This is a genomic window from Paenibacillus castaneae (genome assembly GCF_002884445.1).
Lineage (GTDB): Bacteria > Bacillota > Bacilli > Paenibacillales > Paenibacillaceae > Pristimantibacillus > Pristimantibacillus castaneae.
This window is the reverse complement of record NZ_KZ614144.1, coordinates 338,286-395,956: the sequence shown is the minus strand read 5'-3', so window position 1 is coordinate 395,956 and position 57,671 is coordinate 338,286. Positions and strand designations below refer to the sequence as shown.

The 57,671-nt window shown below is 46.6% G+C and carries 40 protein-coding genes (2 of these 40 cut by a window edge); 14 read left to right on the top strand and 26 right to left on the bottom strand.

The features are described from left to right. On the top strand, positions 1-1,124 hold the 3' portion of the coding sequence (locus tag CEF13_RS01710) for a DEAD/DEAH box helicase (RefSeq protein WP_102709131.1). It extends 1,831 nt beyond the left edge of the window; the window shows 1,124 of its 2,955 coding nt (coding positions 1,832-2,955); its start codon lies off the left edge, out of view; the stop codon is at positions 1,122-1,124. A gap of 34 nt (positions 1,125-1,158) precedes the next feature. Here CEF13_RS01710 and CEF13_RS01705 read toward each other — a convergent pair whose 3' ends face one another. Both CEF13_RS01705 and CEF13_RS01700 read right to left on the bottom strand, forming a co-directional pair. Further along, positions 1,159-1,959 (bottom strand): LuxR C-terminal-related transcriptional regulator, encoded by an 801-nt coding sequence (locus CEF13_RS01705; protein ID WP_102709130.1) that lies wholly within the window; start codon positions 1,957-1,959, stop codon positions 1,159-1,161. Between the two features lie 27 nt (positions 1,960-1,986). Next, positions 1,987-2,940 (bottom strand): sensor histidine kinase, encoded by a 954-nt coding sequence (locus tag CEF13_RS01700; RefSeq protein ID WP_102709129.1) that lies wholly within the window; start codon positions 2,938-2,940, stop codon positions 1,987-1,989. A gap of 165 nt (positions 2,941-3,105) precedes the next feature. On the opposite strand from CEF13_RS01700, the gene CEF13_RS01695 reads away from it, so the two are divergent. Next, a complete protein-coding gene (locus CEF13_RS01695) occupies positions 3,106-3,963 on the top strand; it encodes a CPBP family intramembrane glutamic endopeptidase (protein WP_102709128.1) in 858 nt (285 codons plus the stop codon). On the opposite strand, the gene CEF13_RS01690 is transcribed toward CEF13_RS01695, so the two are convergent. The 3 genes from CEF13_RS01690 to CEF13_RS01680 all read right to left on the bottom strand — a co-directional run bounded on the left by CEF13_RS01690 (position 3,953) and on the right by CEF13_RS01680 (position 12,789). Continuing rightward, positions 3,953-7,093 (bottom strand): glycosyl hydrolase, encoded by a 3,141-nt coding sequence (locus tag CEF13_RS01690; RefSeq protein WP_102709127.1) that lies wholly within the window; start codon positions 7,091-7,093, stop codon positions 3,953-3,955. The two genes, CEF13_RS01695 and CEF13_RS01690, sit on opposite strands and share 11 nt — an antisense overlap. 428 nt (positions 7,094-7,521) lie before the next feature. Continuing rightward, positions 7,522-8,151 (bottom strand): hypothetical protein, encoded by a 630-nt coding sequence (locus CEF13_RS01685; RefSeq protein ID WP_102709126.1) that lies wholly within the window; start codon positions 8,149-8,151, stop codon positions 7,522-7,524. 180 nt (positions 8,152-8,331) lie between these two features. Continuing rightward, entirely contained in the window at positions 8,332-12,789 is a 4,458-nt protein-coding gene (locus CEF13_RS01680) for an S-layer homology domain-containing protein (protein ID WP_102709125.1), read from the bottom strand. Positions 12,790-13,010: 221 nt separating this feature from the next. Here CEF13_RS01680 and CEF13_RS01675 point away from each other — a divergent pair, with 221 nt between their 5' ends. From CEF13_RS01675 to CEF13_RS01640, 8 genes are all read left to right on the top strand, one after another. Beyond that, complete coding sequence (locus CEF13_RS01675; RefSeq protein WP_102716147.1) at positions 13,011-13,892, top strand: ABC transporter permease; 882 nt, start codon at positions 13,011-13,013, stop codon at positions 13,890-13,892. 42 nt (positions 13,893-13,934) lie between these two features. Continuing rightward, positions 13,935-14,813, top strand: a complete 879-nt coding sequence (locus CEF13_RS01670) for a carbohydrate ABC transporter permease (RefSeq protein ID WP_102709124.1) — start codon at positions 13,935-13,937, stop codon at positions 14,811-14,813. A gap of 71 nt (positions 14,814-14,884) precedes the next feature. Beyond that, complete coding sequence (locus tag CEF13_RS01665; protein ID WP_102709123.1) at positions 14,885-16,489, top strand: type 2 periplasmic-binding domain-containing protein; 1,605 nt, start codon at positions 14,885-14,887, stop codon at positions 16,487-16,489. 81 nt (positions 16,490-16,570) lie between these two features. Beyond that, positions 16,571-18,256: a polysaccharide deacetylase family protein gene (locus tag CEF13_RS01660; protein ID WP_102709122.1), complete on the top strand. Its 1,686-nt coding sequence runs from the start codon at positions 16,571-16,573 to the stop codon at positions 18,254-18,256. 20 nt (positions 18,257-18,276) lie between these two features. Next, a complete protein-coding gene (locus tag CEF13_RS01655; RefSeq protein ID WP_102709121.1) occupies positions 18,277-19,515 on the top strand; it encodes a DegT/DnrJ/EryC1/StrS family aminotransferase in 1,239 nt (412 codons plus the stop codon). 23 nt (positions 19,516-19,538) lie between these two features. Beyond that, positions 19,539-21,344, top strand: a complete 1,806-nt coding sequence (locus tag CEF13_RS01650; protein ID WP_102709120.1) for an NHL repeat-containing protein — start codon at positions 19,539-19,541, stop codon at positions 21,342-21,344. Between the two features lie 4 nt (positions 21,345-21,348). Then, positions 21,349-22,383, top strand: a complete 1,035-nt coding sequence (locus CEF13_RS01645) for an alpha/beta hydrolase (RefSeq protein WP_102709119.1) — start codon at positions 21,349-21,351, stop codon at positions 22,381-22,383. A 45-nt stretch (positions 22,384-22,428) separates the two neighbouring features. After that, complete coding sequence (locus tag CEF13_RS01640; protein ID WP_102709118.1) at positions 22,429-23,871, top strand: extracellular solute-binding protein; 1,443 nt, start codon at positions 22,429-22,431, stop codon at positions 23,869-23,871. Positions 23,872-23,981: 110 nt separating this feature from the next. On the opposite strand, the gene CEF13_RS01635 is transcribed toward CEF13_RS01640, so the two are convergent. From CEF13_RS01635 to CEF13_RS01560, 16 genes are all read right to left on the bottom strand, one after another. Beyond that, entirely contained in the window at positions 23,982-25,289 is a 1,308-nt protein-coding gene (locus CEF13_RS01635; RefSeq protein ID WP_102709117.1) for a 6-phospho-beta-glucosidase, read from the bottom strand. A 54-nt stretch (positions 25,290-25,343) separates the two neighbouring features. Further along, positions 25,344-26,318: an N-acetylglucosamine kinase gene (locus CEF13_RS01630; RefSeq protein ID WP_102716146.1), complete on the bottom strand. Its 975-nt coding sequence runs from the start codon at positions 26,316-26,318 to the stop codon at positions 25,344-25,346. Positions 26,319-26,410: 92 nt separating this feature from the next. Continuing rightward, positions 26,411-27,775, bottom strand: a complete 1,365-nt coding sequence (locus CEF13_RS01625) for an ABC transporter substrate-binding protein (RefSeq protein WP_243864692.1) — start codon at positions 27,773-27,775, stop codon at positions 26,411-26,413. A gap of 56 nt (positions 27,776-27,831) precedes the next feature. Beyond that, complete coding sequence (locus CEF13_RS01620) at positions 27,832-28,713, bottom strand: carbohydrate ABC transporter permease (RefSeq protein WP_102709116.1); 882 nt, start codon at positions 28,711-28,713, stop codon at positions 27,832-27,834. Next, a complete protein-coding gene (locus CEF13_RS01615) occupies positions 28,710-29,663 on the bottom strand; it encodes a carbohydrate ABC transporter permease (protein WP_341806368.1) in 954 nt (317 codons plus the stop codon). Before CEF13_RS01615 ends, CEF13_RS01620 begins: the two co-directional genes overlap by 4 nt. 292 nt (positions 29,664-29,955) lie before the next feature. After that, complete coding sequence (locus CEF13_RS01610; protein WP_102709115.1) at positions 29,956-30,954, bottom strand: LacI family DNA-binding transcriptional regulator; 999 nt, start codon at positions 30,952-30,954, stop codon at positions 29,956-29,958. A 187-nt stretch (positions 30,955-31,141) separates the two neighbouring features. Further along, complete coding sequence (locus CEF13_RS01605) at positions 31,142-31,687, bottom strand: 50S ribosomal protein L25 (protein ID WP_102709114.1); 546 nt, start codon at positions 31,685-31,687, stop codon at positions 31,142-31,144. Positions 31,688-32,021: 334 nt separating this feature from the next. Then, positions 32,022-32,468 carry a hypothetical protein gene (locus CEF13_RS01600; RefSeq protein WP_102709113.1) on the bottom strand — a complete coding sequence of 149 codons (447 nt, stop codon included), beginning with the start codon at positions 32,466-32,468 and terminating at the stop codon, positions 32,022-32,024. Positions 32,469-32,519: 51 nt separating this feature from the next. Next, positions 32,520-33,449, bottom strand: a complete 930-nt coding sequence (locus CEF13_RS01595; RefSeq protein WP_244917032.1) for an ABC transporter ATP-binding protein — start codon at positions 33,447-33,449, stop codon at positions 32,520-32,522. Next, positions 33,442-34,428 (bottom strand): ABC transporter ATP-binding protein, encoded by a 987-nt coding sequence (locus CEF13_RS01590; protein WP_102709111.1) that lies wholly within the window; start codon positions 34,426-34,428, stop codon positions 33,442-33,444. Before CEF13_RS01590 ends, CEF13_RS01595 begins: the two co-directional genes overlap by 8 nt. Before the next feature lie 42 nt (positions 34,429-34,470). Continuing rightward, positions 34,471-35,316, bottom strand: coding sequence for an ABC transporter permease (locus CEF13_RS01585; RefSeq protein WP_102709110.1), 846 nt, complete (start codon positions 35,314-35,316; stop codon positions 34,471-34,473). A 4-nt stretch (positions 35,317-35,320) separates the two neighbouring features. Then, positions 35,321-36,271 carry an ABC transporter permease gene (locus CEF13_RS01580; RefSeq protein WP_102709109.1) on the bottom strand — a complete coding sequence of 317 codons (951 nt, stop codon included), beginning with the start codon at positions 36,269-36,271 and terminating at the stop codon, positions 35,321-35,323. Between the two features lie 69 nt (positions 36,272-36,340). Beyond that, positions 36,341-37,951, bottom strand: coding sequence for an ABC transporter substrate-binding protein (locus CEF13_RS01575; RefSeq protein WP_102709108.1), 1,611 nt, complete (start codon positions 37,949-37,951; stop codon positions 36,341-36,343). A gap of 232 nt (positions 37,952-38,183) precedes the next feature. After that, positions 38,184-39,884 carry a type 2 periplasmic-binding domain-containing protein gene (locus tag CEF13_RS01570; protein ID WP_102709107.1) on the bottom strand — a complete coding sequence of 567 codons (1,701 nt, stop codon included), beginning with the start codon at positions 39,882-39,884 and terminating at the stop codon, positions 38,184-38,186. A gap of 106 nt (positions 39,885-39,990) precedes the next feature. Further along, on the bottom strand, positions 39,991-41,601 hold the full coding sequence (locus tag CEF13_RS01565) for a response regulator transcription factor (RefSeq protein WP_102709106.1): 1,611 nt from the start codon (positions 41,599-41,601) through the stop codon (positions 39,991-39,993). Next, complete coding sequence (locus CEF13_RS01560) at positions 41,579-43,417, bottom strand: sensor histidine kinase (protein WP_102709105.1); 1,839 nt, start codon at positions 43,415-43,417, stop codon at positions 41,579-41,581. Before CEF13_RS01560 ends, CEF13_RS01565 begins: the two co-directional genes overlap by 23 nt. 144 nt (positions 43,418-43,561) lie before the next feature. Here CEF13_RS01560 and CEF13_RS01555 point away from each other — a divergent pair, with 144 nt between their 5' ends. Next, a complete protein-coding gene (locus CEF13_RS01555; protein ID WP_102709104.1) occupies positions 43,562-44,512 on the top strand; it encodes an ABC transporter permease in 951 nt (316 codons plus the stop codon). Between the two features lie 16 nt (positions 44,513-44,528). Next, entirely contained in the window at positions 44,529-45,401 is an 873-nt protein-coding gene (locus tag CEF13_RS01550; protein WP_102709103.1) for a carbohydrate ABC transporter permease, read from the top strand. 102 nt (positions 45,402-45,503) lie between these two features. Here the strand turns inward: CEF13_RS01550 and CEF13_RS01545 are convergent, their stop codons facing one another. Beyond that, on the bottom strand, positions 45,504-47,681 hold the full coding sequence (locus tag CEF13_RS01545) for a glycoside hydrolase family 3 N-terminal domain-containing protein (protein WP_102716143.1): 2,178 nt from the start codon (positions 47,679-47,681) through the stop codon (positions 45,504-45,506). A gap of 314 nt (positions 47,682-47,995) precedes the next feature. On the opposite strand from CEF13_RS01545, the gene CEF13_RS01540 reads away from it, so the two are divergent. After that, the gene (locus tag CEF13_RS01540) at positions 47,996-48,979 is read left to right on the top strand and encodes a LacI family DNA-binding transcriptional regulator (RefSeq protein ID WP_102709102.1); all 984 of its coding nucleotides are present in this window, start codon (positions 47,996-47,998) and stop codon (positions 48,977-48,979) included. A gap of 35 nt (positions 48,980-49,014) precedes the next feature. Here CEF13_RS01540 and CEF13_RS01535 read toward each other — a convergent pair whose 3' ends face one another. From CEF13_RS01535 to CEF13_RS01525, 3 genes are all read right to left on the bottom strand, one after another. Continuing rightward, on the bottom strand, positions 49,015-49,668 hold the full coding sequence (locus CEF13_RS01535; RefSeq protein ID WP_102709101.1) for a DUF2306 domain-containing protein: 654 nt from the start codon (positions 49,666-49,668) through the stop codon (positions 49,015-49,017). Positions 49,669-50,023: 355 nt separating this feature from the next. After that, positions 50,024-51,133, bottom strand: a complete 1,110-nt coding sequence (locus CEF13_RS01530) for an extracellular solute-binding protein (RefSeq protein WP_102709100.1) — start codon at positions 51,131-51,133, stop codon at positions 50,024-50,026. A 2-nt stretch (positions 51,134-51,135) separates the two neighbouring features. Beyond that, complete coding sequence (locus CEF13_RS01525) at positions 51,136-52,932, bottom strand: RNA polymerase sigma factor (protein WP_102709099.1); 1,797 nt, start codon at positions 52,930-52,932, stop codon at positions 51,136-51,138. Positions 52,933-53,198: 266 nt separating this feature from the next. On the opposite strand from CEF13_RS01525, the gene udk reads away from it, so the two are divergent. Then, positions 53,199-53,834, top strand: coding sequence for a uridine kinase (udk, locus tag CEF13_RS01520; protein ID WP_102709098.1), 636 nt, complete (start codon positions 53,199-53,201; stop codon positions 53,832-53,834). A gap of 344 nt (positions 53,835-54,178) precedes the next feature. On the opposite strand, the gene cydD is transcribed toward udk, so the two are convergent. Next, a protein-coding gene (gene cydD, locus CEF13_RS01515; protein WP_102709097.1) for a thiol reductant ABC exporter subunit CydD crosses the window boundary here: on the bottom strand, positions 54,179-57,671 show its 3' portion. Its footprint extends 134 nt past the window's final position; the window shows 3,493 of its 3,627 coding nt (coding positions 135-3,627); its start codon lies off the right edge, out of view; its stop codon occupies positions 54,179-54,181.

Here is a 57,671-nt window from a genome sequence, read left to right as displayed (position 1 = left end):
GGGCAACTATTTGCCTGGACGAAGCGCAAAACATCAAAAATGCCGGAACTAAACAATCTACAGCTGTTCGCAGCTTCTCAGCAAGGCATCGCATTGCACTTACAGGGACGCCAATCGAGAATCGGCTATCTGAGCTTTGGTCGATTTATGATTTCATAAATCCGGGTTTTCTAGGCAGCTCGCATGGCTTCCAGAAGCGATTTAGTCAAGCGATTGAGAAGGAGCATGATGCCAAGCGAACGGCAGATTTGCAGAAGCTCGTTAAACCGTTTATGCTGCGGCGGAAGAAAAAGGATCCCTCCATCCAGCTCGACCTGCCGGAGAAGAATGAGATGAAAACGTATTTACATCTCACTGCGGAACAAGGCGTTCTTTACAATCAAACCGTTAATCAGCTTATGGACCGTATGCAAAAGCTGGAGGGCATCGAGCGCAAAGGCGCCATTCTGTCCGCCATTACGCAGCTCAAGCAGATTTGTGACCATCCGATGCTGCTGACGAAGGAGCCTATTCCCGATATATCCGCTGCCGCGGATGGTGGCGCAGAGGCTGAATTATTAATCGAACGCTCCTCTAAACTGGAGCGGCTCCTTGCCATGGTCAAGGAGCTGCGGGATGAGGGGGAACGCTGTCTAATATTCACCCAATATATCGGCATGGGACAGCTGCTGCAGCAGGTGCTTCAGCAGGAGCTGCAGGAGCCTATTCTCTACTTAAACGGAAGCACAACCAAATTAGCTCGCGACCGCATGATCGAGCAGTTCCAAGGAAGCACGCTGCCGCCGGAAGAACAGCCTAACGTGTTCATACTATCAATTAAGGCGGGCGGTGTCGGTCTTAACCTAACGGCTGCCAACCATGTATTCCATTTCGATCGGTGGTGGAATCCGGCTGTTGAGAATCAAGCAACGGACCGGGCCTACCGTATGGGTCAAACCCGGGACGTGCAGGTGCATAAATTCATTGCGCTGGGCACACTGGAGGAGCGCATCGATGAGATGCTGGATAATAAGTATCAGCTAAGCGAGAATGTCATCTCCAGCTCCGAAGGCTGGATTACCGAATTGTCTACAGAAGCGCTGAAGGAGCTCTTTACTCTAAGGCAGGATTGGAGTGGATCTTAACGATCCGCTTCTATTTTCTGTAGTAGTCCTATTTTCAAATAATACCTTCCGTTTGCGCTTTTTCCGTCGCCTGGCTTCTGCTTGTCACCTCTAGCTTTGAATAAATAACGGATAAATAATTGCGTACCGTCCCCTCTGCCAAAAACAACTTCTCTGCAATTTCCTTATACTTCATTTTCTCTGATAAGCACTGAAGCACTTCCAATTCTCTATCCGTCAAGCCATATTCATTCGTTTTATCCTGCTGCCGCATAATGGTCTGTACCAGCTGTTTGGCCAGCTGTTGCGTAATGATCATTTCCCCGCGGTACAGGAGTCTGATTTTGGACAAAAGCTCTCTTGAAGGAATCGCTTTTTCGATATACCCCTCTGCACCTAGATGTATGGCCTCCATAGCCAGTTGTCGATCATGATCCGAAGAGGTCATTACCATTAATTTAATAGTCGGCGATATCTGCTTAATACGGCTGATGAGCGAAATATAATCCAGCTCCCCATGATTGGTTGCCAGCAATATAATATCAGGCTGCATACGCTCGCACAGTTCCGGCAATAATACTCCTCCCGAAGGATCTGCTATCGCTTCCATATCCTCCTGCATGGAGAGAAGGGCCATTAACGCCTCTCGAACGATCGGCTCAGAATCCGTTACAACGACTTTAATAGGCTTATGCACGCTATTATCGGCAATCGGCAGCGTATACGTAACCGTTATTCCTTGATTGAGAAAAGATAATATTTGCAGATTACCACCAGCTTGCTCCAGCTGCGCCCCTAACTTATCAAGCCCGCCCAAGAGCCTTTCCTCTTCGCTGCCTTGACCGTCATCCTCCACGATAAGCTCCACATGCTTAGGTGAATATTAGACCGTAACACGGATATGAGCGGCATGCCCTTCCCTTCTGGGGAGAGATATGGATTCATGGAGACAACGGACCAAAAGAAGCGTCAGCTCTTTGGCAATGCTCTGCTCTTCCCCCTTTACTCGAAGCAGCACTTCGATCCCCGTGCTTTCAAACTCATCTATGGCAAGGCTAATCATCGCATTTAATGAAAGCTTCATTTCCAGCGGCTTCAGCTCTTCGACTGCTCGCTTAACCTCTTCCAAGCCCGTCTTCGTAATGTCCATAACATGACTAATCATTCTTTTTTCCCGTTCTGTCGAGAGCTCGCTCCTTAATGACTCCAGGCTCAGTGCAAGCGTCGTATATGTATGGCTAATAGAGCCCTGCAGCTCATCCGATATCCGGTTTCTTTCTTTAAGCACGGAATGCTGCTCCACTTGCTTCGCATATTGTTCCAGCAATCGATATTGCTCTTCAATAATGTTGTTTTTATGTTCAATTTCGCTTTTGGCCGATAGAAGGAAGTGAAAAATATATCCGAGCGCGGAATAAATGATGCAGGATATCGCAATTGAGAAATAAGATACAGGCGCCTCAGGCAAAAGAATGACGGGCCCGGCTAGCGCGATAACGATCAGGCAAGCGCCTGATGCTTTGTACATTTTACGTTCATTATAAAAACCAACCATTATCGTATACAAAACTAAATTGCCTGCTATTAGATGATCAACAGAGCAAAAGTAAGGAACAAGGATCGCCAGCATGACTAGCTCAGCTATGAGGTACGCCTTTTTCCCCATTTGCAGGAGCCCTAAGGGAACAGCATAAGATGCTGTAATGAATACAACCAACAACCAAATAGGAAAAGTGATGTTCTCCGAAGCCCTCACCGTGAAATATATGACCGAAATAAAACCGATTGTTCGGATGAAATAAAGTATCCAATCATTCCATTTAAGTCTCCAAGCCAATAGAAACACCCCTGTTTTATCATCCTTTTTTTACCTAATTTATTCTACTCGCTTGTTCTTATTTTGTCATGCAAAGTTATGACATCCGTGTCACTGTCCGTATGACACGCCTTTTGCTTAATATGTGAGTAATAAATCTAACAAATCAGCGAAGGAGCTTCCCCCATGATTCAAAAAAACAATATGCTTTCCAAGGCCGCTTTATATGTAATAATGATCGTTTTATTAGAAGCGACTCTTCTCGTTCTACCCATCTCTCTAAATACGGCTTATTTCATGTTTGTACCGTTTCTCGCTGCTATTCTGACGATGCTTCTGACCAAGGAAGCGCTGCAGGCATCGGCATGGAAATCACTCAGCTTTCATTCCTTCGATGGCCGATCATTTATCGTTGGTCTCCTTACCCCCATGCTGCTCATCGGCTGCAGTTATGTCATTGTATGGTGTGCTGGATGGGGCAGCTTCGGGACTGCTCCGGAATACTCCGGCAGAGCAGTGGAATTGGTTATTCAGTTTATAGTTATGTTAATTGGAGGAGCGGTCACCGTAGTTTTGGGCGAGGAATTTGGCTGGCGCGGATATTTGCTGCCTAGACTAACGAAACTGGGCATGCGCAAGGCGCTCATCTGGAGCAGTATCATTTGGGGATTGTTCCACTTGCCTATTATGTTCTTCACGGACTTATATCATAGTGATGTGAATTTGTACGTCTATATTCCATTGTTCATGGCGAATATCGTCTTAGCTGGAATATTCATTGGTTATCTACGCTTGAAGAGCCGCAGCATTTGGCCTGCGCTTATCGCCCATAGTGCACATAATTTAGCATGGCAGTACGGAGACCTATTTACCCAAAATCAGACGCCTATTGTCAAGTATATGACGGGAGACGCAGGTATTCTGCTCATTCTAGGCTACGCTCTTGCTCTCTTCATAATAGTTAGGAAGGATGCAGGAATGGCCTCAAAAAAAGAAACAGGCTCTCTCCCAGCAGGGGGAGAAAGCCCAAATCTCAGTTCTTAATGAAAGCAGTGATTCGCTCCATAATTTGAGCAAGCTCAGCGCGTGTTACCGATCCACGCGGATCTAGTTTATTAGCCGCTTTTCCTCGGAAAATGCCCAGCTCAGATGTAAGATCGACGGCATCTACCGCCCAGCCTGCAATCTGATCGCGGTCCGCATAAGCGGCTTTGCGTTCAGCAGTTGCAGGCATGGTCATGAGCAGCTCATACGCTCGCTTCAGAATGACAGCCAGCTCTTGGCGCGTAATAGCTGAATCCGGATGAAATGATTTTCCTCCGGTACCCTTCACTAATCCCGCTTCAAAGGCAGCTGCAATGTAAGAAGAAGCTTCCGATTTGCTGTCTACATCGTCGAACGGCTTGCTGGATGACGGTTTGAGTCCTAGACGCTTAGCAAGAGCAACCGTCACTTCGCTCCGGCTTGCTTCAGCGCTTGGTTTGAACAGCGTAGAAGTGATTCCTTGTAATTCATGCTTAGACGTCATCTGCTGGATAGCCTCATATGCCCAGTGAGTTGACGGCACATCGCTGAAGGAGATGCTGTATTCAGCCAGCGCATACTTGCTGAGATGTGGCAGATCCGCTTTGACTTCATTACCTGACTTGGTTCCGCCCATGTATTCAGGACGGCCCTTGTCATTCAAATAATATACGCCAAGCTTGGATGCATCCCCTTGCGCCGGAACAGGGAAGCTTACTGTAAAAGGCTGAGCCAATTGCGAAATCGATTGCTTGCCCTCTTGCGATTCCCATATCAATTGAATGTCGTATATCTTCCCGCGAATTGCAAAGCTTTCATTGGATGGATATACAAGTGATCCTTGAAGCTCGCCTGCCTCTTTCTCAGACAATGCTTGGGCTTTGAATACGAGCTTGCCCTCTTTGCCCTGCCCGATTGAAAGCGCCGCTTGAATACTTGCATTCGGTATATGAATCGTCAATCCATTCACATTCAGCGTAATATCGCTGCTGCCTACAAGCTTCAGAACATCCTGCGACATTACCGAATCAGTCTGTCCGTCAGCAAGCATAATGCTTATGTTTCCATCCTTATCCTTCTTCAAATCATCAACCGTAATGATCTTTTGTACCGGTGGGCTAACGGACGGCGATCCCGTCGATGTTCCTGATGTTGGTAATCCGTATGTCTTCATATTTGACGGCAGCTCGTCACGCGTAATTACATAATCGCTGTTGTAGACCTTATTTAGATGAGCAGCAGTGTTGTTCTTGCCATCAGTAATATAATTACCAGTCCAAGTGCTGAACCAGCTCCAATCGGCGCGATAGGCTTGCAATAGATCCGGATCAGGAATCGGTCCGTTCTCCGGCAGCGCAACCAGCTTCCGGTCGTTAACGACGGACACAGATTGTTGATATTTGTTAATATTCGGACTGTAATCGCCTGCATTATTATAGATATCCTGACTTATAATATCAACCACATCATCGCCTGGATACCAGTCCGCGGAAGGGGAGTTCCAAACCCAAATGAGATTGTTCAGGTGATGATAATTAGTAAGACGGTCATACATGAGACGGTATAGCTGCTTCGCAGGGCCGGGGCCTTTGGCTCCCCACCAGAACCAGCCGCCCTCCGCTTCATGAAGCGGTCTCCACAGCACTGGAATTTCAGCGTCCTGCAGCCGCTTCAATTGAACGGCAATGGCGTCTATATCTCTCAAGATGAGACGATATCCTTCGGACTCCTTATCATTGAGCGCAGCCTTAACATCGAAGGTTGTATGCTCGGTATAGAAGCCTCTCCACCATTCATGGCCCGGCTCATTTCCGCCAATGCCGAGCGGCGCATTCCAGTGCCAGCAAAGGGAAATGAGACCGCCGTCCTTCGCCCATTCCATCATCTCTTCAACCGCCATCGAGCTCGAGCCATTCTCAACACGCGATGGTGAATATTCGATGAGATCATGTGACAATATGGCCGGGTATTTCCCCGTTTGTTCTTTAATCCATTTGGCCATGCTTAATTCCTGCTGACCGGAAAGAATCTTCTTGCCGTAATTATCAACAAGATAGTTGATTAGAGCCTGCGCCTCAGGTGTAGCATTCGGATTTACCAGCTTCTTTTCTACTTGGTGAGGTGCCGGTGCTGCAGCAGGCGCGAGAGTAATATAATCAATGTTATACCAGCCCCAGCCATTATTGAAACGGATAGTATTCTCACCGGCTTGCAGTAATACTTTCCCCCCAGAAATCTCATTAAAGGAAACTGTTTTCGGTAAAGTAATTTGACCGGATTCTTTCCCATTAAGTACTAAAACAGTGTCTTTTGGACCAAAAGGGCTATGATAACCGATTTTCAAATCATATAAGCCTACTGCCGGGACGGTATATTTCAGCGTAAGGAATCCATCACCGCCAAAAAATACATATCCTGTACCAGAATAACCTTCGATTACATCATTGGTGTCACTCGGAACACCAGATTTAATCGCTGCTCCGCCCCCCAATTCTCCAGACTCTGCTTCAATTTTTACAGATGGTCCGCCCGGCTGCTCAGGCTCTCTTGCTTGAAGCAGGATGTCATCCAAATAAATCGGTCCAGCGTAAGTTAGAGCGGAATTTTTCTGCAGTTGAATAACAAGCTGACTCTGTGTCAATCCGTACGGCAAAATAATATTTTTATGAATCTTTACATATTCTTGTCCATTCAAAATAACCGGATCTGATTTAAGATCGATAATATTGTGGTGGCTATTATCGAGATCTGTCCAAGCCTCTCTCAGGCTAGTTCCTACATCCAACGTTCCTTCGAATGCTACAGGTACATAAACATCATATACCAGCTTCTTATAATCGGATAAGTTTAGTCCATGGTCCAGTGTAATTGAAGCAGTCTGCCAGTCTTTACCTGTATAATTGGCATTAACCTTCAAAGCGTAAGAGTTGTTCTCCCTCTTCAAATCCTGGCTTACCTCAATAGGATTATTGGCAGCGAACTCTCCCCAGCCTTTAGCCCATCCGTTAGTAGTGCCATCCTCAAAATTAATGAGCTTGTCACCTACGGTCGATGACTGATCGGCATAAGATACATTCTCAAACGGTAATAACATCGAACATAACAAAGAAAAACAAATAAATGCAGAAACGATTTTTATCCTCTTAATCACTGTGTTCAACTCCTCCTTTAATTAGGTGAAATTTTAGGTAACAAATGTAAAACCAAACAATTATATCATAAATAATAGCGCTTACAATTACAAGTCCTAATCTAAAAAACGTAGATTTTATGTTTAGGACGTTTTGACTATTGCTTTTTAACTTAAATGCATAATAACAAACAAAATAACAATATACATTATTAAACCTTATTTTTAGACTTCATAACCTAACATAAAATTCCACTAATGATTTTATGCGCAACAAAACCCTTTCGCCTATGGATGAAGAAAAGCAAAAAGGCCCTAATAAGGGCCCAACTGAAAGCATACCAATTCGCATTTATCAACACACTAGTATAGGATTAGTTTCAATTTGTGAGACTAACAGGCGCTTATCAGGTTTTCATCGAAATGAACCAAGCCCCTTTACTGCACCCTCATTGTTTCGCATATTGCAGTATCGCCATCGCAGCCCGTTCTCTTCGATCCGCGTCATCACTTTGCATAGCAATTCTCAACACTTCGATAGCCTGACTGATGGTTTGTTCGTCCACAAGCGTCGGCTTCCCCGTCGGCAGCACCGGTTCTGCAGCTTTCGACATCCAACTCTCAAACGCATGGTTTTCAAAGGAACGTTCATATTTTGTAATATTCCCTCGACTTCGATCACTCAGAAAACCTTGCAGCTCCTCGTTCAATTCCTCAAGCAGAACACTCTTCATCCATGTGACGCCGCGTCGGTGACATGTCCCATCCTCAGCCGTGTCGGAATGCTCTATATAGAAATAGTCACCCATATCGCCGATATGTACCCATTCCTCATCAGCAACCAGCACATAATCTCCATCTTGCATCTCATGCAAGAAAGTGCTCGCTTCATCCAGCTGACCCGCCAGCTCCTGTCCCTCGCTGTCGTAAACGTGCGCTAATCTCTTCTTCAATTCATCCTTGCTCACATTGTCCAAATCCCCAATGCCGGGCCAGCCCATGCATACGAAATTATCCTTCAGAAACTCCTTCATAAGATGACTTCCATGAGGGCTCGGTTTCAACTGAAATATATTCATTGGTCACTCCTCCAGCTACTTTGCTTTGCGTCATTTATTCATTCCCACCATTCTTGCTTCTCCAAACAGAAAATAGCCCATAAGAGGTTTACTTTTCTCAAAGTGTCCTACTTATGGGCCACGTTTTCAAGCATTCCTGCAGCAAGCTGGCTTTATTTCATTATATATGACTAGCTGCCGTTATTTCTCTAATAAGCTTAACATTTTGATCAGCATAGCTACAATTTCTGCTCTTGTGAGAATGGCATGGACATCTAGGCTGCTATCCTCGCCTGCTTCGATAAGCCCCGCATCCAGCGCTGCTGCAATATCCCCTCTAGCCCACTTTTGAACATCTTCAGCATCTGCAAACACTAGTGCTGCATTTGGATTAGTGGGAAGCTTAAGGCCACGAACGATCATCACAATGCCTTCCAGTCTAGTAATCTGTCCCTTCGGACGGAAGGTATTATCTTCATAACCATTCACCACCGCTTGCTTCACCAGCCTATCAATGTAAGGCCTCGCCCAAGCAGGAATGCCTTCCGCATCAGCGAAGGCTGTACCGCCATCTTCGCCCTCTAATTTCAATGCTCTGCTTAACATCGCGGCAAACTCTGCCCGTGTCACTTTCATATCCGGGCGAAATGTGCCATCCTCATAGCCTTGTATAAATCCGAGGCTTACCGCTTGTTCAATAAGCGGTTTGGCCCAGTGTTTGGCTATATCGGAGAAGTTTACTTTTGGCGCTTCTGGCATCGGTGTCACTGGAGGCACCTGCGGCAACGACGGCTGTCCTGTATGGTCAGGGTTTCCCGGTTCAGTCACATTGTCCCCGACGACCGAAAGGTCAAGGGCTGCTGATTGTACGGTGACGCCGTCAAGTGTAACCTGCACCGATATTTGAACTGCGCCCGCACGCTTCGCATATACTTTCCCATTATGGTCAACCTGTGCGACGGATGGCTCACTGCTTGTATATACCTTAACCGCTCCAGATAAATCTAAAGTCGTTCGCCCTTTTTCCAGCAGCCCCTTTAGTGAAAGCTCAGTATACTGACCGGCTTCAAGCGAAGTTGCTTCTGCCGACAATTCCACACCAACCAGCTTTACCATAAGCTCCGGGATGGAATACTTATATAAATTCGGGCTCTCCGGATCTGTATACATATAGAAGCTGCCGAAATCATCCTGTGCAAGCTTGCGCACTTGTGAGGCGAGCACCGTAATCTCCTTCGTAACAGCATCCACCTTGAAGAAGAAGCCCCCTACCGTCGCATAGATGTTCCCGTCGCTGCCCGTCTCCATTGAGCCGTCAATCCATCGTCCCAAAGCATTCGGAAATGCATTGTCAATATGAATGACTTTCCGAGTCTCGGTATCGAAAATAAATAATGCTCCGTTGGCGAGACCCCAAATATTGCCGTCGGGGCCAACATGCAATGCGGTAATTGCTTGCTTGCCGGGAACCGGAACGATCTCGAACAGCTTCTCTTTGTTCACAACATCCCAGACAAACAGAACCGCTTCACTTGCAGTTGGTGTGCCGCCCTGTCCGCCATGAATGGATGTACCGCCGTATAGGAATCCATTCTTATAAGCGAAGGAAAGGATACTCTGGCCTGGAACAACATTCTCATACACCTCAGGCTCCCCGCCCGTTTCCAGATCATAAATAGCCAGTACGCCGCCTAGCATACTATTTTTCGGAACGGTACCGACGAACAGCTTATTCAAATCCTCTGCCCCTCCCATACCGAACGGCCGATCCTGATTGTATCCATTCAAGGTAAACAATCGGTTAGGATTCAATTGATTAGCATTCGTCCGGTTCCAAGGCTTCAACAAGTCATATTCAAAGATGCTGGCACCCGGATAGACGCCCAAGTACAGCTTGTTATGAATAGTCGTTATCCCTTCCCCTTGCCCAATACCATCGAAATAGATGCTTTCCCCAGTAGAAGGCGTGTATGCGCCTAGGTTTCCTTGCAAGTAACCAGCTGTATATATTTTGCCGTCCGGTCCTTTAGCAATTTCATGAATATTAACCGGCTCGGCAGGCACCTGCACATCCGTAAGCCTTACATGACCTGTCTCCAAATTATATTTGTAAAGCTTGCCTGCATTGCCGGACAAGCCTACAAGGCTATACCCCGGGAAGCCCTCTTCATTTAATTGAACAAAGTCATAACCAATTGCCGCTCCTTCAATGGATGCGCCAAGCGAATGATAGACGTCTGAAGCAAGATCGTATTCAAATAATTCTCCACCCGTCCCGGCAAAATAAATTTTGTCCGCAAGGGGCGATACCGGGGAAACGCCGCGGGAGAAGTTGATGAAAGAAGTTGACACCTCATCTGTATCCCCATTCGTGACCTCAATCAATTCCCCGCTTGCGATATCAATAACGAATGCTTCATTGGCATTATTCGCCTCTTTGCGGGCAAAAAGCTTGCCTCCCGCGATGTTCAGATCGTAGACGGAAATAATATTGTCAAAACCAGCCGGCAGCAGATCGCGCTTCGCTCCAGTTGCCAGATCATATTCCAGCAGTCGAGGCACATTGCCAACACCTGCGTAAATTTTATGTGTACTTTCATCATAGGCAACGACACGTGTCCAACGTTCACCGCTTGTTTTGGTCGACATGGTTCCGTAATTTTTGAACTCATTCGTCAATGGGTTATATTCATACAGGTCTGCTGTAGGATACGTACTGCCGTACATGATCCCATTCAGCCCTGCTGCCATTGGATAAAGCACGGAATCCTTTGTTGCAAGCGGATGACCCAAATTGACCAATTCATCCGTCGAAGGAATATAGCGATACAATAATCCAAGGTTATAGGCGCCGAGATACACCGAACCATCCTTGGACACTGTAACGGACCATGCGCCTGAAGTGTCTGGCATCGGAATGCTTTTGACTACTTTTTCTGTAGCAAGATCAATCATTGTGAATATAGACGGGGCTCCCGCAACAACCGAATAAATCACATCTCTGCCTTCCCCGTCTTTACCGGCCGCACCGCGCATTAAGGTAGCTTTGCGGATTTGAGGGCCTAGATCCTCTCCAACCATCGTAATGGAATTGCTTGGCAGCGGGACCTCTGGAATTTCATGCTCGCCGCGCAGCAGCTTTACATCATCCACGTAATAGGAGAAGGTTTTGTTCGGGCTTCCCGCAAACATAATGGCTGCATATTGCGCCCCCTCTGGTACAACCGAAGTTACATATTGATCAAACCATGCATTAGTCGGCTCAGATACGATATTCCATGCTTGCTTATTCATATAATTGCGCTCAGCATCAAAATAACGCACATATATATCTGATGATCCGCTCTCAATCCATGTACGGGCAGCCGCAGTATAGGTCGCCCCAGCCTCAACAGGAATGAGCTCGCTTATTACGTTTAAATACAAGCCAGGCGTGTTCACTAGATGCAGGCTGTTCGAGCCGCTTTCCGCACGTTCACTAGTGAGCGAGAAGGATGGGGCATCTGCTGCTTTGGACTTGCTCCAGCCGGGTATTACGCCCCCCGCTGCTTCTTGCTCCATGTCGCCATTCGGCACTTTTTTCATTACGCTAACCTCGTCTAAATAAAATTGAAAAGCTTTTTTCGCACCCGTAATTAAAGACACCTTCAGCTTGACGCCTCCTGGTTGTACCTTGAACGTTCTTTCGTAATATTTCCACTTTTCATGGTCTGTTGTTGCGTTTAAATAAGCGTGAAAGTTGCTTCCTGAATCGCTTTTGATTAAAGCGCCATTCTTGTCGTATACATAGACATACAACCCTTCCATCGTGCCGCTCTGCAGAAATACTTCCGCAGACAAGGTGTACGTCATATTCTCTTCCACATCAATTAGACCTGATTCTACATTCACGGCACTCACTCCCTCAGCCGGCTCCAAGCTGGCCAGGAGGCTCTTATCACCCATACGTTTATTCGCCGCACTAACGGAAGGCTGCCCTGATAATACCTTCCAGCCTGGAATGGCTTCGTTCGCTGCAGGCGGCTGCTCAAAGCCTCCATTTACGATAGTCAGCACGGATGCCTTCACTGCTGCCAATTGGACATCATCCCAGTAGCTGATTCCTTTGCCTGTTTTGGGCGATACCATGACGACCGTTACAGAAGCAGCCCCTGCGGGCGCAATCGCACGAAGCGACAGCGTCTGCCATACGCCAAGCGGAGAGGCTGTATAATTCGGATCATGCACAGCAATTCCGTCTGTAACCAGTTTGTTCGTAACATCGTAAAAACGAAGCTGCAGCTGTACGGAGCCGCTTTCGATGTATACCGAGGATGTGACAGAATACTCTTTGCCCGCCTCAACAGCAACCTTCACACTCTCTGCTGCGAAGTTCACCGTATCCTGATCATTCAATTTAAGACTGCTGCTGCCGCTATGCTTCTGAGACGAGTCAATCGTGAGCGATCCATTCTTGCCTGCACCCAGTAACAAGGTCCAACCCGGAATTACCTCATCGACAGCATCCTCCTCAAATCCTGCATTGATTAGCTCTGTCGCTGTGGCTGACCTAGCATCAGCATAGACAGTGCCTTGTCGAGCGCCCCCGAAAGAAAGCGCTACCAATATGAAACATAAAAATAATAGCACCCCTCTTTTTGTCCTTATACGATTCATCATTGATCCCTCCTGCTTTTAATCATATACATTTATTTTTTATGTATACGTGTATATTACATGTATACATATGAATATTAATCTAGTCAAGACTAAAATTTCCGGTTAGAGAAAAATATGTTTTGGTGATTGACACTCGAACCGTTATAGGTTAATTTTAAATATATACAGGTAAAATACAGGTATTATGAGGTGGGGCTATCGTGGCTAAATTGCTGAACAGAATGAAGAGGGAGCGATATATTTATTTATTACTGCTTCCAGGTATTTTATATTTTATCATCTATCGTTATATACCCATGGCGGGTTTGATCGTTGCCTTCCAAGATTATAATCCGTTCGTCGGTTTTTCTGGAAGCGATTGGGTTGGCTTCAAGCACTTTTCACGCATGTTCGATAACGAAGAGGTCCTTCGGGTGCTCATGAACACCATTCAAATATCATTACTGCAAATTTTTGTTGCTTTTCCCGTGTCTATTATATTGGCACTCATGTTGAATGAAATGCGCAATGAAGCCTATAAGCGATTGATTCAATCGATGATTTATTTGCCCCACTTTCTGTCTTGGGTTGTTGTAGTAGGAATTTTCATCGTATTTACGCGGGGGGAAGGATTAATCAATTCGGTTCTTTCTAACTTTGGCTTGGAAGCGATTCCATTCCTGACTGATCCCGTCTTTTTTAAACCATTACTTATCATCCAATCCATTTGGAAGGAAGCTGGATGGGGGACCATTATTTTCTTAGCCGCATTAGCCGGCGTGAATCCTCAGTTATACGAAGCTGCGGTTATTGACGGCGCATCCCGTTGGAGACAGCTGTGGCATGTCACCTTGCCAGCTATTCGCAGCGTTATTATTATTTTATTTATTTTACGACTCGGCAGCGTTATGGATACGGGGTTTGAACAAGTCTTTCTCATGCTGAATCCATTCAACATGGATACCGGGAACGTTCTCGATACTTTCGTTTATTTCAAAGGTATTCAGCAAGGCAATATCAGCTTTGCGACAGCAGTTGGAATGTTCAAAGGGTTGGTTGGCTTAGTTCTTGTTGTAGCAGCTAACCGAATGGCAAAACGCTTCGGCGAAGATGGCTTATATTGATGTTTCTAACGATATTGGACTGGGAAGAAGGCGGATTCATAAATGTATAAAAAAACTTTTCTGAATAGAACATTTGATGTGCTGAATGTCATTTTCTTAACCATCATTGCAGGCTTGATGCTGCTTCCTTTCATACACATATTTTCAGTTTCATTCTCGTCCTTGCAGGATGTGCTGCTTAAGGATTTCATTCTTTGGCCGACGCACTGGGCCGTGGATTCCTACAAAGCGATCTTTGCTTCCAATCATTTTATACGCTCAATCTTTGTAACGATGTATATTACAGTGCTCGGCACGGCTGTTAGTTTAATTCTGACCGCAACGATGGCATACGGACTAACGCGTAATGTATTGGGCCAGAAATGGATATTGCTGCTGGTCGTATTCACCATTCTCTTTAACGCCGGTATGATTCCTGTCTATCTGGTTGTAAAAGCTACCGGTCTGATGAATTCCATTTGGGCCTTAATCATTCCTAGTGCAATCAGCTCCTTCAACTTGATTGTCATCAGGCAATTTTTCCTTAGCATCCCTAATGAGCTTAACGAAGCTGCCTTAATGGATGGAGCTAATGAGCTCCGATCATTCTGGTCCATTATTTTGCCATTGTCGAAGCCCGCTCTCGCAACATTCGGATTGTTCTACGCCGTAGGCCACTGGAACAAATATTTCGAAGGGATACTCTACCTCAATGACGCAGCCAAGTGGCCCATTCAGGTTGTTCTAAGGCAAATCGTCATTATGAACGAGGCAACATCTACATTAGGGGCGGACGTGATGCTGCAGCTGGAAAACCCGCCACCGCCTGTAACGATTCAGATGGCAGCCATTCTAGTAGCAACGCTGCCCATCCTGCTCGTATATCCGTTTCTGCAAAAGCATTTTGCCAAGGGGGTGATGATCGGTTCAGTAAAGGGCTAGGTAAATGAAAGCAAATGAACTGCGATTTAAATGATTTGAGTTAATTCCAAATTATTGGAGGGGTCAATTCCATGAATTTCAGAAAATCAATCCTATTATCCATTATCCTGCTCTTCGTTTTCACAACTGCATGTTCCAAGAACGAAGCACCTACACCAGCTGAGACCAAAAGCCCGACAAATAGCTCTACTACTGCACCTGCAACAGAAAAGCCTGAAGAAACCTACAAAATTACCGGTGTAACGTATATTTTTGGAAATCCGCCTCCCAAAGATGGACGCGGTCAGAAAATGCTGAATGAAAAGTTTAATGTGGATTATTTTGCCGAAAAAGTACCGAATGATAACTTTATTGAGAAAGTAACAGCTATGGTTGCTGGCGGCAATATGCCGGATCAAATCAGCTTCCGTTCTGCCAACATTGATCTATTCAACCGTTGGGCTATGCAAAAAGCATTTTTGCCGCTAAACGATTACATCCAGGAGTTCGATTATTTAAAGGAAATTCCTGAAGAGCTTTGGCTGCCGTTCACGGTTGACGGTAAAATTTACGGCATTCCAACCTGGTCACCAGTAGAATCACAATCCTTTATGGTACGTAAAGATTGGCTCGACAACTTGAACCTTCCGGTACCTACAAGCTATGAAGAGCTTAAGAAGGTTGCGATTGCCTTCACGAATGACGATCCAGATAAAAACAATAAGAAGGATACGTATGGTCTTGCCATCGGACAAAATATTAACCCAACGTTCGCAATGGGCCCATATTGGCAGCATGATACCTGGTATCACCAGGATGCCGACGGCAACTATATCCCTGGGCTAATCTCTGAGGGAAGAAAAGACCTTATCCAATTTTTCAGTGATCTTTATAAAGAAAAAGCAATAACAAATGATTTTGCAGTAGTTAACTGGGCTGATACCAATAATGAATTCTATTCCAGCAAAGCCGGCGTGTTCCTCATCGCTCCTCGTGGCATGTCACAGGATTACATGAAAGCATTGCTTGAGATTGATCCGAAGGCTGAGTTTGTCGTTCTAGAGCCATTCGAAGCGCCAGATCAATCGAAAGGCTTCGCTGCTGGAACAGGCTTCTCCAGATTTCTTACACTAAATGCCAAGCTGGCTGATCAACCAGACAAGGTTCGCAAAATGCTGGAAATTCACGGATTCTCCCGTCAATATTATCAAGCCTCCAAAAACTCGGCAGATAATAAAGACTTTGACTGGTTCTATGGCAATGAAGGCGTCGGCTATACGCTTGATGAGAATAAGGTTCGTGTTCCTATGACAGAACCAGGCAGCGGTACAGAGCCATTCTTGTACTTTATTGACAGCACTAGCTGGGTTTCTGCCAGTGATGACGCTGAATTCCCTCTTGCCTATACAGAGCCTAAACTGGTTGATGCGACACAGCAGCTCGTAGATATTAACAAAAAATACAAGCTGTACTACCCGCCTCATGTAGGGATTATCTCACCAACTGAAACGGAGCTAGGCGCAGAATTAACACAACTGCTCCTGAACGAGCAGACGAAGATGATTGCAGGAAACCGTCCTATCTCGGATTGGGATGCGTTAGTTAAGGAATACATGGACCGCGGCGGCAAAAAAATTATTGAGGAATACAACGCAGAAATTAAAGCACGTGGATATACGGAGCGTGTTTGGAAGTAAACAGGAAACATGCGGAAAATATGTTGGGCTTTCGTTTAGCCCAACATATTTTTTATCATCTAACTAAAGGTTGTGAAAGTAATGAATATGGCTCGAATAGGAGTTTGGATAGATAAAGAAGCGGAGCAGCTTAGACACCGTCACGGCGTTAACATCTTTCAACATTATGTCGGAGAAATGTTAGCTCATTCGGGATTTACGTATACCTTGCTTAATCATGACGAACCTATCCAATTTGATGAGGTTGATGTTGTTATTGCAGCTTTGCCAAGCGAGCGCCAAGCAGATGTGGATACGCTGTGGAAATTCATGGAGCGTGGCGGTATTGTCATTTCTTTCGCCGGCTTTACTGCTTTCGCAGCTAAATTGGGCTGCAAGCCAATGAGAGAAATCGCGATAGGTTATGCGCAGCTGCAAACCTCATGGTATAACGATACAGCAATTCGCTGCTTCGATATTCGTCCATGGGTGAAGATAACCGCCGAGGATGATAGTGAGCAAATCGGTTTAGTTCATCAAGATAAGCCGGACGGGAACCATTGCGGCTCTGTACTGCAAAGCTTCCGCATCGGCAAAGGGCGTTTGGAGCGCTGGTCCGTTGATATTCCAGCTGTGATTGTCAGGCTGCAGCAAGGCAAAAGCCCGATCGTAACAGACGGATGGCCGGCGCCCGACGGCAGCGCTGCTGTAGATGATTGGATTCTGAAGGCTGATGATGATATTCAGCAGGACTGGGAATATGACCGGCTAACGACCGAAACGGGCATGGCTTATTTTGCCCACCCTTACGCTGACCTATGGAAGCAAGCTTTCGCCGGCCATTTGCTCCATGTCACTGCTGAGCAAGGGCTAATACTGCCTTTTGTCGATTATTGGCCGGACGGCATTGAGCAAATTGCCATGATCTCGCATGACAGTGATTTTAACATTGATGAATCTGCAGAAATAACACTACAGGTCTTAAAGGAGCATAATGTCCAAAGCACCTGGTGCATGATTGAGCCGGGGTATTCCCAGCCTATTTATACAAAAATCAAGGAAGACGGCCATGAGTTGGCCCTTCATTATAATGCCTTGCAGCAGGATAACGGCATATGGTCCGAAGAAGAATTTGCTAGACAGCTAGAATGGTTCAAAGCAGATACCGGTTCCTCTCATGCCGCTTCCAATAAAAATCACTATACACGGTTCGAGGGCTGGGGAGAACTATTCCAGTGGTGTGAGGACTATGGAGTTGCTTCCGACCAAACAAGAGGACCAAGCAAAAAAGGAAATATTGGATTTATATTCGGAACCTGCCATCCTTATTTCCCAATCGCCTGGTCCGATCAGCAGAACCGAATGTATTCCGTACTGGAAATCGGCTTTCTTACACAGGATCTCGACCACAGCACCTTAGCCGATACCAGTGTCATAACCCCGTTCCTAGAGGGCGTGAAGAAGGTTTCTGGTGTGGCGCATTTCCTCTTCCATCAGGTTCATATTTTGCGGCAGCCTAATGTACGCAACGCGATTGTCAAGGTCATCCAAGAAGCCAAGCGAGAAGGCTTTGTATTCTGGACGGGCAGCCAGATTAATGAATGGGTTCGAGCAAAGCGTCAGCTGCGCATAGAAGGCATTGACGCAAACGGCTGCGTTATGCACAGCAATCCTAATAAGATCAGCAAAGCTGTTATCTGGACTCCTCTACTCGCAAATGAAGCGATTAACGGAGCAGATGTGCATATAAAGTATGGCATTCGCTGTACCAAAACGATTATTAAATGACATAAACGAGGTGAAGCGCTTTGAATCACACCGGCACGCTCGCCATACATGGCGGCGAGAAAACGAAAAATACGCCATTCGGGACTGGAAAACGTTTTGGAATAGAAGAAGCCAAAGAGCTGCTAGAAGCATTGGAGCAAAATACACTATTCTATCATTTCGGAAACAAAGTAAAAAAATTTCTATCCGATTTTAATGAAATGTATGGCATTCCATACAGTGTGGCAACATCATCCGGCACGGCAGCCATTCATGTCGCTTTAGGCGCTGCTGGAGTAACGGTAGGCGATGAGGTTATTACGAGCCCGATTACGGATCAAGGTACCGTGATCGGCATTCTGTATCAGAATGCGATACCTGTATTTGCCGACCTTGATCTATACTCTTATAACTTGAATCCGGAATCGATTGAATCACGCATTACACCTAGAACGAAAGCTATCGTCGTGGTGCATTTAGCTGGCAACCCTTGCGATATGGATGCCATTATGGCCATTGCCCATAAATATAAGCTGAAGGTCATTGAGGATTGCGCACAAGCCTATCTAACAGAATACAAGGGCAAGCTTGTAGGAACATTCGGAGACTACGGATGCTTCAGTACCAATGATTTCAAGCATATCTCCACCGGTGATGGCGGCATAGTTACCGTAAATTCAGGCCAGGAAGAAGATTATTACCGTACACATGCTTTTGCAGACAAAAACTATAAACGTATGGGTACAGACCTCAATCGAGCTCCGAGCAGCTTAGCGCCTAATTACCGCATGACCGAGCTGCAGGGCGCGGTAGGCATTGCACAGCTGAAGAAGCTGCATAACCTGTGTGAAAGAAGAAATCAATTAGGCAGTGCAATGAATTTGGGGCTTCAAGACTTGCCCGCGCTTAGCACCATGCAGATACCTGCCGATAGCAAATGTACGTATTGGTTCTACATGTTTCGGTTGAATGAAGAGAAGCTCACCTGCAGCCGCGAACAGTTCTGTACTGCCCTTAGCGCAGAAGGGATAACAAATAGAATGGGCTATATCCCTGATGTTGTATATATGCAGCCGATGTTCCAGCATAAGCAAGCTTATTTAGACAGCCACTTCCCTTTTGATTTGTCTGAGGTAAACTATGAGAGAGGCAGCTGCCCGCAGGCAGAAGCGATTCTGCAAACAGCTGTGCAAGTGCCGATCAATGAGTTTTTTACCGATCAGGATATAGAGGAAACGATTACGGCCATTCGAAAAGTTATATTGTATTATCAAAAATAGATAAATAGAGGGAGGAATCCCGGTTGAGCTTTACTGATTTAGGCATACCGGTAGATGCAGTGGAATCTAGAACCGCAGCGATCTGCACGAATGCTGCCGGCGATTGTCGCGTGGTCATTGCAGCGAAAGGCTTCTTGCTCGTAATAGACCCCGTCACAGGGAGCTGCCGGCAGCTTTTCTTCCCCATGCAGCATTCTGAATATCCATACGATTCGTTCAGCAGCCGAAGCGGTACATTCTATGTTGGGGCTGGTACGATGTTCTATGCATTCGATCCCTTCCAGCTCGCCTACATTGAGACTATTGAGATTGGCAGCGAGGATGAGCTTTGCGGGTTTAGCTATGCCGAGAACGAACAAGGGCATATCTTCATGGCCTCCTATCCAGAAAGCCGTCTTTATCGCTATCGACCGATTGAGCGCGATATTACTTCCTTCGGAAGTATGGACTCCGAGCAAAAATATCCCTCCCATATGGCAGCGGATGCTTATGGCTGGGTCTATATAGGAATGGGCACGACTAAAAAAAATATTATTGCCTTCCATCCTGAAAGCGGAGATCGTCAATCGCTAATAGAGGATGAGATGCGCACAATTGGCCACGGGCAGGTTATACAAGCACCCTCTGGTCAAGTTTATGCCCTGCTTGGAGAGCAATGGGCAAGAGTTGAACGAGGCAGCACAATCGAAAAGCTGAAGGATAATGAGCTACCCGCTTCGTTATATACCGGTACCAGCTTCGGCATATTCCATCGTCAGCTTCCCGGTGAGTGGAGGGTTGTCAGCCACAGCTTATCCCAGCGCGAGCTCGTTATGGAGCATAGGCTGTCCAAACAGTTGAAAACCATTAAGCTGCGTTATCAATCAGAAGGAGCGACACTCTCTCCCATCGCTCTGGCACCCGATGGGCATATTTACGGTACATCTAATCATCCCTTGCACTTTTACAGCTATAATCTTCATAATCAAACACTTAATAATGAAGGACCAACCATTATTCAGCACGGTGCTGGCGGCAATATTGCTGCCTATGCAATACAAGGAAGCATTTTGGCTGGAGCTGCTTATCCCGGGGGAAGGCTTCACCTATTTGATCTAATGAAGCCTATTCAATTGGACGAAGCACAGCAGCGCAATCCTGTATGCGTCACGGAGCATATTGAAATCCATCGTCCGAGATGCGCAGCTGCCTTACGGGATGGAATGCATATTGTGTATGGCGGTTTCCCGGGATACGGCATGGTAGGCGGCGGGCTGTGCATCTATCACCTCCATTCCGGCCATGATCAGCTTATTCCGCATACGAAGCTCATACCGGAGCAAAGCACAGTTGCACTGGCAGAAATGTATGATGGCATGCTAATAGCTGGAACGAGCGTTGAAACGCCAGGTGGCGCTGATCCGAAATCCGAGTCCGCGTACCTCTATATATACGATTGGCAAAACCAGACCGTCTTAAAGAGCTGGCAGCCCCGCATAGGGATTCGAGAATACGCTTTGCTGCTGATCGATCCAAGCGGAAGGATTCATGTTTTGTCCTCATGCAGCCATTACTTGGTTTGGGACCCTGTCAGCGACTCGATCATTTATGAGATGGATTTGTCAGCGTGGGGGTCTATCGTGCGGCACGGCTGGCAGCTCTGCACAGAGGAACAATGCATATACGGCGTGATGAGTGAAGCTGTTTTCAAAATTCCTTTAAGCAGCTTGCGGCCCGAGCGGATCGCCACTCCGCCTCATTCCATTACAGCAGGCTTCGCCGAATGGAATCGCGAATTGTTTTTTGCTATATCCACACATTTATGGAGTTACTCTATGAGGAAGGAGTGAGCGTATGGGCTATAAGCTATCACAATTAACAGAACAAAACTTCCCTCATCTACTGGAAGGCATTCAAGAACGAAAGCAATGGAATGACAAGAGAGAAGAACTTGCAGCCGGGTGGCGGCAGCAGCTGGGATGGATTCCCCAACCTGTCCCCCCTGTCTATACGGTTCATTCTGAGCAGCTCGAAGCCGACCATACTCGAATTCATTTATCCTATGAAACGGGATTTGGGGACCGTGCCTATGCCTATTTGCTCGTTCCGGGTTTACAAGCCAATCCACAGGGAAAGCTTCATCCGGCGATGCTTGCTCTCCATCCAACCGATAAGAACGGAAAAGGGGATATTGCAACGAATGAGGGACGAGCCAACCGCAAATATGCAATGGAGCTAGTCTCCAGAGGCTATGTTGTACTGGCTCCGGATACGATTACGGCGGGAGAACGCATATATTCAGGTGCAGAAGCCTTTCAAACAGCTCCTTTCTATGCACAATTCCCCGAATCTACAGCTGTTGGCAAAATGATTCATGACCATCAGCAGGGGATTGAGCTGCTGCTTACACTCCCCTATGTTGACGCGGATAGAATTGGTGCGATCGGGCATTCACTTGGCGCCTATAACGCTTATTTCTTGGCTGCAGTAGATGACAGAATTAAAGCGGTCGTGTCCAGCTGCGGTTTTTGTCCATTCATGGGTGACCCAACACCGAATCGCTGGGGACAACGCGATTGGTTCTCCCATATTCCGAAGCTGACTCATGATATGAATGAAGATGAAGTGCCGTTCGAGTTTCATGAAATTATGTCTTTGGTCGCGCCAAGGCCTTTATTGAATTGGTTTACTCAGAACGATTCTATTTTCCCGAACTGGCAAGCAGCGGCATTTGCCTCCAAAGATATCAATCATTTGTATCAATGGCTAGGCAGCCCCGAATGCTATATTTCATTGCTAGGCAATGACGGACATGATTTCCCTGAGCATATACGCTTGTTGAGCTATACGTTTTTAGATCGTTGGTTGATGAAAGAAGATAGTATATAATAAGAAGTAATTGAAGTTGATACAAAGTATAGGAGCGGGTTGATTGTGTTAATAAGAAGAGATGATTTCATGATTCGTTATCAGACCTTTAAAGATGATCTCCGCGGAGAAATACTAAGCGGCAAAATCAAACCAAATGAATTCATCCTCCCTGAGAACACGCTAAGCGAGCAATATAAGCTTAGTCGTGTTTCTATACGTAAAGTTCTCGCTGAGCTTGTTGATGAAGGCTTAATTGAGAAAATATCCGGCAAAGGAAACCGGGTTATAGCTCCCCAGAATGGTCTTGCAACGAGGGAAACGATCAAGCTGGCGTGGTTCTCCACCTCCTACGAGATCGATATTGTTCGTGAGATCATCAGCGCATACGAGGCCTCTCAGCCGTTCGCTAATGTGGAGCTTACCATTATTCCCGAGTCCGGTTATATAGAGACGTTAACTCAGCTCATTGAAAACGGCGATGGCCCTGATGTATTTATGGTTTCAGACAGTCAATTCCGTCATCTATTGGACCTTCAAAAAACACATCTGCTGCATCCTTATCTTTCACAGAGCATGCTGCCTGAAGAAGACAGCTACCCGAAAGTATTCCAGTTATTCGAGCACAAAGGGCAGCAAATGATGACGCCATTCCTGTTCTCTCCCGTCGTTATTTGTTACAATGAGAACTTATTTGAGCTTGCTGGCATTAAGGAAGCGGACACGATTCAAGATTGGGAGGCATTGCTTCATACAGCGAAGAAATGCACCATGGACCTTGACGGAGATGACCGCATTGACCATTATGGCTTCTGCTTCTCCTCCTCCCCACATCGCTGGCCAGTCTTTATGCTTCAGAATAAAGGAAGTCTAGTGTCTGCTGACAATCATTGCAATATCGATAATCCCAATACGGTGGAAGCCTTGCAATTTTGTTTGGACTTGATGTACAAGGAGCAGGTGTCTCCGATTTATTCACACGGCAGTGAGTTTTTGGCCGAAACGCTGTTTGTCAAAGAACGGGTTGCGATGATCTTAAGCACCTATTACTTTATGAATGAATTCAGAGGAAGCTCTATCCAGTGGAATGTACGCCCTGTACCGAAGCAGAAATCAGAGGGAACCCTGCTGCTTGGCGGAGGGCTTGGCATCAATAAGAATAGCGCACGGCAAAAGCTGGCACAAAGCTTTGTTGATTATATGGTTGGAGAAGAAGCACAGACGCTTCTCAAAAAACGCGGCTGTACCATTCCGGCACGCAGGCAAATTGCGGAAGACGATTCCTTGTTGAATCCGCAAATTCATCCCCAAAACTATAATGTATTTAAAGAGATCATGCCCTATGCTCAGCCCATATTAGAGCTTCAATTATCGAAAACCGAAATCGATATGATGACCGACGAAATGCAGCTGATGTGGACGAATATCGAGAACCCTCAGGATGCCTGTCAGCGCATCGCACAAGGAATTAATGAGAAGCGGAATTCGGAAGCTCTATTGCCCCAATAATATATACTACTAGGTGCTGCGAAAGGCTTTAATAATCTACAGCTGTAGATTATTAAAGCCTTTCTTCTATATAAAAAAAGCACCGCTTTATACAAGCGGCGCCTAAGCTCTTATTTATAAAATGCTGGTAAAAACGGCTTGTTCCGCTCCAGCATTTCGCCCAGGAGTGTCTTGGCCACTTGAACAGAAGGAACCAACGGATGGCTCGCCATCGCTTGAAGCGCCACGCTTCTGTCACCCGTGATTGCTGCTTCAATCGTGAGTCTTTCATAAATTTTGACCGCATGAATCAAGCCTTTCACGCCTTCAGGCACTCGCTTAACCGGTAGCGGAATGGGCCCATTGCCCGTGACGACACAATTCACCTCAATGCTGGCGTCCCGCGGAAGAAAGTCGAGAATGCCATCATTGGACACGTTTAGCGTTTGAATATCGCGCTTATCGTTGTACAGTGAATCCATAAGATTAACCGCTGCCTCTGAATAATACGCACCGCCCCGCTGCTCCAGCTGCTTCGGCTTTTCCTGCAAATTAGGATCCTTATATAGTTGAAATAATTCGTCCTCCACTCTTTTCACCACATCCGCGCGGGTTCCACTTGCTTTCAAAGAGTCTAATTGCTCTGCGAGCATGGCATCAGTCATATAAAAATACTTCAAGTAATAGGAGGGAAGGCCGCCTAAACCATTGAGGAATTCCGGATCCCACTCCGTTGCAGGAACATTCTTGCCTGAATACTCTTCCCGCTTATCTAATAGCTCAGGCAGCTTATCCACCCCTGCTACATCTATACGGGTGACCCAGTGCAAATGGTTTAACCCAACGAATTCCGTATAAATATGGTTCGACGGTGTTTCATATTTTTCACTTAACCATTTCTGCAACCCGATTGGCGCATTGCAAAGTCCAATGCTTTTGACTTTCGAATAACGATGAATCGCTTCCGTCACCATACCCGCTGGATTTGTAAAATTCAAAAGCCATGCGTTCGGGCTTAATTCTTCTATATCCTTGCAAATATCAAGAAGGACCGGAATCGTGCGAAGAGCCTTCATCATTCCTCCTGGACCTGTCGTTTCTTGCCCAATTACACCATGCATATTCGGTATATGCTCATCCCATTTGCGCGCCTCAAGTAATCCAACTCTCATCTGAGTTGTAATAAAATCGGCGCCTTCAATCGCTTTACGTCGATCCAAGGTTAAATGCACTTCTATGGGAAGCCCTGATTTGACAACCATTCGCTTCGCTAACTCCCCAACAATTTCAAGCTTATGCTTGCCTTCCTCAATATCAACCAGCCATAGCTCCTTTACAGGGAGCTGCTCATATTTTCGAATAAAGCCTTCTACAATTTCCGGTGTATACGATGAACCGCCACCAATGACTGCTATTTTCAAGCCTTCGGGTACCGTCATTCTGTGCCAACTTCCTTCCCATTGATAAATTATGCTAACCCCATGATTGCCATTTTAAACTAAGCTATAATCGGATATAGAACGAAGACGGTCGTATACCTCACGCGGAAGCTTAGCTCCCCCAGCTTCGAAAGCCAGCCACAATGCCCCAATAACGGGTTCAACTTCAAGCTTAACCAGCGATGCGCCAGGTGCGCACTCTTTAACCGCCTCTTCGATGTAAGGATGAATAAAGCGTGCTTCCCCTCTTGTCAGAACACTGCCGGCCAGCACAACATTAAACTGATCACCCTCCATGCCCAGACGCTTGATGACAGCACGGGCCGACTTGCCCAGCTCCTCGCCCTGCATACGCAAAATAGCAGCAGCAACCTCATCCCCCTGAGCCGCAGCCTGAAACAACAATTTCACTGTGCGAAGCGGTGGTGCTTTATGGCTATCCAGAAAATCCTCGAACATGTCTGGTACGCTTTCATAGCCCAGATCCTGCAGCAAGAGATTGGTCAGTAAAGTCGGCTTCTCGCGTCCGTCCCATGCTCGAATAACAGAACGAAATGCTTCAATGCACAGATCTCCTCCGCCACCAAAATCACCGAAGGAATAGGAGAAGCCTCCGCACTGGAAAAATGCTTTCCGAGGGCTAACTCCTGCGCTGTTCGTGCCCGTTCCACAGATCAGTACAACTCCGTAAGGCTGATCGGTTCCAGCCCGCAGAGCAATGGCTGTGTCGCAGTTGATATCATGGTTGGGGAATCCCAATTGTGCAATCATCGGTCTCAAGATGCGGTAGTCTACTTCTCGGTCCGCGCCAGCTAATCCGAAATAAGCGTAATGAATCTCACTTTGCTTAAGGCCTGCTTGATCCAATGCCATCTGAACAGATTCTCTAATATTGCCTTTTGCTTCTTCGTAATTGATTTGATGATTGCCGTTCCCACTATTCCCTTTACCAACGATATTGCCGTGTTCATCAGTGATCAGCGTATAGGTCTTGCTGCCGCCACCGTCTACGCCTAAATAATAGTTCAACAGATTCACTCCCATAATTGCGTGTTTGTCATAGTCTTGATGAAGTGGATATCCAAAGGAGGGGAGCAGCAAGGTGCGCCCCTCCAGGGATATTACTTATTCACTCTTGCAAGAAGGTCCTTGAGCTTCTTTTCTATATCAGGAAGCACATTCTCCACCTGTTTATCTCCGTTCTCGACACCTGCGAGCTCGTTGATAAACAATTCATTGATTTGCGAGTAGTTGGAAATGAGATGATTATAGGATTCAAATCCGTATTTATAAGCGCCATCGAACACTTGCTGAATGCCTTTCGGCTCAATACCCTCGAAATTATTGTAGTATTTCTCCGCAGCAGCTTGGTTCACCGGAGGATTGCCCCCGCTCAGCTCAATCGATTTCTCTTGAATTTCAGTTGTAATCAGGTACTTGATCCACTCCATTGCTTCCTTCGGATGCTTGGAATCTTTCAAGACGAATAACGGATCAACATACAGTACGCTTCTTACATCCCCGTTCGGGTTATAAGGTACCGCGGCTACGCCAACGTTAAAGCTGAAATCCGCAGCAGCTGCCAGGCTCCAAGAGCCTACAACGGACATGCCGATTTTACCGGATAGGAACGGGTCGCCATATTGACCGGATACCGTCTGAGAGAACGCCGGAGTCGGAGAAATCTTCTTATCATAGATGAGACCGTAAATCGTTTTGTAAGCATCCACGACTTCAAGCTTCGTTAGATTAATTTCTGAAGGCTTGCCGCCATTGCTCCATGTATCATCGGAATATACATGGGCTCCGAAGTATTGCGGACGTTGATCGCGCTCACCGAATCCGAAATCTACCCCGTACTGTGCTTCCTCCAGATTTTTGGAATCCACCGTCATTTTTTGCGCGTATTCTACCATTTTGTCGAACGTCCAGCTTTTGTCCTCATAGTCCGTTGGAGGATAGGAAAGACCAGCCTTGTCGAAGAGATCCTTGTTATACAGCATGACGGTTACATAACTGTTAAGCGGAATACCGTATGTTTTGCCGTCGACCTTGTAGATGTTCATGACGTCCTCAGGTATGTTGTAATCCGATCCGCTGAAGCCATCTAAGTAAGGTGTCAGATCGAGCAGCATCTCTTTGTTGTAATACTCCATGAAACCGCCGTATCCCCAGTGAGATGTCACATCGGGAGCGTTCTTGGCCGCAATGGAGGATTGCAGCTTGGAATCAAACTGCTCATAAGGCGCTTTCGTTACTTTAACCTTAATATTGGGATGCTTAGCTTCGAAATCAGGAATCAACTTCTCAACGAAGGTTCTATCGGGTGAGTCAATGGTGTAATGCGTAATCGTCACTTGTTCTCCTTTCCCGCCTTCTTTAGCTGTACTGCCGCCGCTATTTTTTTCTTTGTTTGAGCATGCTGTAGCCAATAAAGTAAATACGAGAACCAAGCTAACCGTAATAGACATCCACTTCTTGTTCATTGTTCAAATTTCCCCCTTAGTTTTGATGGATAAATGGATTAAATATAAGTCCTTCGCTATTTAATTCCTGTAAGAACTATTCCTTCAACAAATCTCTTCTGCGCTACCGCAAACAGCAGCATGATCGGTAGTACGGAAAGAATCGATGCGGCCATTAAAAGATTCCAGGGAGCTAAGCGAAACTTGGATGACAGCATGGCAGCCATCCCCACAGGAAGGGTGAAATTTTCCTGAGAATCCAAGTACAGAACAGGAGTGAGCAGATCATTCCAGCTCCAAATAAAAGAGAAAATGGCAACAGTCGCAAGCGCCGGGCCCGCCAAAGGAAGCGTTAGGTTCCAATACAGTCTAAATTCACTGCAGCCATCTATTCTGCCAGCGTTATAAAGCTCATCGGGCAGCGTAGAGAAAAATTGCTTTAACAAGAAAATCATGTACGCAGATCCGAAAAAGGATGGAAGAATAAGCGGCAGTAAAGAATCATGAAGTCCCAGATTCATAAATAGAAGGAACTGAGGAATCATAATCGCTGGATACGGCAGCATTAAAGTACTGAGCACTAGCATGAACAGAAAACTGCTGCTTCTCGCCTGATATCTGGCAAAGCCAAACGCCACAAACGAAGAAGATATAATTGTCCCGATTACTGTAAATATCGAAACAATTAGGCTGTTCCTATACTGCTGGCCAAACTTAATGTCTGTATTCGTGAATAATTCACTGAAATTTCCCCAAGCGAATACTTTCGGAATGAGCGTCGGGGGAAACACAAGCATCTCTTTGGTCGTCTTCAGAGAGGTTGTTACCATAAACCAAACCGGAGACAGCATCGTTATCGTAACGAGGAGCAGGATCACAAACCCGATGATTTGCGATAGCTTCCACTTTCTCATTCTACGTACTTCATTTGCACTCTCTTTAAGTGCTGCTTCTCTCATCGGTTCTGCCCCCCTTCATAGTAAACGTAACGTTTCGACGCTCTCATGATCAGGTAAGTGATGAACAATACAGCAATTAGCAGTATCCAAGCCATGGCAGACGCATAGCCATAGCGGAAGTTTTTGAACGCATTAATATAAATGTTGTATACATAAAACCAAGTTGAATAGCTGGGTCCGCCTCGTGTAATGGTATAAGCCTGCGTAAACACCTGAAACGACTCAATGACGCCAATAATAAGCTGAAATAGAAATACCGGTGAAATCATCGGAAAAGTGACGTTCCAGAACGTTTTCCATCGTCCCGCACCATCCAGCCTTGCTGCCTCCAATAGATGGGCCGGCACACCTTGCAGCCCTGCGAGAAAGATAAGCATCCCTCCGCCTAATCCCCAGAACGACATAATAATCAAAGCCCATAATGCGTATTTCTCATCCAAAAACCAGTGAATGGGATCAATTCCGAATAAAGATAGTCCGTAGTTGAACAGCCCCGCCTGCGGATTAAACACCCAGAACCAAAGCAGCGCCATAGATACGCCAGAGATCATACTCGGAAAGTACATCGCTGTACGAAAAAATCCGCTAAAAGGAACTTTCTGATTAATCAGGATGGCGAAGATGAGAGACAGGAACAATGTAATCGGAACGCTAATAAAGGTGTATTTAAGCGTTACGACAATGGAATTCCAAAACTGATCATCATGGAACAGCTCTTTGAAATTATCCATTCCAACGAAAACGGGAGCATGGATAATATCATAATCCGTGAAGCTGTAGTAAAGTGATGCCCCTACTGGATAAAGCGCGAATATGATAAAGCCAATAATCCAGGGCGAAATAAAAAAGTAGAAATACCTGCTTTCGCGCCTTTGTCCTTTGCTGAGCTTCAGTAAAACCGCCCCCTCTGCGTTTTCAAGCCATTTCTCTAATAGAAATAATCCTCGCAAAAATGTTTAACCCCTTTAACTTTTAATGTAGGTTTTCCTTTATATATTCGAACAAGGACTACTGGCAAACAAGAGATTAAACCTATATCCCTTATTTTATTAAAGTTAAAGCGTTTAAACTTTAAAAAGATTGTATAATAAATCCAGTCGATGCGCAAGCATCGTTTTTTACGATAATAGAAGTCCGTTCCACCTGGCCAATGATAAAAAAAGGGTACTCGGAATTGCTGCATCAGCAGAAGTTCCGAACACCCTTTTTTTATAACAACTCTATTTCAGTCTATCGTATGGTTTAATTTAGACGAGGAGCTGCTGTGGATTCCCTCACAATCAGTTGCGGATCAAATTCCATGGTCACATTGCGTTTGGTAGGGTCCTTGATTAATTTCAACAAAATATCAACGCCCTGCCGCCCTATTTTCTCAAATGGAAGACGAATCGTTGTCAATGCCGGTTGAAATTGCTCCGCATAAATCTGGTCATCGAATCCGATAATGGAAACATCCTGCGGAATGCGGATTTTCTCATTCTTAAAGGCATCCATCACGCCAAGCGCCATAAAGTCATCAGCGGCGAACACCGCAGTAGGCAGCTGGCCGGATTCAATCCAGCGTCTAGCGATGCTGTAGCCAGAGGGAATATCGAACTCTCCCTGCTCCATATGGAATGGCTTCAGCCCTGCCTCCTCAAGAGCGGATAAATAACCTCTCTCCCGTTCCCTACTGCTCAAAAACGAATAAGGGCCACTAATATGAGCAATATCGGTATGTCCAAGGTCGATTAGATGCTTTGTTGCATCATAACCGCCTTTGTAATTATTGACCATTACAGAGGGGACAGACGGATTGCGCTGCTGATTATCAAGAATAACAAAAGGAATCTTTCTTTTCTTAAGCTCCATTACATAGATATCTGCATCAATTGGAGACAGCAGAATAACGCCATCCACACGATCCTCTTGAAACATGGAACGGTTGAATGAATCCTCGTCTCCTTGTGAGATCGATAGCGCTAGAAAATAACCTTGCTCCGCTAAGGAATCGTTAATCTCTTTCACTACAGCGTCAAGAACAGTATCGTGCAATGTGGTCAGCGTCAGTCCGATAATGCCGGTTTTGCCGCTTGCAAGGCTTCGTGCTGAAGCATTTGGATGATAATCCAGGTCCTTCATAGCCTGCAAAACTTTTTCCTTGTTTTTCTGGCGTACGGATGCCGAATTATTAAGTACCCTGGATACCGTCACGACCGACAAGCCCGATTTCTTGGCAACGTCGAAAATACTAACTTTCATTAACGAACCGCTCCTGTTAAACACAATTTATCATTAACATACCATATTTACGGTAAGATTTCACATAAGATGTCACTTCTGCTCTATCCGAATTTAAATAAACAAAAACGCCATACCTGCAGGAGTGCTGCAAGTGTGACGTTTTTGAGTTAGGTGTTTGCATAAGATCAGGCTATTCTATAAGTAATTAAGGCTTCACAACAGATACGAGAAGCTCGTTTTCTCCAGATATAACCGTTACTTCCGAAGGCAGCTCTACATCCTTCACAAGCAAGGATTCACCAATATCCATACGGCTTATGTCATATTCAATCGTAGTCGGCAAGTGTCTCGGCAACGCCTCAACTTCAATAAAGGAACTTTGAATTTGCACAATTCCGCCAACCTTTGTGCCGATCGGCGTACCTTTGAACTTCACCGGAATCTTCGTCAGTACAACTTCATTGGTCTGCACTTGCTGGAAATCAATATGCAGCAAATCTCGTGTTACCGGGTCTCGCTGCAGATCCTCAAGCAGTACAGATAAAGGAGCTTTTCCTTCAAGCTGTAATTCGATAAAGCCGGAGGCTCCTTGCTTTAGCCATCTCTGAAATTCAATATTGGAAATGTGGATCATTTCGTTCTCCGTGTTTTTGCCGAACACAATGCCTGGAACGCGTCCTGCCTTACGCAGGTTCCGAAGTCCAGATGGGTTTAAATGTATACGTTGCTCCGCTTGCAAACATGTCGTCATGTTCTACTCGCTCCTCTTCATTTATCGATCTTTGCGTTGTATAACTAGTCGCTGGATCTCCCCATAACGGGGATACAAAAAGAAACATAGCATCACCACCTCCATGTCCTGCCGACTCGGCATAAGACATTTAATGTAATTTAACCTCGTAAATATACGCGAAGGCACCCCGCTCTGAAAGAGTGGAATGCCCATAGGTTCCATACACCATATCATAGAAACATACTATTGTCGAATTAATCAGTCAATTGAGTAGCGGAAGCTGTTCAAACCCAACAAAAATAGCGGCAATACTGTATAAATCCAGTATTGCCGCTGATCTGAAAGCATTTCACTAGCGCTGAATGGGCTCTATTCGGAACAAGCCTGCTTCACCGTCAGAAGCCGGCTGTTCCTCAAGTACAGCCCAGCCGTAGGACAATGCAGACGTCAGCTCATCCTTCTGCAGCGAAGTTAACGCCGCGCGCACCGCTTCATGTCCTTCCTCCAGCAACAGCTCAGGCTCCTTGCCGAACCGAACCAGAATCCAGCTTCGGATTCCTCGAACCGTATTGTATTTGATCTGATAGCCTTGCGTCACCGCTGCTTCGAAGATGTCCGACTGCTCCTCGGCAAATGCAGTGAGCGCAGCATAATCAAAGTGGAATTCGCTTTCGTCTACCGGCAGCTCTCCCGCTCCCACTCGGCGTATCAATTCCTCATTCGTAAAGCCATAAGCACGTAAGGATTCCAGCATTAAAGCTTCCCATTGCGATAACTTCGCCTGATTCGATATGTCCATGAGCCAGTCCACGCTCCTTTGCTTTTGTCCAAATCTATTAATGCTCGCATCTTAATACTTGGCAACAAAATGTCCTGGGCTAACCTCATACAGCCCGGAATCGCCTGCTCCCTTGTCATATTCAGCCGCATTGAAAGCTGGAGCTTTCTCAAGCGGGACCCTCCGGCTAATTGCCCTTGGATCCGGGACAGGAATAGCTGATAGAAGTGCCCTTGTATAGGGGTGCAGCGGATTCTCATACAATTCATCGCTATCTGCCACCTCTACGAGACGACCGCCATACATAACGCCGATTCGATCAGAGATATGTCTAACCATCGATAGATCATGGGCAATAAAAAGGTACGTAAGCCCGAATTCCTTCTGTAAATCCTCCAGCATATTTACCACCTGCGCCTGCACTGACACATCCAGCGCTGAGATTGGTTCATCGCAAACTACGAATTCCGGATTGACGGACAACGCTCTGGCAATTGAAATGCGCTGCCGTTGTCCACCGCTAAATTCATGCGGATATCTATACAAGTGATCCCGTTTCAAGCCAACCCTGTCGAGCAGGGCTGCCACTGCATCTATACGTTCATCACCCTTATAAACGCCATGTATATTCATCGGCTCACTGATGAGCTCAAGCACATTCATACCCGGATTTAAAGAGGAATACGGATCTTGGAAAATCGTTTGGATGCGGCTGCGGAACGGTTTCAGCTGCTTCTCATTCAGCTTGGAAAGATCATGGCCGTCAAAGTAAACCTCGCCATCGGTATAGTCGTAGAGACGGATCAAGCAGCGCCCTATCGTCGACTTTCCGCTTCCCGACTCCCCTACCAAGCCGAACGTTTCTCCTTGGCGAATTTGAAAGCTAACGCCATCTACCGCCTTCAGAACCTGCGTGCTGCGTCCCCAAACGTTCTTGCCCTTGGTGAAATATTTCTTCAAATTCCGCACGTCCACGAGAATATTGGATTCCGTGTTACTCACCCGTCTTCGCCTCCTTATCCAAGAGCCAGCACATCGCACGTTGTCCGTTGCCCAGCTCGAACAACGGCGGCCGCTCAACGCATTTCCCGAAAGCATGCGGGCAGCGCTCAATAAACGGGCAGCCTGGAGGCGGATTAATGAGATCCGGCGGCGACCCTTCGATCGGCACCAGCCGCTCACGAGATCCGCCGTCACGCTTCGGAAGTGAGCGAAGCAGCCCCTGCGTATACGGATGTCCTGGGCGGAAGAAGATATCATCTACAAGACCCTCTTCCATGACCATTCCGCCATACATAACAATTACACGGGTGCACACTTGTGCGACGACACCCAGGTCATGCGTGATGAGGACAACAGACATCCGGGATTTATCCTTAAGCTCTTTAAGAAGGTCGAGTATCTGGGCTTGTATCGTAACATCAATTGCTGTCGTCGGCTCATCCGCCAGCAGAAGCTCCGGCTGGCAGGAGAGCGCCATTGCAATCATAACGCGCTGCCTCATGCCGCCGCTAAATTCATGCGGATATTGCTCGACCCTTCGCTCAGGCTCATTGATGCCAACCTCGCTCAGCATCCGAATCGCTTCTTTTAGCGCCTCTGCTTTTTTTAATCCACGATGTCTGGCTATGACTTCCGTCATTTGCGCTCCGATTTTCTTGACGGGATTCAGCGCGGTCATCGGATCCTGAAACACCATAGCAATCCGATTGCCCCGAATGCTCCGCCACTGCTTCTCGGATAAGCCCGTTAAGCTCTCGCCGTGATAGAGAATTTCTCCCCCGATCACTTTACCCGGCGGAGAAATCAAGCCGAGAAGCGCCTTCGCAGTCACACTCTTGCCGCTTCCCGACTCGCCGACAATACCTAATGTTTCACCTTCATCTATATGAAAGCTTACGCCGCGAACAGCTTGATTCTCCCCAGCCCTTGTATCGAAGGAAACCTTTAAGCTATCTACGGTAAGCAACCGTTCTGTCATGTTATCATTCACTCCTTTGCGCAGCTTCCGTTATCCGATGGTTTATCTTTTTATCAGCTTAGGCTCGAACCCGACTCGCAATATATCGCCAAGCACGTTAAAGCTAAGAACCGTCAGTAAAATGAATAAGCCGGGAAATAAAGCCAGGTATGGCGCTTGCGCGATATAACCTTGGGCATTATTAAGCATGCTGCCCCAAGTTGCATTAGGAGCCTGCACGCCGAATCCAAGAAAACTGAGGGATGATTCCATCATGATAGCGGAGGCAATGTTGTTCGTTGCACCCACGATAATGACGGGGATCAGGTTCGGGACAATATGCTTGCCGATAATTCCGAAAGCATTCTGGCCTGATGCTTGCGCATACAGTACATATTCACGCTCTTTAATGCTCATTGTCTCCGCCCTTATGATTCTTGCAATGCTCATCCACATCAAGAGGGAGATGATCACAATAATATTGCCTACACTAGGCTTAAGAAACACGCTGAGCAGCAAAAGAATCAGAAAGGACGGAATCGACATGACAATCTCAAGAAAACGCATGAGCAGATTATCAATAAATCCGCCGAAATAGCCGCTGACAACTCCGACCACAACGCCGATGCCGGTCGCTAGAATCATGGAAGCGAACCCTACCATAAGCGACACTCGTCCGCCGTACAAAGCTCTCGTGAAATAATCTCTTCCGTAATCATCCGTTCCAAACCAATGCGCTGCACTAGGCAGTTTAAGCCGTTCCATAACATTCAGCGCATTTGGATCCTGCGGAGATAGGAATGCTAATGCCGCCGCTAGTGAGAAAACGACTATAATAACAAGGCCTGCGATACCGAGACCGTTCGTGAACAGCTCATGCCCAACGCTTCGCCATTTGCTCCGATTCATATGATCACCCCCTCGTTTTGATTCTCGGATCTGCTATGCCGTAAAGAATGTCTGCCACGAGATTGCCAACGATCAGCATAACAGAGGAGAAAAGTGTAATTCCCATAATAACGGGGTAATCCATTCCTCTGACAGCAGTCATGCCAAGTGATCCAATTCCCGGCCAAGAGAACACGGTTTCCGTGACGATTGCACCTGTCACTAAATCTGCCAAGGACATTCCGAGCAGCGTTATAACAGGCAAAAGCACATGCTTAAGAACATGCCGGAACAGAACCGTTCGCTTCGTTGACCCGAAAGCATACTGAATTTGCACATAATCTTCCTTCAGCTGGCCGATCGTGCTTGATCGAATATATCTGACATAGACGGCAAGAAAACCAAAAGCAAGTACGAAGCAAGGAAGAATTCCGTGTTTAATAACATCAAAAACCGAATGAATTCCGATTGTACGCATCCCCATGCTTGGCAGCCAATGCAGCTTAACGGAGAAGAAATACATAAGCAGCATAGCAAGCCAGAACAGAGGAACCGAAATTCCGATATAGGAAAACAGGTTGATCAGCTTATCAACCCAGCGGTTCCGATTCGCTCCTGCAATGAGTCCAAGAGGTATGGCCAATAGAAATGCTAATCCAATGGACACGCCCATGAGGCCTGCTGTTGCTGGCAGCCGCTCAACAATTTGATCAAGCACAGGCTGGTGGTTAATAAGCGAATAACCGAGATTCCCGGAAAGAATCTCTTTGATCCATATTAAGTATTGCACATACGCAGGCTTATCCAAGCCTAGATTATGCCGGATCCGTTCAATATCCTCCGCATGCATGTTCGGAGTGACGAAGGAGAGCACAGGATCTCCCGGCGCTAACTTGACCATTGCGAAGCAAGCAATCGATACGAAGATCAGCATCGGGATCGTTTGCAGCAATCTTCTTATGATGAGCTGTCTCATGCGTCTATTCTCCTAGCCGTATTCGGACAAAAAAATAAGCTGAATATACCAGCTTATTTTCCGCCGTCCTTATTTCAGGTAGATTTTGGATAAGTCTTCAAAAATAACGACCGGTTTCAGTACTGCTTCTTCCAGGCCGCCGTATTTCTTATCAACAGCTACAATTGTTTTTGTGTAAGCAATTGGATAAACCGGTGCATCTTCAGCAGCGATTTCTTGAAGCTTCTTATAGATGTCTCCACGCTTGGCCGTATCTGCTTCACTAGCACCTTGCTTGAAGAGCTCATCTACTTCTTTGTTGCTATAATGAGAATAGTTAGCATCTCCGTCCGACGTAAACAGAATACTGTAAGCATCCGGATCGTAGCCCATGATATAACCTGCAGCAGCCAGCTCATAATCGGTTGCCTTCGGATTAGTGAACTTCTCACCATAAGCGGAAGCGTCCATTGCTTTGATCTCAACATCAACCCCGACAGCTTTCAGCTTCTGCTGAACGTAAAGGGAGATCGATTCTTGTGCTTTATTGCCGCTCGATACGATGAAACGAAGCTTCAATCCTTTAACCCCGGCAGCTTCCAGAAGCTCCTTCGCTTTAGCTGCATCGTTATCAAAGGAAACCAAGTCATTCGTCTGGAATAATGCATCCGGGGCGAGAATTGACTTCGCAGGATCTGCATATTCATTCGAAGTGTAAGCGACTTGGATAAGCTCATCGCGGTTAAGCGCGTAAGATAGAGCTTGTCTTACTTCTTTCTTGCCCAATACTCCCGTATCACTATTATGATTGAATAGTAGATAAGATAATCGGCCTTCACTATAAGGCAGGATTTCGAACTTGTTGGACGCTTGGATCGTACCCACATCTTGCGGATCTACATATTTAACATTAATCTCGCCGTTCTGAAGCGCTAGATTCGCTGAATTAGTATCCTTTGCAATCCTGTATGTGATAGAATCTAGGTAAGGTTTACCACCGACATAACCATCAAATCTTTCAAGTGTTACATATTCGCCTGTTTTGTACTCTTTGAACTTGAAAGCTCCAGAGCCGATCGGCGCTTTGTTCTTCGTGCTCTTCTCAAGGTCTGCTTCATTCTCGAAGATATGCTTCGGAATGGGAGATACTTGAACCAGCGTAGCCTCGAAAGCTGGACTTACTTGCGGAAGCTTGAACTCAACCGTCAGATCGTCAACTTTGACAGCTTGGATCGGCTTGCCGCCGATAGTAAAGTTGCCTCTCAGGAAGCTGTTCTGCTTCTCGTCGAGAATTTTATCAATTGTAAATACGACGTCATCCGCTGTCAGCTTCTCGCCGTCATGCCATGTCAAACCGCTTTTCAGCTTTAATGTATAAGTCAGATTATCCTCAGATGGCTCTAGGCTCTCTGCAAGATAGAATGTTTTCTCACCATTGTTCACTTGGAATAACGGAGCATATAAGGCTTGATCAATCGTCAAGCTAACACGGTCACCGGCATAGTTCGGATTCAGAATGACTGGATCTGCGCCAACCGCGATAATTAAGCTGCCGCCCTCTTTCGGCTGTGATTCATTTGTTGGAGCATTAGATGAACCTGGTGTCGGTGCTGTTCCTGCATTATTTCCAGAGCAAGCACTAACCAACAAGGTTAATAACAATACGGCTGCGATTCCAAACATGCTTTTACGTCTAATCATAGTTGTACCCTCCATCTTTCTCTTTAACATCCTCATTTAATATCATGTAATAGTACATCGGTTTACTTGGAATTTCAATATCAAAATTTACCATGCGAAACATTCACATATTTAATGGTACTTGCTATTTATGGTATTCCTCACATCGCCTGTCTTTATGTGCAAACGAAGGAAAAAAGTCAAAAGACAGCGATTAAATCGCTGTCTTAGTTGTATGCAATTTGAAACCTGCTTATTTGGATACAGACTTAAACCACTCATTAACTTCCTTCGTGACTTGATCCCCACCATTGCTCTTCCAGCTTGCAACAAATTGGTCGAAAGCATCGATCGGCAGTTGGCCGTATATAATCTTATTAAACGTTTCCTTCTCAGATTGACGCAGAAGATTCCATTTCGAGATCATGGTCGGTGTCGCGGCACCTGTGAAATAGTTTTGCTTGCGGATATCCAATTGCGACATCACGACTTTTGCAGCATACCAGTTTTCAGGCTTACGGAATTCAGCTTGCTGCTTCTCATAAGGTGTTTCTGGCGCATTGCCGTCAGCCAATTTAACAAGTGTTTTCATATAGAGATTAGGAATGCGGGCCGGGCCGGTTAGGAAAGGAAAACTATTGGAGAATTCCTTAATTTTATCTTTATCGCTTGTCGGTTGTCCGTCCACTATATCCCAATCATACCCTTTGGCAAAACCATATTCATAATCGCTGCCAGCAGTCGGGTTGGCTAGATGCTCTAACAAATAATTATAGTACAGGAATATTGCTTCCGGATGCTTGGCATCTTTATTAATCATGATACTGGCATTCACACCAGAGTTTTGCCATTTGGTTCCGATTTGTCCATCCGGGCCAGCAGGTACAGGATAAGCCTTATATTTCGCTCCTGGAACGTTCTTCAATAAGTCTGGAGCCGGCCAGTCAGGAACCCAGTTTGCTCCCGGTAAAACGCCCGCTTCCCCTCTTGTCCAGATTTCAGCGGATTTCCCTTCATCCCAAAGTGCCGCATCGGGATGGATATAACCTTTGTCCATCCATTCCTTCAGCTTCGCAAGCGCTGACTTGGCGCCCGCATTAATCGAGCCGTACTCTAGATTGCCGTCCGCATCCTTGTTCCATTGCTCTTGTATGGTGCCATAAGCTCCGAACAGCCAATCCAATGAACCCATCCATGTGTTCGTATTATTCTTCAATGATGTAGCGAGCGGATAAACCTTATCTGGAGCCAATCCATCCGGATTCTCGTTTTTGAACTTATCCATAATGTTCTCTAAATCTGCAATCGTCTTCGGTGCTTGCAGGTTCAGCTTCTCCATCCAATCTTCCCTTAACCAAAGAAGCGTATCGTCATTGTCCGTATATTCCATGATCGGCATATTATATTTCTTGCCTTCTCTAGTGAACGGATACCATAATTCAGGGTGCTCCGCGGCATGCTCTTTCAGTACTTTACTGGCATATTTCTCAAACAGCTCATCAATAGCCATAAACTTACCTGAATCAATCAGCTGATTTGTCAATACAGGATCATTCGGTACGGGTACAAAATCAGGCAGCTTCTCGCCGGAAGTAATGGCTAGCTGAAGATTTTGTATTTTTTGGCTGTCATTCGCCGGGTACCAGGTGTCTTTATGCTTAATACCTAATGTCTCCAGCATCCACCTGTCATGGACATTATTTTCCTTCGTATCTCCTTGGACATACGTATATGGCATTAATATGGTGCTGATCTCAATTGGAGGATCGTATTTGCCCTTTTCGAATGCGATATCGGCTGCACTGCTTTCTTTGGAACCGTTACCGGCTGCCGTTCCGCCATTTGATACGGGATCTTTTGCAGCTCCGTTTTGACCTGAATTTCCGCTGCAAGCGGTGATTACCATTAACGCAACGATCACGAGCAGCATCCATGGTTTTTTAAACTTTCCCATTGTTGATCTCCCCTTTAATTAAAATCTCTACAGCTGTAACTTTACCAATGAACGGGGGAGAGTATCTATATGATTTATTTAGTTTTCATAAGACTCTGTCATGCTGCTAATTATTTTCTCTGTATTCTTGCGGCGTTGACCCGAACTGTCGTTTAAACACTTTGATAAAATAAGCGGGATCCAAATATCCGATTTCCATGCTGATCTCATAAACCTTTTTGTCGGTCGTTCTTAGCACATGGCATGCCCGCTCCATGCGAAGGCGGAACACATAATCGCTTATGCCTTCACCTGTCTGAATCTTATAAATTTTGGATAAATGGGTTGGGTGCAAATTAACATGATCCGCCAATGCACGGAGCGATACGTCGTGATGAAGATTTTTCTCCGCAAACTCCTGCGTCTTCTTCACGTACAAGGAGCGTATATCCTTCATTTCATTCGACGTGCCCTCTTCCAGCTTATTCAGCACGCCAAGGGACCATCTGCGGAGCTTGCTAATAGAGGTGAATGCTTCTCCGCTTTGCAGCTGCTCCATATCCGGCCCACCTAATAAGCTTGCCAGAGACTGTTCATTTCGGTGTGCAAGATGAGTGAAGGAAGACGCGATAACATATCCAGCCTCCATACAGTGCTCCCAAGAATCATTCCATCTTTCATCCAATTCAGCGCATACCGTAATCAGCTTATCCTTCGCCGTATCCCAGCGCCCAGCCTCTAGCAAGCTGCTCAGAGAAGGCGGCATATAGAGCGAATCCAAAGGGCCTTGCGAACGGTTATCCGTAACAGCTCCGACACGCATAACGAATTCTTGCTCATCTCCAACAATTTGCCGGAAATAATCTGCAGCCTGCCGGTATTGATCCAGAAGCAGCTCAGGAAACCGGAACCATTCCGTTATGACAATAGATAGCGATACTTTCAGAAACTGCTTTACCTTATATTGGAGCTGCAAGGCCAGCTTCTCTAATATCGTTTCTTTGCCTAAATGGGCATGCTCTTTCTTTAACTGAAGCAAAAATACAAGGTATCCATGCTCCTCTTTGACACCCCACGTTTCCATAAACTCGCCGATTATTTCTTCAGCCATGTTCATGATGGCATATTCCATTAGCTGCTGCCCATTATTTGTAAACCGTCCGAACTCTTCCTCCATGCGGACAAGCAGCAGGGCGCACTCTCCGTTCTCGAAAGGCAAACCATAATTGTGAAGCTTACGGCTCCATTCCTCAGCAGGCATAGGGTAGCCCCGCAAGGCATCAAGCAGCAGCTGGCCGCGCAGAAGCGGCAAATTTTCCCGCAGCGTATATTGAGTCCGCTCCAATGAGCTGATGCTCTCCCACTCCACATTCAACTGATCAATGGCTTTCTTAACCGCACTAAACAATTCATCGTCTGTCGGCGGCTTAAGCAAATAATCAACAGCCTGATGCTGCACCGCCTTTTTGGCATATTCGAAATCAGAATGGCCGGATAAAATAATAAACTTAATCTTCTTATCATGTAAGCGAACCCGCTCCAGCAGCTCTATCCCCGTCATTTCGGGCATTAGAATATCGGTTATGACAATATCAATTGGATTCATTTCAATCATTTCAAGCGCTTCGCGCGCGGAAAAAGCTTTATAAACGTGTTCGATACCAAGCGTGTCCCATGGTTTGTACATGGCTAAATTTTCTACCCAGTGCGCTTCATCATCTACTATGATCATCTGCATGCCCAGCATCTCCTCGTTTGTTCAGATCATTGAAATGTTCATCTCCAGCTGTAATCTCCCAAACAATTTCTGTCCGCAAGCCGCCTAAATCGGACTGCCTGAAATTCAAATAGGAATGAGTTCCAAATTGGTGAATAACGCGCTGGTTCGTATTCCAAAGGCCGCAGCCCATTTCCTCCTGCAGCGTCTCCTTCATCTTGCCATTCAACGCTTCCAGCTGAGCGTGGCTCATTCCCGGTCCATCGTCATCGATGTATATGCGGCAGAAGCCGCTAGACATCTCGCCGCTAATCCGAATTTCACCAGCGGTATATGATTTTCCAACCCCATGAATGACGGCATTCTCCACTATGGGCTGAAGCAGCAAGCGCGGAACACGCTGACTCTGCATATCTAACGGAATATCGATATGATACTCAATTCTGCCGTTGCGCAGCTTCTGAATATCCAAGTAATTAATGATTAATTGAATTTCTTCAGACAACAGCGCTGTTTCACGTTCCATTCGTGTTGTATAGCGATAGTAAGCACTTAAATTGTAGGCCATCGAGACGACCGCTTTCTCCTCCTTCATCTGGGCCATATTAATAATATAACCAAGGCAATTGTAGAGGAAATGAGGATTGATCTGAGCCTGCAGCTGCTTTAGCGTTGCCTCGCGAGCCCGAATTTTCTCATGAAGCACGTTTTCAATCAGGTCTTGGATTTGGCGTGACATATCATTAAACCGATAAAACAGAAATGAAAACTCATTCTTGTCATTGGAATGGAGCCGAACGGAATATTCCCCTCGCTGCACACGCCGCAGGCCGTCGATTAATTTCCGAATAGGGCGCTGGACGTTTCGGTAAAGCAGGATGGATGCTGATATTCCGACAACAAACAGCAGGAACATACATAAATAAAATAAATTGCGGCTGAATGCGATTAACCCCAATACACGGTCAAGCGGAATAGCATCAACCAAATGCCAGCCCAAATGAGGCGATTTAATCGTGCTTACCAAATAGTCCTTCCCCTCTAGCTTAACCACCTTCTGCGTTGTATCCTCCAGAGACTGGGTATCCAAATACCGGATCAATTCACTCGACAGCACTACATCTGCACTGCGATTGAGTATAGGAGTATCCCCTTCATGGTAAAAGAGCGGATCGCCCTGCCCCCCCGCTTTATACGTGTCCAGCATGTTTTGAATATTCTCATAACCGAAGCTGGCTTCGACAACTAGATTGCTTCCCGTAAGCATGCCTTGCCTAGCTAAAGAATCGGTAAAAAACCAATAAAACGCTTTCAATTGGCCGCTAGTGGCTGTGTCGCCGTTGCCGTACGTCCATTTCCCGCTCATATTTCGCTTGAGATAATCCTCATCATATTTAATAAATTGGTTGTAATTCGAAATGACATCCTTGTTATGTTGAGAATGTACCGTGTATTTGGCTGGCCAAATATCCATCACGCCAGACTGAAGCATCATCTTTTCTTGAATGACAAACCTCGTCTGCATCCGATCATAGCGGTCTTCCCATATATTTAAGCCGTTGAATTTCTGCACATTAGGATCTTTGGAGAAGGTGATCGTGAAATCCATCATCTGATTAATGCGGGAATCGATTTGGCTGGATAAGAAAGCCAGCTGCCTGGTATTAGACTTCTGAAGCTCCTTGCTTACAACCTGAAATGTGACATTGTTGGAATAGGTGTAAATAACGATAATCGGTATAAACAAAATGATAATTAAACCGTTTATTTTGGCAAACAGACTGAAGCCTGCGCCCAATCTTCTTTTAATCCTATCCATGCCTCTTCTCAGTACCATGCTGTCTTCCTCCAGACGTTGTGTCCTAACAAAACCATATCGATCCCTAACAATGTCATATAGTACCGGGATAGAAATGTCTGTACTATTTATAACAGAGATTGTTTGAATTCACAAAACATTTTATGAACGGGAGTGAGCGCTATGGATGCGAATACTGTACAGCCAATCAGCCAAGAAAAAGCACAGCGCACGAAAAGAAAAAGCGGCTACAGACAACCGTGGATGCTGCATTTTATGGTGCTTCCGGCTGCTATATTGGTTTTTATTTTCTCTTATATTCCAATGACTGGGATTCTTATGGCATTTCAAGATTATAAAGCTAATTTGGGATTAACCGGCTCTCCGTGGGTCGGATTAAAGCATTTCAAGTATATGCTTGAAAATGATTATTTCCTGCAAATTACATGGAATACGGTGTTTTTTGCTTGTGCCAAAATCATATTCAACTTAATTATTCCGATATTTTTCGCCTTGCTATTGAATGAGGTCAGAAACATGGGCTTCAAAAGATCCATTCAAACGCTTGTCTATCTTCCCCACTTTCTTTCCTGGGTTACTCTAGCAGGCATTCTCATCGATCTGCTCGCTCGGACCGGTCTCGTTAACCAGTTCCTCACCAGTATGTTCGGGATAAAGCCAATCTTCTTTCTAGGCAGCGGCGGCTGGTTCCGCTTTACCGTTATATTCAGTGATGTATGGAAAGAATTCGGATTCAATACGATCGTCTTTCTAGCTGCGCTTGCCGGAATTAATCCTGCACTGTACGAGGCTGCTGAGGTTGACGGCGCGGGCCGCTGGAAGCAAACCAGACATATTACACTGCCTGCCCTCGTTCCTTTCATCATTGTTGTTGCGACACTGGCGCTCGGCAATGTGCTGAATGCGAATTTCGACCAAATCTTCAACCTTTACAATCCTCTTATTTATCAGCAGGGGGATATTATCGACACCTTTGTGTACCGGGAAGGGCTGCTTAGCGGTCAATTCAGCTTCGCTACAGCCGTCAATTTATTCAAGTCGGTCATTAGTATTATTCTGATCATCATATCCTATCGTTTCGCCTATAAATTCGCAGGCTATCGAATCTTCTAGAAAAGGGGGACAATTCATGTATTACAAAACACTGCCTTACCGTATCTTCTCTACATGCAACTACGTGTTACTGGCTCTCGTATCGATTCTTTGCCTGCTTCCGCTTTACCACTTGCTAATGGTCTCCCTCAGCTCAGCCGCACCGGCTAACGGCGGACTGGTTACCTTGTGGCCAATAGGCCTAACATTCGAAGCGTACGCCAAAACATTCAACAATACGAATTTCCTATCCGCCTTATGGGTTTCGATACAGCGAACTGTACTAGGAACGGCACTCGCCATATTCATTAATACCATTGCCGCTTATGCCCTATCCAAGGATACGCGGGTATTCCGCGCCCGCAATATATATCTCTGGTATTTTGTTGTAACAATGCTATTCAGCGGAGGCCTAATTCCCAGCTATATTCTTATCTTGAAGCTTGGGCTCATGAACTCCTTATTCGCGCTGATTCTTCCTGGCATGATTGGGGTCTACAACGTCATTCTTCTATTAAACTTTTTCCGCAGCATTCCGAAAGAACTCGAGGAGGCTGCCTTTATCGACGGAGCTGGTTATCTTCGAACCTTCTTCAATATTTTCTTACCTGTTTCTTTGCCAGCCATTGCAACGATTTCCCTGTTCATTATGGTTGGGCATTGGAACTCCTACTTTGACGGGCTGATCTATATAAGAGACTCAGCTAAGCTTCCGCTTGCGACCTTCATGCAAACGATTATTATTCAGGCCGATGTAACGAAGCTCGACCCGCAAGCGATAGCCAATCTCTCTCAACGAACAATCCGGGCATCTCAGATCTTTATAGGCGCTTTGCCCATTCTCATCGTCTATCCCTTCCTGCAGCGGTTTTTTGTGAAAGGGATTGTTATCGGCGCCGTGAAGGAATAAATCATTTGATATATAGGATAAGGAAACACACCTGAATCAGGTGTGTTTTTCTTGTCGATAAAAAAGGTCAGGAGCGAAAGCTCCTGACCAATTGTCTTATCATTACTTTACCAGCTTGAAAGAAAGCTGAGTCGTCTGTTGGCTGTTCGGACCGACAAATGCTGAGAATGCCCCTGCATCACTATGATGCTTCAGATCGGCGTGATAGTAGCGCAGCTGCTCCTCGGACAGAACGAATTCAACCTCGCTGCTCTCTCCCGGCTGGAGCGTTACCTTCTTGAAATCCTTCAATTCTTTGACTGGACGCACAACCTCGCCCGATATATCACGCACATACAGCTGTACCGTTTCTTCGCCTGCAACAGTTCCCGTATTCGTCAGCTTCACTGTCACTTTAATCGGCTGATCCACCGTTATCAGGTCAGAGGAAAGCTTAGCGTCACTGTAATCAAACTTAGAGTAGCTAAGACCGAAGCCGAAAGGCAGCAGCGGTTCATTCGGAATGTCCAAATACTGTGACACATAACGGACCTGAGCATCTTCAGCACCTTGGGGACGTCCTGTATTAAAAGCATTATAATACACTGGCACCTGACCTACGCTGAAAGGGAATGACATCGTTAGACGTCCGGATGGATTGGCATCGCCGAACAATAAATCCGCTACAGCATTGCCGCCTTCCGTTCCTGGGAACCATGCTTCCAGTATCGCATCCGCTTCATGGTAGACACCGTGCAAGTCCAGCGGACGTCCATTAAATAGAACAACAACGATCGGCTTCTGAAGCAGCTTCGCTTTGCGGATAAGCTCCAGCTGCACTTCCGGCAGTTGAATATTTGCCCGGCTGCCTGCCTCGCCGCTCATATCGGAATGCTCGCCCAAAGCAAGAACGATCACATCGGCAGCTTGCGCCGCTGCTTCGGCTTCCTTCCACTGCTCTTCTGTCGCTTCTTCAATGCCGCATCCATCGGCAACAAGCAGCTCAGCTGATTGGCTTAGCTTACGCTTTATGCCATCAGTCAACTTAACAACATCATCCTTGGAGCCTGTCCATGACCAAGGACCAAGCAGATCGCTGCTTTGGGCGAATGGCCCAATGAGCGCAATCTTCTGCTGCGGCTGAAGCGGAAGCACGCCTTCATTTTTCAATAACACACATGATTTAACCGCAAGCTCCCGAGATACTTCACGATGAGCCTCGCAGAAAACAACTTCCTGCTCCCGTTCCGGATCTGCAGCGCGGTAAGGATTCTCAAACAAGCCAAGCTTTTGCTTAAGAGTGAGTATACGCAGTACAGCTTCATCTATAAGAGACTCGTCTACTTCCTTCTTCTCTACGAGCTCAGAAAGATGCTTGGCGTAGCAGGATGTCATCATCTCAATGTCGACTCCCGCTTGAATCGCTCTGTAGGCCGCTTCCGACTCATCAGCCGCATATCCGTGTGCAATAAGCTCTTTGACTGCTCCCCAGTCAGAGATTAGAATGCCGTCAAAGCCCCATTCCTCACGAAGCAGCTTACGCATAAGCGGTACGTTGCCCGTAGCAGGCATTCCATCCACCGTGTTGAAGGAGGTCATGACCATTTCGCAGCCCTCATCCAGCGCCGCTTTGTATGCAGGCAAATAAAATTCACGCAATTGCCGCTCTGACATGTCGACTGTATTATAATCTCGGCCGCCTTCAGCAGCTCCATATGCAGCAAAGTGCTTCACGCATGCTGCAACCCTATCCTTGTCACTAGTAAGGTCTGTTCCTTGAAAGCCGCGAATAAAGGCCCGTGCGAACTCGGAGTTCAGATACGGGTCCTCCCCAGTTGATTCCATAACCCTGCCCCAGCGCGGATCACGAACCAAATCGACCATCGGCGCAAACGTCACATGGACGCCTGATACAGATGCCTCTTTAGCCGCAATCTCCGCGCTGCGCTCTGCCAGCTCTAAATTCCAAGAGCAGCCTATTGCAAGCGGAACGGGGAAGATCGTCTTGAACCCATGAACGATATCGGCCATCATCAGCAGCGGAATGCCAAGACGGTTATTCTCCAGATGCGTGCGCTGAACGTTAATGACCTCCTGCGCTCCTGCCATACCCAGAACGGATCCGCTGTTTCGTACCGTTTGCTCCGTTATGCCAAGCGATGCCATAGGGCCCGTAATGAGGCCGCCGCCCTCTGCTCCCTCGAAGAATGGAACAGCGAGCTGAATAAGCTGGGCGATTTTCTCATCAAGCGTCATTTTCTCAATATAGTCATGCATTAATGTATTTGCGTTAGATTCCATAGATGTCTGGTTTGTCGGATTGGACATGAGAATTCACAACCTTTCTAATCGTTAATCAGTTTTATAGAAACGTTTCGATTCGCTCCTTAATTGATTATAATTCGCCGCTTTCCTGTTAGTCAAACCCTTATTTGAGATCATTTTTTGTCATAAAGTAGTAGTTGCACGTCATTATTATATTACGTATAGTTATAATCGAAACGTTTCACCGAAAATGTGAACATTTAAGTGAAAGTATGGGTCCGCCTAGCGTTGACCTTCAAACTTTCTTTCTATATTCTGTTAATGTAAGAAATTACTAGAGAGGTGAGATGATGACCAGCATAAAGGATATTGCCAGGGAGGCAGGGGTTTCCATATCAACCGTTTCTTACGCCCTGAACGGGAGCAGCAAGGTAACGGAAGAGACGACTGCGAGGATATTAAAAATAGCTAGCGAATTAAATTATGTGCCTCATGCAGCTGCAAGATCGTTAAAGAGGAAACAGTCTAACATTATCGGAATCTACCTGACCGATTTCAGCGGCAATTTCTATGGCGAACTGCTGCAGGGCGTCAAAGAATTTCTCCATCAAAGCCATTATGATCTCATCGTGTGCAGCGGTCTGCATTCGCATCGAATGATTCCTGAGCGAATATTAGACGGTGCAATCATATTAGATGAAACCTTCTCCGACGAACAGCTGATTGCCTATGCCGATCAAGGCCACAAGCTGGTTGTGCTGGATCGCGAGCTGAATCAAGCGAACATTAATCAGGTTCTGCTGGATAATAAAGCCGGAGCCACTCTAGCCATGGATTTCTTGCTTAAGCACGGCCATCGCAAGTTTTACGTAATTACCGGCCCGAAAGGCTCCTATGATGTTAAGCAGCGCCTCCACGCGGTCAAACAAGCCGTCGAACGCAACCCGCAGCTTGAATACATAGAATTGGAAGGCGATTTCGAAAAGCAATCTGGCGAAGCAGCTGCGAAGCAAATTATAGATGAATACAATCAGCCTGTTGCCGTCTTCTGTCTCAATGATGAAATGGCTATCGGTTTATACAATTATGTAAAAGATTATTCCTCGCTGATCATCGGACAACATATCCATATAATTGGATTCGACAACATTGAACTAGCCCAGTATGTACAGCCAAGACTAGCCACCATCGATTACTCCATGCGCAAGTGGGGGGCGCTCGCCTCCGAGCAGCTGCTCAAAATCATTGCAGGCAAGCCCGTCGATCATGAGCGTATTTATGTCTCTTTAGTAGAAGGCGAATCGGTAACAAATAGACCTGCACTATCGCTGTAATAGCAACAGCGCAGATGCAGGTCCATCTTCATAGGCTAAGCCACTTCCTCAATGGGCTTAGACGTATTCCGAGTGCGTTTCTTGAGGTATAACTCGGTAAAAACAAGGTTTATCGCAATGCCAATATAGACGGCTAGCGGAAAGGTGACGCTCATTGGCGCGTCGGTAGACAATTGGATGATTGGCAGTACGATACGGAAACTGACGAACACGAACGTAACCGCATAGCTGCGAAGCATCCACTGCCGATGAGCGGTAATATTTTTGCGCAAAATGTGCCTGATGCCGATAACCGTCGTCCCTAACCAGAAGACGTCCAAGACGAGAAAAGCGATGGTTGTGGGCGTGCCGCCGGTAGCATACAAGGCGATATAGGGCACAACTAACACATTAATGAGTATGGAAACACCATAGATCCGGCCCAGCATCTTATGACGCTTCGGATTACGTCGGCTGCTCTTCGTCAGCTGATAGGCGCCAATCAGCAATGCAGCTATCCCAAGCAGAATATGCGGATAGAAGAACAATTTCCATATTTCGTAGTGGAACGAAGCGTCCTGCAGTTTCGAGGACACCGCTCCTGCCTGGCTCGGCTTATAGATGATGTATTGGATCACCACATAAAAGGTAAGCAAATAGGCAAGCACATATACAACGGGTAAAATCATTTTTTTATTCAGCATTTTCATTCGACCTCTCCCTTATAACTTTTCAATTCTTTCATGCATACCAACCGTCGGTTTATTGTGATTTCATGGTAACATACCGATGGTCGGTATGTAAATAGTTTTTTTAAGGGGCATAAGTGGATTACATTCATCAGTGGTATTCCACTGCATTCATTTGAGGTTCCTTGCTCCGCTTCATATCTTACTGGCGCTGCGCTATTCATATTCGAGTAGAATAGAGCTAGATATTAGCTCTATTCCACAAACTTTGGTTACTTTGAGTGAATTAGAGCTAGAAACTAGCTCTATTATAAGGGAAAATGGCGGATATGAGCTTGTATGGCGAAGACTGAATAGAGAGGAGAGGGAATTCTATTTACGTAAACCTCGTCCAGGATCGCAGCGTTTGCGCTACGTCGGCGCCCTCCAAAATCATTTTGTGAATTTCATCGTTGATCAACTGTCTAGAAGCATTCCACTTCTTGCTCAAGTAATAGCCGCTAAGCTGAACATGGTCGAGCTCCTTTAAGTAACGGGACCAGATTCGATGCTCAGTCAATCCTCGCTCTTCCGCTTGTGACTTCGAAATCGGCGGCATCCACGAGTGGCATTCCAGCATATAGTGGCGCAAAAACTCCCATGCAAGCCGCGGGTTCGAAGATTTCGTCGTTATTCCAGCCCCGCCCATATAGATCATATTCGCTTCTTTGCCGCCTGGCATAACAGGCAAGCCTACAACCTGATACCGATCATGGAGTTTATGATGATGAGTATTCCATATGAAACAGAAAGTCATCGCACTCTCATCATTCTCGTCGGTTGCTGAGGATTGCTCTCCGGGCTTACGAATAATGTTGTGGACGCGGAACGCATCGATAATTTTGCGAAAAGCCTCAATGGTAGCAGGGCTATCCACATAACCCCTTGACGTCGAGCCATCAGGGGCAACGTAGCTGCCTCCATTCCTCATTACAAAAGGCTCGAACCATTCGATATCGACACCAAGTCCGAATCCGAATTGACTCGCAATACCTTGCTCATCACGAATCGTCAGTTTCCGGGCCAGCTCGACCATGTCATCCCAGGTCCAGGCTTCTGTCGGATAAGCCAGCCCCGCTTGGTCGAACATTTCCTTATTGTATATAATGAGCGGTGGACTGACCTCAATAGGTAGACCCGGCAGTATACCGCTGTTTCTTGCTACCCGCAGCAAACCTGGGTATAAATCCTCTTCTAATCCTTCAATCTCAGCAATGTAAGGGTTCAAATCTATAAATATTCCGTCCGAATTGCTAACTTGGAATCCTCCTGTTTCAATAATATCCGGGGCTTCATCAGACTTGAATGATTGCATCATTTCAAAATAATCTTTAGATTGCTCGACAATAATTCGAACATCTGGGTTTATTTTTTCGAAAGATTCCTTCGCTGCCATCACTTGCCTCATATTGTACGCGATTTGCGTTAAAAACCGGATTTCTGTCACGTTTATTTCCTTCCCTTCTCTTCCATATTAAAAGCGAGTGCTTTTTCTAAATATCCGATAGCAGCTGTTTCAAATTCTTTCGCTCGGTTCAAATACGTGATACAGGTCTCAAGCAATTGTGGAGAAAACATTTCGGATGAACGAATGAACGGCACAGTAGAGCTCAGCATCTCCAAAGCTTCAGCCGTTTGTTCGTAAGCTTCCGAAGCCAAGAGGACCATCCGCATGGCTTCCCCTTCGAATGGAACACGGCGTAAATAGAGCGACGCATAGCGTTTCGCTTCGGCATAAACCATACATAGCTGACCCATGCCATACCTGTTCGGCACGGTGTATGTGTTGCTAAGATGACCTATCCAGCGATCATATGCCGCAAGCCCAGAGGTGTACTGCAGATAGCTGGTCATTGGGCGATAATCGCAGCCTTGTCTTGCATAATCGACAGCGAAACGGACAGTCCGTTCTGCCTGCTTTCGTAGCTTCGAGCCCCTTTGCGCAAGCACATCGATCCCCTTCGCCAGAAACTCGTCAATGCCTGCCGCGAACCGAACAGGATTATCTGTCACATCATCATAGGATAACGTTTTGCCATCTGGAAGCATCTGATCGGTCAAATATACAATCCGCTGCTCATCATCATATCCGTATATGACCGACCACTCATGGACAAAGGGCTTAACAGCCAGTGTGTCGAAGTACAGCACCGGCTTTCCAAGATCAATGTACTTACGGATGAAAGGAAGAACCGCCTCTTCGATCGGCAATACAATCGGAAATCGTTCAACTGCTCCGAGAAGAGGGATGGGCGAATCTGCGAGCTGTCCGCACAGTATCGTTATTTTGTAGCCGAGCTCCTCCATGAATGACAGCAGAGTCCGTCTCCAGTCAAACATGTAAATGCCATCCGCAAACGTCGTTTGGTTCGAAATCTTCATCCGAAAAGCAAAGCTGGAATGTCCCATCAGTTCCGCTGTCCCGTGTCGATCATCCAAAAACGCCAGCATGCGGCCAATACTGTCCATAAAAGTCGTCTTTACTGAAGACTGCACCGGCCATTCCGGCAATTTCAAAACTTTGCTTCTGGTCATCCCGCTCCCTCCTTTTTCTGGTATGAGGCCTAGAGAGACACGGATATGCTCCTTGCGGAGCTTCTGGCGGGAACGGTGTAAGTAGGTATAAATGGAACCGGTTGTCATCCTATACATGGTCGCAATCTCCTCCGGTTGCAGCTGGCTAAAGAAATACGCCTTGAAAATAGCACTCTCCTTAGGAGCCAGACAATGAAGCAGCGCATGTATCGTTTCGTACATTTCTTTGCGCAGCAGGCTTTCGGCTGGGTCATGATCCCTTACTGCGGCATCCGCCGCTGCTGTACTTGCAAGATGATAAAGAATGCTGTCTAAATTTTCCCAGTCAACCTCAGAACCATCGTTCACTGCAGCACCCATTGATGCGAACGGCCGCTCCTTTCTGTGCGGACCGCCGCGGCGCAAGCGCATATTCGCCTGATTGCGCACAATCCGGTGAAACCATGGCAGAAATCGACTTGTGTCCGCAAGCGAGCCCAAATGCAAAAACGCTCGGATTAGCGCATCTTGTACGATATCATCAGCCATATGGGGATCGCCGGTCATCCGCTCAGCCCAGCCGCGCGCCTTGCTTCGGTGCTGCTCAATTAGCTCGCCGAAGGCTTCCGTATCCCCTTGCTGAGCACGTTCTACCAAAGTCTGATCCAGCTCGGCCTGCTCGACCGAAACCTGTCGATCATTGACGGTGCACGCTGCTTTTTCCGCTTCCATTCCGTTCCTTCCTCCTATGACTCATTCCGCCTCATTAAGATAGATGCCACCCGCCGATCTTTTTTGAACAATTATTATTTAAATTCCTCGTTTTTTCACTATTTCCTTTTCTGGGATGCTGAATATGGATGGCGATCCAAACTATTCCTGGTCAATGAACAGCTTCCACATACCTTTGAAGGGATTGAAGATGAAATCATTCCATGGCTGTGCTACAATACTGGAATTACAATGGCTTTTAAATTAGGGAGGCTTTTTAAACAATCATGCTTATTATAGGTATTGCCGGCGGCACCGGCTCTGGTAAAACAACAGTTGCCCGCTCCGTCATAGATCGTCTTGGACCGGGTAAAGTGACTTTCATATCTCAGGATAACTACTATAAGGACCATTCGCATCTCAGCCTGTCCAAACGCGAAGCGATCAACTACGATCATCCGCTCGTCTTTGACAATGAGCTGCTAATTGAACATCTTAATTGCTTAAGAGAAGGACAAACTGCGCACGCTCCTGTATATGACTTCACGATTCATACTCGTTCCGCCGACGAGACTGTAGAGCTTAAGCCGAATAATATCGTCATTATAGAAGGTCTTCATGTGCTCTCTGACGAGAACCTGCGGCAGCTGTTGGACATTAAAGTATTTGTAGATACCGACCCTGATGTTCGGATACTTCGGAGAGTGCTTCGTGATATCGAGGAACGTGGACGGACCATTCAATCGATCCACCATCAATATTTAAATTCAGTTAAGCCTATGCATGAAGCGTTTATCGAGCCATCCAAGAAATATGCCGATTTGATTATCCCCGATGGCGGACACAATGAGGTCGGCATTCAAATGCTGTCGATTTTGACTGAAAAATATTTGACTGGCGGGCGGACATTAGACGAGGAATAATCGCAGCTTGTTGTTTGAGTCGCATGGTGGGGTAAGAAATTCAGCTGAATGGGGAACGATGTAGACAATTAACTGGAAAAGCTGCAGCTAATCTTGTCCGTTTAACTCTTTAGAGACCATTTAGCTGTATAAGCTAACGTTAATCGTATCGAAAACCTGCATTTTACAAAGAATGACTCGAATTAGCTGTAGCAATTGCAGTTATAGGCAAATAGCTGGAGCCTATCGACGGAATAGATGTAGATAATGCAGTTACTTGATTTGGTAATTTTCATAAGCAATCGAAAAAATAAAAAAAGGCGGGCAAGAATAAATCTTGCACCGCCTTTTTGTCGTTGCTTTGATTAGCTGGAAAGACGGATGTTCGTTTGAAGCTTGCCGCTCCAATCCTTCTCCCGCTCCAGCTGCCACAACCGCCAATATATGCCTTGACGCTTTAGTAAATCCTCGTGCTTGCCTCGCTCGCAGACAGTGCCGTTATGCAGCACAATAATCTCATCCATTCGCTCAAGTCCTGACAGCTTATGGGTAATCCATAGGACAGCCTTCTCTCTCAGCAGCGGTTCAATATTAACGTGGAAGGCCTGCTCCGTTAAAGAATCAAGGCCGGTTGCCGGCTCATCGAACAAGATCGCTGGTGCCTTGCGTACCAGCGCCCGCGCCAATGCGACTCGCTGCCGTTCGCCGCCGGACAGCTTTGCCCCCCACTCGCCGATAATGGTGTCATAACCGTCTGGCAGCCGCATAATGGTCTCATCTATCTCGGCGAGCCTTGCTGCTGTCCGCAGCTCATCCAGCGTCGCTTCGGTCTGGCCCAGCCGTAAATTATCAGCTACCGTGGCATTAAACAATTGTACGTTTTGAGAGACGACTGCGAATTGAGCGCGAACGGATTCCTCCGATAATTGCCGAATCTCCGTACCATTAATTGTAACAGAGCCTTCTTGGTAAGGCCTGAGCTTCAGGAGCGCTTGCAGAAGTGTACTTTTGCCGGCACCGCTCTCGCCTACAACGGCAATTTGTTTGCCCTGCGCCATTGATAACGAGATATCCCGAATAGCTGCCGGCTCATCCGGAGCATAACGGAGCGTGAGCCCGCTTACCTCAGCACTCCACTTAGCAGGGCGCTCTTCAACCGTGCGCAAACGAGCAGACTCGGGCACCGCTCCTTCATCCTCCAGCCGAAACAATCTCTCGCCCGATGCCAGTGTCTGACCGAAATGCTGGAAGGAGAGCGGAAGCGGCGTTACCGCCTCGAAGCAAGCTAATGCAATTAACACAAGAGCCGGAATAACAGCTCCACTAATTGTTCCGGATGTGACAAGCGGAATAGCAGCAAGCAGAATTAGCCACATCGACAAATGAGATAGGCCCGTCATTGTACCGCCGCTTATGGCTGCAATCCGGTTCTGGCTCTTCTGGGAAGCGTTAAGCTGAGATTGAATATGCCCGATGCGCTGCTGCGCGGTCTCGGCTTGGCCAAAGCTCAGCAGCGTTGCTAAGCCGCTAAGCATATCGGATGTTTCTACGTACATTTTGGAGCGTGCCTGCACCAATGCTTCCCCGCGGCTTCGGCCCAGCCTATGGCTGACCCAAGGAACCGCAAGCCCGGATAGCAGCATCATTCCTGCAAGCAGGAAGCCAAGCTCCAACTGCTGCCTAGCCATCAACAGGAAACCGAGAACAATCGTTAAAGCGAAAACAAGCGGCGGTGCAACGATTCGCAAATAGAAATTTTGCAGTTGATCGATATCGCTGATAACCGAGCCAAGTACGTCTCCGCTTCGTTTGCTCTCAAACAGCTGAGCGCCTTTCGGTTCCAGCTTTTCATACAGCCAGACGCGCATACGATGCAGAATGCGAAAGGTCAGATCATGGGAGGCCAGACGCTCCAGATAGCGCAGCACACCCCTTGAAATACCGAAAAAACGAACGCCTACAATCGGAATATAGAGCAGCAGCACCGTCTCCGGACGAAGTGCAGCCTGTGCAATCAAATAACCAGAAGTGCCCATAAGACCAATGTTTGCCGCCACTGTTGCGAATGAGAGCATGATGGCAAGCACAGCTCTCCATTTATAAGGGCTGATCAGGCCGATGAGGCGACTGAGTGTACGGAGCGTCGCATTGCCTGTCTTCTTGTGAGCAATTGCCCCCTGAAGCTCTGTCCCCTTCTGCTGCTTCTGCAAAGTGCCAGCTTCACGCTCCGCCTGCATTAGCGGCAAGCTGCGGCTCCCACTCTTCTGGTCTGCATGACTCGCTTGGATCATCTCTGCAAACAATCCACCTGCAGCAATCAACTGTTGGGGTGAACCCGTCTCCACCAGCTGCCCTTCGCTTAGTACGATCACCCTATCCGCCGTGCGGATCGTTTCCAGCCGATGTGCCACTGTTACTGACATGCGTCCTTGCAGCCATGTATGAAGACCATCGGTCACGGCACGTTGGTGAACCATATCTAGTCCAGAGGTTGGCTCATCGAGAAGAACCAAGCTTGCATCTCGAAGCAGCGTTCTAGCAATTGCGATTCGCTGTGCCTGTCCGCCCGACATCTGACTAGCCTCTCCAATCAGTGTATGGTAACCAAGCGGGAGCCTCCGGATGAAAGCATCTGCCTGCGCAATGCGCGCAGCGGCGATCACCTGCTCCTCCCCTGCTTCTGGACAGCTTAATTGGATATTATCACTAACCGTTCCATGAAACAGATGAACATGCTGTGAAAGCACCGACTGCTCATTTCTCCACCAGCTCATAGATAGCTGTGACATATCCGTTCCATCTATTAAAATACGGCCTTCCGTGGGCTTAATAAATCCTTGAATGAGATCCAGAAGCGTGCTTTTGCCCGAGCCGGTCGGTCCGGCCACTGCAATGCGCTCCCCCGGTTCAAGGGTTAGCCACAGGTTGGACAATGCACTGCGGTCTTCGCCGGGATACCGAACGCTAACACCCTCGAATACAATGCGGAAGCCGCCTTGCCGAGGCGGAAGGGTCAGACCATCCTTCTTCACTGTCCAGCCCCGCGGCTCTGTATTCAGAATGTCGAATATACGTCCTGCCGCCGTAACACCGTTCATTCCCGCATGAAATTGAGTGCCCAGTGCTCTCACAGGAGCATAAAATTCCGGCGTAAGCAGCAGCACCAAGAACGCTTCCTTGAATCCAATCTGCCCTTCAACCAATCGCAATCCGAGAAAAACGGCAATAATGGCGGTGCTTAGCGTCGCGAACAGCTCCATCGCAAAAGCAGACATAAAAGCAAGCCGCAGCGTCCCCATCGTCGAACGGCGGTGCTCCTCGCTAATCCTCCCTATAATTTCCAGCTGGGCACGGCTGCGATTGAACATTTTCAAAGTCGTCAATCCGCGAAGCACTTCATGGAAATGTCCGCCGAGGCGGCCAAGCATTTGAAACTGCCGATCTGTCCTCGCTTTAGCCGCCTTGCCGATTAGAATCATAAACAGTACCAGCAGTGGAAGGGTGACGATAAATACAACCGCGGAAATCCAGTCCTTACCTGCCACAACGAAAAATACAGCCATTGGCACGAACATAGATAATGCCATTTGGGGCAAATATTTAGCTAAATAGTTTTCCAGCTGTTCAACGCCTTCATAGACCGTTCCGATGAGTTCCCCGCTCCGCTCTCCTTTAGCATACTGGGGCCCAAGCTCTGCAAGCTTCTGGACGAGCCGGAGGCGAAGGCCGCTCTTAATCCCTTGCGCCATTTGAGCGGAGGTATAGTCGCTTGCCATATGAAGCAGCGCTCTGAATGCGATAATACCAAGCAGTATATAAAGCGCAGGCATTAGAGCGGCAAGCTTGCTTCCTCGGAGA

Bases quoted from the DNA above. Each gene is read 5' to 3' on its own strand.
- CEF13_RS01695 (WP_102709128.1), top strand. From the start codon at position 3,106: ATGATTCAAAAAAACAATATGCTTTCCAAGGCCGCTTTATATGTAATA.
- CEF13_RS01685 (WP_102709126.1), bottom strand. From the start codon at position 8,151: ATGAATATATTTCAGTTGAAACCGAGCCCTCATGGAAGTCATCTTATG.
- CEF13_RS01680 (WP_102709125.1), bottom strand. From the start codon at position 12,789: ATGATGAATCGTATAAGGACAAAAAGAGGGGTGCTATTATTTTTATGT.
- CEF13_RS01675 (WP_102716147.1), top strand. From the start codon at position 13,011: ATGAAGAGGGAGCGATATATTTATTTATTACTGCTTCCAGGTATTTTA.
- CEF13_RS01670 (WP_102709124.1), top strand. From the start codon at position 13,935: ATGTATAAAAAAACTTTTCTGAATAGAACATTTGATGTGCTGAATGTC.
- CEF13_RS01665 (WP_102709123.1), top strand. From the start codon at position 14,885: ATGAATTTCAGAAAATCAATCCTATTATCCATTATCCTGCTCTTCGTT.
- CEF13_RS01660 (WP_102709122.1), top strand. From the start codon at position 16,571: ATGAATATGGCTCGAATAGGAGTTTGGATAGATAAAGAAGCGGAGCAG.
- CEF13_RS01645 (WP_102709119.1), top strand. From the start codon at position 21,349: ATGGGCTATAAGCTATCACAATTAACAGAACAAAACTTCCCTCATCTA.
- CEF13_RS01635 (WP_102709117.1), bottom strand. From the start codon at position 25,289: ATGACGGTACCCGAAGGCTTGAAAATAGCAGTCATTGGTGGCGGTTCA.
- CEF13_RS01625 (WP_243864692.1), bottom strand. From the start codon at position 27,775: ATGAACAAGAAGTGGATGTCTATTACGGTTAGCTTGGTTCTCGTATTT.
- CEF13_RS01620 (WP_102709116.1), bottom strand. From the start codon at position 28,713: ATGAGAGAAGCAGCACTTAAAGAGAGTGCAAATGAAGTACGTAGAATG.
- CEF13_RS01610 (WP_102709115.1), bottom strand. From the start codon at position 30,954: ATGAAAGTTAGTATTTTCGACGTTGCCAAGAAATCGGGCTTGTCGGTC.
- CEF13_RS01605 (WP_102709114.1), bottom strand. From the start codon at position 31,687: ATGACGACATGTTTGCAAGCGGAGCAACGTATACATTTAAACCCATCT.
- CEF13_RS01600 (WP_102709113.1), bottom strand. From the start codon at position 32,468: ATGGACATATCGAATCAGGCGAAGTTATCGCAATGGGAAGCTTTAATG.
- CEF13_RS01590 (WP_102709111.1), bottom strand. From the start codon at position 34,428: ATGACAGAACGGTTGCTTACCGTAGATAGCTTAAAGGTTTCCTTCGAT.
- CEF13_RS01585 (WP_102709110.1), bottom strand. From the start codon at position 35,316: ATGAATCGGAGCAAATGGCGAAGCGTTGGGCATGAGCTGTTCACGAAC.
- CEF13_RS01580 (WP_102709109.1), bottom strand. From the start codon at position 36,271: ATGAGACAGCTCATCATAAGAAGATTGCTGCAAACGATCCCGATGCTG.
- CEF13_RS01575 (WP_102709108.1), bottom strand. From the start codon at position 37,951: ATGATTAGACGTAAAAGCATGTTTGGAATCGCAGCCGTATTGTTATTA.
- CEF13_RS01570 (WP_102709107.1), bottom strand. From the start codon at position 39,884: ATGGGAAAGTTTAAAAAACCATGGATGCTGCTCGTGATCGTTGCGTTA.
- CEF13_RS01565 (WP_102709106.1), bottom strand. From the start codon at position 41,601: ATGCAGATGATCATAGTAGATGATGAAGCGCACTGGGTAGAAAATTTA.
- CEF13_RS01560 (WP_102709105.1), bottom strand. From the start codon at position 43,417: ATGGTACTGAGAAGAGGCATGGATAGGATTAAAAGAAGATTGGGCGCA.
- CEF13_RS01555 (WP_102709104.1), top strand. From the start codon at position 43,562: ATGGATGCGAATACTGTACAGCCAATCAGCCAAGAAAAAGCACAGCGC.
- CEF13_RS01550 (WP_102709103.1), top strand. From the start codon at position 44,529: ATGTATTACAAAACACTGCCTTACCGTATCTTCTCTACATGCAACTAC.
- CEF13_RS01545 (WP_102716143.1), bottom strand. From the start codon at position 47,681: ATGGAATCTAACGCAAATACATTAATGCATGACTATATTGAGAAAATG.
- CEF13_RS01540 (WP_102709102.1), top strand. From the start codon at position 47,996: ATGACCAGCATAAAGGATATTGCCAGGGAGGCAGGGGTTTCCATATCA.
- CEF13_RS01535 (WP_102709101.1), bottom strand. From the start codon at position 49,668: ATGAAAATGCTGAATAAAAAAATGATTTTACCCGTTGTATATGTGCTT.
- CEF13_RS01525 (WP_102709099.1), bottom strand. From the start codon at position 52,932: ATGGAAGCGGAAAAAGCAGCGTGCACCGTCAATGATCGACAGGTTTCG.
- udk (WP_102709098.1), top strand. From the start codon at position 53,199: ATGCTTATTATAGGTATTGCCGGCGGCACCGGCTCTGGTAAAACAACA.